This window comes from Tannerella forsythia (assembly GCF_001006485.1).
Lineage (GTDB): Bacteria > Bacteroidota > Bacteroidia > Bacteroidales > Tannerellaceae > Tannerella > Tannerella forsythia.
This window is the reverse complement of sequence record NZ_JUET01000058.1, coordinates 230,687-288,357: the sequence shown is the minus strand read 5'-3', so window position 1 is coordinate 288,357 and position 57,671 is coordinate 230,687. Positions and strand designations below refer to the sequence as shown.

The 57,671-nt window shown below is 49.3% G+C and carries 51 protein-coding genes and 1 pseudogene (1 of these 52 cut by a window edge); 25 read left to right on the top strand and 27 right to left on the bottom strand.

What is annotated here, in order from left to right; all coding sequences use genetic code 11:
- A protein-coding gene (locus Tanf_RS04245) for a DUF8192 domain-containing protein (protein WP_046825001.1) crosses the window boundary here: on the bottom strand, window positions 1–283 show its 5' portion. It extends 188 nt beyond the left edge of the window; the window shows 283 of its 471 coding nt (coding positions 1–283); it begins with the start codon at window positions 281–283; its stop codon lies off the left edge, out of view.
- 119 nt (window positions 284–402) lie between these two features.
- Here Tanf_RS04245 and Tanf_RS04240 point away from each other — a divergent pair, with 119 nt between their 5' ends.
- On the top strand, window positions 403–1,524 hold the full coding sequence (locus Tanf_RS04240) for an IS4 family transposase (protein WP_046825000.1): 1,122 nt from the start codon (window positions 403–405) through the stop codon (window positions 1,522–1,524).
- A gap of 489 nt (window positions 1,525–2,013) precedes the next feature.
- On the opposite strand, the gene Tanf_RS04235 is transcribed toward Tanf_RS04240, so the two are convergent.
- The 5 genes from Tanf_RS04235 to Tanf_RS04215 all read right to left on the bottom strand — a co-directional run bounded on the left by Tanf_RS04235 (window position 2,014) and on the right by Tanf_RS04215 (window position 11,274).
- Complete coding sequence (locus Tanf_RS04235) at window positions 2,014–2,424, bottom strand: DUF8192 domain-containing protein (RefSeq protein ID WP_052448994.1); 411 nt, start codon at window positions 2,422–2,424, stop codon at window positions 2,014–2,016.
- A gap of 65 nt (window positions 2,425–2,489) precedes the next feature.
- Complete coding sequence (locus tag Tanf_RS04230; RefSeq protein ID WP_080948544.1) at window positions 2,490–8,573, bottom strand: FG-GAP-like repeat-containing protein; 6,084 nt, start codon at window positions 8,571–8,573, stop codon at window positions 2,490–2,492.
- Between the two features lie 60 nt (window positions 8,574–8,633).
- Entirely contained in the window at window positions 8,634–9,107 is a 474-nt protein-coding gene (locus tag Tanf_RS04225) for a hypothetical protein (protein WP_140230698.1), read from the bottom strand.
- 21 nt (window positions 9,108–9,128) lie between these two features.
- Complete coding sequence (locus tag Tanf_RS04220; RefSeq protein ID WP_046824998.1) at window positions 9,129–10,349, bottom strand: tail fiber domain-containing protein; 1,221 nt, start codon at window positions 10,347–10,349, stop codon at window positions 9,129–9,131.
- 136 nt (window positions 10,350–10,485) lie between these two features.
- Entirely contained in the window at window positions 10,486–11,274 is a 789-nt protein-coding gene (locus Tanf_RS04215; protein ID WP_140230697.1) for a hypothetical protein, read from the bottom strand.
- A 225-nt stretch (window positions 11,275–11,499) separates the two neighbouring features.
- Between Tanf_RS04215 and Tanf_RS04210 the strand changes: the two genes are divergently transcribed.
- Window positions 11,500–12,792 (top strand): replication-associated recombination protein A, encoded by a 1,293-nt coding sequence (locus tag Tanf_RS04210; RefSeq protein WP_046824996.1) that lies wholly within the window; start codon window positions 11,500–11,502, stop codon window positions 12,790–12,792.
- A 6-nt stretch (window positions 12,793–12,798) separates the two neighbouring features.
- On the opposite strand, the gene ispF is transcribed toward Tanf_RS04210, so the two are convergent.
- The 4 genes and pseudogenes from ispF to Tanf_RS04190 form a co-directional block, all read right to left on the bottom strand.
- Window positions 12,799–13,275 carry a 2-C-methyl-D-erythritol 2,4-cyclodiphosphate synthase gene (gene ispF / locus Tanf_RS04205; RefSeq protein ID WP_046824995.1) on the bottom strand — a complete coding sequence of 159 codons (477 nt, stop codon included), beginning with the start codon at window positions 13,273–13,275 and terminating at the stop codon, window positions 12,799–12,801.
- Between the two features lie 27 nt (window positions 13,276–13,302).
- Window positions 13,303–14,481, bottom strand: coding sequence for a type IX secretion system outer membrane channel protein PorV (gene porV, locus Tanf_RS04200; RefSeq protein ID WP_041590792.1), 1,179 nt, complete (start codon window positions 14,479–14,481; stop codon window positions 13,303–13,305).
- A gap of 107 nt (window positions 14,482–14,588) precedes the next feature.
- Window positions 14,589–15,832: pseudogene (locus tag Tanf_RS04195) on the bottom strand (ISL3 family transposase).
- A gap of 144 nt (window positions 15,833–15,976) precedes the next feature.
- Complete coding sequence (locus Tanf_RS04190) at window positions 15,977–16,354, bottom strand: RidA family protein (protein WP_014225182.1); 378 nt, start codon at window positions 16,352–16,354, stop codon at window positions 15,977–15,979.
- A gap of 109 nt (window positions 16,355–16,463) precedes the next feature.
- Between Tanf_RS04190 and Tanf_RS04185 the strand changes: the two genes are divergently transcribed.
- Window positions 16,464–17,486 carry a threonine-phosphate decarboxylase gene (locus Tanf_RS04185; protein WP_014225181.1) on the top strand — a complete coding sequence of 341 codons (1,023 nt, stop codon included), beginning with the start codon at window positions 16,464–16,466 and terminating at the stop codon, window positions 17,484–17,486.
- On the top strand, window positions 17,462–18,406 hold the full coding sequence (gene cbiB / locus Tanf_RS04180; RefSeq protein WP_014225180.1) for an adenosylcobinamide-phosphate synthase CbiB: 945 nt from the start codon (window positions 17,462–17,464) through the stop codon (window positions 18,404–18,406). Before Tanf_RS04185 ends, cbiB begins: the two co-directional genes overlap by 25 nt.
- Here cbiB and Tanf_RS04175 read toward each other — a convergent pair.
- On the bottom strand, window positions 18,379–19,875 hold the full coding sequence (locus Tanf_RS04175; protein ID WP_046824994.1) for a cobyric acid synthase: 1,497 nt from the start codon (window positions 19,873–19,875) through the stop codon (window positions 18,379–18,381). The genes cbiB and Tanf_RS04175 overlap by 28 nt on opposite strands.
- Window positions 19,876–19,901: 26 nt before the next feature.
- Here Tanf_RS04175 and Tanf_RS15770 point away from each other — a divergent pair, with 26 nt between their 5' ends.
- Window positions 19,902–20,030, top strand: a complete 129-nt coding sequence (locus tag Tanf_RS15770) for a hypothetical protein (RefSeq protein ID WP_014225178.1) — start codon at window positions 19,902–19,904, stop codon at window positions 20,028–20,030.
- Window positions 20,031–20,090: 60 nt separating this feature from the next.
- Here the strand turns inward: Tanf_RS15770 and Tanf_RS15245 are convergent, their stop codons facing one another.
- From Tanf_RS15245 to Tanf_RS04150, 7 genes are all read right to left on the bottom strand, one after another.
- Entirely contained in the window at window positions 20,091–20,252 is a 162-nt protein-coding gene (locus tag Tanf_RS15245; protein WP_155642431.1) for a hypothetical protein, read from the bottom strand.
- 140 nt (window positions 20,253–20,392) lie between these two features.
- Complete coding sequence (locus Tanf_RS04170) at window positions 20,393–21,091, bottom strand: YjjG family noncanonical pyrimidine nucleotidase (protein WP_014225176.1); 699 nt, start codon at window positions 21,089–21,091, stop codon at window positions 20,393–20,395.
- Window positions 21,088–21,957: a Cbp1 family collagen-binding glycoprotein adhesin gene (locus Tanf_RS04165; protein ID WP_014225175.1), complete on the bottom strand. Its 870-nt coding sequence runs from the start codon at window positions 21,955–21,957 to the stop codon at window positions 21,088–21,090. Before Tanf_RS04165 ends, Tanf_RS04170 begins: the two co-directional genes overlap by 4 nt.
- An 18-nt stretch (window positions 21,958–21,975) precedes the next feature.
- Window positions 21,976–22,677, bottom strand: a complete 702-nt coding sequence (rsmI, locus tag Tanf_RS04160; RefSeq protein ID WP_014225174.1) for a 16S rRNA (cytidine(1402)-2'-O)-methyltransferase — start codon at window positions 22,675–22,677, stop codon at window positions 21,976–21,978.
- Between the two features lie 14 nt (window positions 22,678–22,691).
- Window positions 22,692–23,330: a DUF8457 domain-containing protein gene (locus Tanf_RS04155; protein WP_046824993.1), complete on the bottom strand. Its 639-nt coding sequence runs from the start codon at window positions 23,328–23,330 to the stop codon at window positions 22,692–22,694.
- 228 nt (window positions 23,331–23,558) lie between these two features.
- Window positions 23,559–23,681 (bottom strand): hypothetical protein, encoded by a 123-nt coding sequence (locus Tanf_RS15765; protein WP_262509271.1) that lies wholly within the window; start codon window positions 23,679–23,681, stop codon window positions 23,559–23,561.
- Between the two features lie 123 nt (window positions 23,682–23,804).
- Window positions 23,805–25,229: an ATP-dependent DNA helicase gene (locus Tanf_RS04150; RefSeq protein WP_014225171.1), complete on the bottom strand. Its 1,425-nt coding sequence runs from the start codon at window positions 25,227–25,229 to the stop codon at window positions 23,805–23,807.
- 92 nt (window positions 25,230–25,321) lie between these two features.
- On the opposite strand from Tanf_RS04150, the gene Tanf_RS04145 reads away from it, so the two are divergent.
- Genes Tanf_RS04145 through Tanf_RS04135 form a run of 3 tightly spaced genes read left to right on the top strand, consistent with a single transcriptional unit; the run spans window position 25,322 to window position 27,372 of the window.
- Complete coding sequence (locus tag Tanf_RS04145) at window positions 25,322–26,008, top strand: hypothetical protein (RefSeq protein ID WP_014225170.1); 687 nt, start codon at window positions 25,322–25,324, stop codon at window positions 26,006–26,008.
- 6 nt (window positions 26,009–26,014) lie between these two features.
- A complete protein-coding gene (locus Tanf_RS04140) occupies window positions 26,015–26,827 on the top strand; it encodes a DUF3822 family protein (RefSeq protein WP_046472586.1) in 813 nt (270 codons plus the stop codon).
- On the top strand, window positions 26,815–27,372 hold the full coding sequence (locus Tanf_RS04135; protein WP_014225168.1) for an RsmD family RNA methyltransferase: 558 nt from the start codon (window positions 26,815–26,817) through the stop codon (window positions 27,370–27,372). Before Tanf_RS04140 ends, Tanf_RS04135 begins: the two co-directional genes overlap by 13 nt.
- Here the strand turns inward: Tanf_RS04135 and cls are convergent.
- Entirely contained in the window at window positions 27,344–28,777 is a 1,434-nt protein-coding gene (cls, locus tag Tanf_RS04130) for a cardiolipin synthase (RefSeq protein ID WP_014225167.1), read from the bottom strand. The two genes, Tanf_RS04135 and cls, sit on opposite strands and share 29 nt — an antisense overlap.
- Before the next feature lie 105 nt (window positions 28,778–28,882).
- Between cls and surE the strand changes: the two genes are divergently transcribed.
- Together surE and lpxB are read left to right on the top strand one after the other, a co-directional pair.
- Window positions 28,883–29,653 carry a 5'/3'-nucleotidase SurE gene (surE, locus tag Tanf_RS04125; protein ID WP_014225166.1) on the top strand — a complete coding sequence of 257 codons (771 nt, stop codon included), beginning with the start codon at window positions 28,883–28,885 and terminating at the stop codon, window positions 29,651–29,653.
- A 6-nt stretch (window positions 29,654–29,659) separates the two neighbouring features.
- Window positions 29,660–30,793, top strand: coding sequence for a lipid-A-disaccharide synthase (gene lpxB / locus Tanf_RS04120; RefSeq protein ID WP_014225165.1), 1,134 nt, complete (start codon window positions 29,660–29,662; stop codon window positions 30,791–30,793).
- Between the two features lie 107 nt (window positions 30,794–30,900).
- Here the strand turns inward: lpxB and Tanf_RS04115 are convergent, their stop codons facing one another.
- From Tanf_RS04115 to Tanf_RS04090, 6 genes are all read right to left on the bottom strand, one after another.
- On the bottom strand, window positions 30,901–32,103 hold the full coding sequence (locus Tanf_RS04115) for a dicarboxylate/amino acid:cation symporter (protein ID WP_014225164.1): 1,203 nt from the start codon (window positions 32,101–32,103) through the stop codon (window positions 30,901–30,903).
- A 65-nt stretch (window positions 32,104–32,168) separates the two neighbouring features.
- The gene (locus Tanf_RS04110) at window positions 32,169–33,446 is read right to left on the bottom strand and encodes an ABC transporter permease (RefSeq protein WP_014225163.1); all 1,278 of its coding nucleotides are present in this window, start codon (window positions 33,444–33,446) and stop codon (window positions 32,169–32,171) included.
- Window positions 33,421–34,182, bottom strand: a complete 762-nt coding sequence (locus Tanf_RS04105) for an ABC transporter ATP-binding protein (RefSeq protein WP_046824992.1) — start codon at window positions 34,180–34,182, stop codon at window positions 33,421–33,423. Before Tanf_RS04105 ends, Tanf_RS04110 begins: the two co-directional genes overlap by 26 nt.
- The gene (darH, locus tag Tanf_RS04100; RefSeq protein WP_014225161.1) at window positions 34,179–35,201 is read right to left on the bottom strand and encodes a BtrH-related acyltransferase DarH; all 1,023 of its coding nucleotides are present in this window, start codon (window positions 35,199–35,201) and stop codon (window positions 34,179–34,181) included. The genes Tanf_RS04105 and darH overlap by 4 nt, the downstream gene beginning before the upstream one ends.
- Complete coding sequence (locus Tanf_RS04095) at window positions 35,198–35,596, bottom strand: DarG family dialkylresorcinol biosynthesis protein (protein ID WP_014225160.1); 399 nt, start codon at window positions 35,594–35,596, stop codon at window positions 35,198–35,200. The genes darH and Tanf_RS04095 overlap by 4 nt, the downstream gene beginning before the upstream one ends.
- A 73-nt stretch (window positions 35,597–35,669) precedes the next feature.
- Window positions 35,670–36,947, bottom strand: coding sequence for a B12-binding domain-containing radical SAM protein (locus tag Tanf_RS04090; RefSeq protein ID WP_014225159.1), 1,278 nt, complete (start codon window positions 36,945–36,947; stop codon window positions 35,670–35,672).
- A gap of 204 nt (window positions 36,948–37,151) precedes the next feature.
- Here Tanf_RS04090 and Tanf_RS04085 point away from each other — a divergent pair, with 204 nt between their 5' ends.
- The gene (locus Tanf_RS04085; RefSeq protein WP_046824991.1) at window positions 37,152–38,456 is read left to right on the top strand and encodes an MFS transporter; all 1,305 of its coding nucleotides are present in this window, start codon (window positions 37,152–37,154) and stop codon (window positions 38,454–38,456) included.
- Between the two features lie 549 nt (window positions 38,457–39,005).
- Here the strand turns inward: Tanf_RS04085 and Tanf_RS04080 are convergent.
- The gene (locus tag Tanf_RS04080; protein ID WP_046824990.1) at window positions 39,006–40,727 is read right to left on the bottom strand and encodes a tetratricopeptide repeat protein; all 1,722 of its coding nucleotides are present in this window, start codon (window positions 40,725–40,727) and stop codon (window positions 39,006–39,008) included.
- A gap of 299 nt (window positions 40,728–41,026) precedes the next feature.
- On the opposite strand from Tanf_RS04080, the gene Tanf_RS04075 reads away from it, so the two are divergent.
- The 14 genes from Tanf_RS04075 to Tanf_RS04010 all read left to right on the top strand — a co-directional run bounded on the left by Tanf_RS04075 (window position 41,027) and on the right by Tanf_RS04010 (window position 56,272).
- Window positions 41,027–41,476, top strand: a complete 450-nt coding sequence (locus tag Tanf_RS04075; protein WP_046824989.1) for an arginine repressor — start codon at window positions 41,027–41,029, stop codon at window positions 41,474–41,476.
- Window positions 41,473–42,123, top strand: a complete 651-nt coding sequence (locus Tanf_RS04070; protein WP_046824988.1) for an N-acetyltransferase — start codon at window positions 41,473–41,475, stop codon at window positions 42,121–42,123. Before Tanf_RS04075 ends, Tanf_RS04070 begins: the two co-directional genes overlap by 4 nt.
- A gap of 22 nt (window positions 42,124–42,145) precedes the next feature.
- Window positions 42,146–43,393 carry an argininosuccinate synthase gene (locus tag Tanf_RS04065; protein WP_046824987.1) on the top strand — a complete coding sequence of 416 codons (1,248 nt, stop codon included), beginning with the start codon at window positions 42,146–42,148 and terminating at the stop codon, window positions 43,391–43,393.
- Complete coding sequence (argC, locus tag Tanf_RS04060; protein WP_046824986.1) at window positions 43,390–44,364, top strand: N-acetyl-gamma-glutamyl-phosphate reductase; 975 nt, start codon at window positions 43,390–43,392, stop codon at window positions 44,362–44,364. Before Tanf_RS04065 ends, argC begins: the two co-directional genes overlap by 4 nt.
- A 32-nt stretch (window positions 44,365–44,396) precedes the next feature.
- Window positions 44,397–45,530 (top strand): aspartate aminotransferase family protein, encoded by a 1,134-nt coding sequence (locus tag Tanf_RS04055; RefSeq protein ID WP_046824985.1) that lies wholly within the window; start codon window positions 44,397–44,399, stop codon window positions 45,528–45,530.
- 1,053 nt (window positions 45,531–46,583) lie between these two features.
- Complete coding sequence (locus Tanf_RS04050; protein ID WP_046824984.1) at window positions 46,584–47,480, top strand: diaminopimelate dehydrogenase; 897 nt, start codon at window positions 46,584–46,586, stop codon at window positions 47,478–47,480.
- 81 nt (window positions 47,481–47,561) lie between these two features.
- Window positions 47,562–48,416 (top strand): prolipoprotein diacylglyceryl transferase, encoded by an 855-nt coding sequence (gene lgt / locus Tanf_RS04045; protein WP_014225146.1) that lies wholly within the window; start codon window positions 47,562–47,564, stop codon window positions 48,414–48,416.
- Window positions 48,417–48,445: 29 nt separating this feature from the next.
- Window positions 48,446–49,624 carry an FprA family A-type flavoprotein gene (locus tag Tanf_RS04040; RefSeq protein WP_087879730.1) on the top strand — a complete coding sequence of 393 codons (1,179 nt, stop codon included), beginning with the start codon at window positions 48,446–48,448 and terminating at the stop codon, window positions 49,622–49,624.
- 13 nt (window positions 49,625–49,637) lie between these two features.
- The gene (locus tag Tanf_RS04035) at window positions 49,638–50,183 is read left to right on the top strand and encodes a hypothetical protein (RefSeq protein ID WP_046824983.1); all 546 of its coding nucleotides are present in this window, start codon (window positions 49,638–49,640) and stop codon (window positions 50,181–50,183) included.
- A 21-nt stretch (window positions 50,184–50,204) separates the two neighbouring features.
- Complete coding sequence (gene nagB, locus Tanf_RS04030; protein ID WP_046824982.1) at window positions 50,205–51,017, top strand: glucosamine-6-phosphate deaminase; 813 nt, start codon at window positions 50,205–50,207, stop codon at window positions 51,015–51,017.
- A 70-nt stretch (window positions 51,018–51,087) separates the two neighbouring features.
- Window positions 51,088–52,326, top strand: coding sequence for a DUF4421 domain-containing protein (locus Tanf_RS04025; RefSeq protein WP_014225142.1), 1,239 nt, complete (start codon window positions 51,088–51,090; stop codon window positions 52,324–52,326).
- A gap of 187 nt (window positions 52,327–52,513) precedes the next feature.
- A complete protein-coding gene (locus Tanf_RS04020; RefSeq protein WP_041591219.1) occupies window positions 52,514–53,077 on the top strand; it encodes an L-threonylcarbamoyladenylate synthase in 564 nt (187 codons plus the stop codon).
- Window positions 53,077–54,477, top strand: coding sequence for a sugar transferase (locus Tanf_RS04015; RefSeq protein ID WP_046824981.1), 1,401 nt, complete (start codon window positions 53,077–53,079; stop codon window positions 54,475–54,477). The genes Tanf_RS04020 and Tanf_RS04015 overlap by 1 nt, the downstream gene beginning before the upstream one ends.
- Window positions 54,478–54,487: 10 nt before the next feature.
- Window positions 54,488–56,272 carry a chloride channel protein gene (locus tag Tanf_RS04010; RefSeq protein WP_041591218.1) on the top strand — a complete coding sequence of 595 codons (1,785 nt, stop codon included), beginning with the start codon at window positions 54,488–54,490 and terminating at the stop codon, window positions 56,270–56,272.
- Between the two features lie 45 nt (window positions 56,273–56,317).
- On the opposite strand, the gene Tanf_RS04005 is transcribed toward Tanf_RS04010, so the two are convergent.
- Window positions 56,318–57,562, bottom strand: a complete 1,245-nt coding sequence (locus tag Tanf_RS04005; RefSeq protein ID WP_236684382.1) for a M16 family metallopeptidase — start codon at window positions 57,560–57,562, stop codon at window positions 56,318–56,320.
- Window positions 57,563–57,671 lie beyond the last annotated feature (109 nt).

The following is a 57,671-nucleotide window of genomic DNA, read 5'->3' as shown; positions in this document are numbered from 1 at the left end:
TTTCTTTATTAAAGAAATCTTTCTTTGTACTCTTTATTGTACCTGCATTACCTTTGAAAAACGCTACTTTTTTACTACAAAAATCAAATGAACCTTTGTCTTTTTGAAAACGACAATTCAAATACTTGCTTTCGCAAACATTCAGTGTAGACACAGCATCCTTTCCCACTTCTGTAAGACAATCCAAAATGTCTTTGGATATATTTTCCATCAACTTTTCTTGCCCCACTAAGAAATTATTAAAAATCAAAGACATACATAATATTAAAAACAATTGTTTCATTCTTTTACTGATTTAAGAAATCACTACTGACCGACAAAAGTTTAGAATAAAAATAAGGGGCTCCACCGAAGCATTGCCCCCAAAGTTGTAAATTTGTATTGCCACGCAAATTCTCAACTATGGGCAAAGATAATACAAAGAATTTAGTCGGTCAGCCGCTTTTCAAACAAATCGTAAAAATGCTTCCCCGTGAGCAGTTTGACATCTTGGTACGACAATGCGGCAGCGACCGTTATTATAAGGCATTCTTTTCGTGGGATCAACTTATCGTGATGTTGTTCGGGATATTTTCCCGCTGCGATTCTATGGGCGAAGTCTGCGACGGTATGCGGGTGCTGGAAGGCAAGCTGAACTATCTGAACATGGATTGTGCACCGGCGAAGAGTACGGCGGGTGACGCCTTGCGCGAGAGGAGTGAAGAGCTTTTCAGGTTGTATTACTTTGCTTTGATAGCCTATTTCCGTCCGCTTTTGTCGGTCAGCCGGAAAAAGGACGTGGGTTTCGAGGAGTTTTACGCCTTTGACTCCTCTACGGTGACCTTGTTTTCGGACGTCATGAAAGGTGTGGGGCGCAACCCCAAAGACGACGGGAAGAAGAAAGGCGGGCTGAAAGTCCACATGCTGACCGACGTACACGCCGACACGGCCGTTTTCGCCACCATCAGCGAGGCGAAAATGCATGACAAGAAGTTTCTGTCCCACCTGAATCCGTCGAAAGGCAGCATGCCGGTCTTCGACAAGGCGTACAATTTCTATTGTCAGTTCTCCGACCAGACAAAAGAGGGGGTCAACTTTGTCTGCCGGTTGAAAGACAATGCCAAATCTCAATTACAGGAAGTCTTGTTCGAGAAGAAACTCAAAAAAGAAGAATCCGGTGTTTACAAAATAGAACATATCCACCTGGATTATAAACGGGGAAAGAAAAAAGAGACTCTTTGTCTGCGTTTGGTTTATTACAAGGACGAGAAAGGCAGGAAATACAAGTTTATCACCAACAACTGGGAGATAGCGCCCGAAGAAGTCGCTTTGATTTACAAATACAGGTGGACTATAGAGCTGACATTCAAAAAAACTGAAACAAAACTTTCAACTGCACTTCTTCTACTCGGAAACGGAAAACGGGATAAAGACACAGGTCTGGTGCACGCTGATTGCCCATTTGCTGTTAAACGTGGTGCGAGTCTTGTCCGGGGAGCAAAAAGGCGTTTTCAACCATTGCAGCATTGGTGCGGATACACTTGATTAGTCACTTGGATTTAATTTGGGTGGTGACAGAAGGACGTAAAGCCTACTCCAAACGTACTAAAAGTAAAAATAAAAGCCCTTCGAATGTTCAATTATCTTTATTTTAGAGGGAGGTAGCTTTTGAAAATAGAAAAAACAAAACAATAAATATTTGCATATTAACTATTTAAAAATAAAAGCCGATGAATTTTGATTTTAGTCGGTTAATAGTGAATAAAAATATATCGTTTCAACGCACAAATGCAATACTTGAATGCAAATTTAAAAAAAAGTTGCATTCATTAGTTGAAACCACAACCTCGCCGCTGCGGGATAGCCATTGGCATTTTCTATGATGTATTTGTTTACCTTTACATATTGTTTTGTTTTTTGAATAGGATAAAGGCAGGGAAAAACTCCCTGCCTTTATGCCTTGATTTAAAAAATCAATCTTATTTGTCAATTTATTATGGTAACAACTCCCGATTTAAATCATTCCATTATCACTTAATGTTTCCCTTTAAGCCTTCTAACAACCTCTTCTATCGTAAGTAATTTTTTATTCCAATATACAATCGCAGCATCATACCCTCCACTCTCGGCTTTTTGTTGGGCATTAAAAATGTATAATGTACCAATACTTGGGGAATAATTACACTTCAATCTATCTCTTTCGATTATAAAATACCGTACCTTATTGCTTTCTGTTTTGCCAAGACTACCTGTAAAAAAAGCCACTTTTTTACCTGATAAATTAAACTCCTTGTCTGGCACCTGATAAAGAGCATTGAAATATTCTCCCTCTAATTCTGTAAGCAATGGATTGTCATCTATCCCCATTTTATTAATATTATTTAACACACAGTCGGGGATATTTTTAAAACTCCTCTGCTGCATATGGTAAACTTGTGCTAACATATTAGGCCTTATTATCAACAACAAAAAACATAGAGATACGATACATTTTTTCATTGAGTACATAACTAACGATTAAAAAAATGATTAAAAGACCAAGGTCTAATTCCGTTACCCCATAAATACATTTGAGCATGAAGTAAATACGGGTGTATACCTATATTAAAAACGCCTGACGCATTAAGTGCTAATGACGTGTGAGTCACACAGCTACTTAGTTCTAAACTATACACAAGTTTACCCGTATTTTCCATTTTGTTAAGCCAATTAGAATAGCGATTAATTGTATTATAATTAACATCAAGTGATTGCATCCATCTTGAGTTCTCTTTTGCTGAATAAGTTGACCATTTATTAGTTCCTTTCATCCAGTGCCACGAACCATCTGGTTGACTAACTCTATCAGGTCCCACTGATATTAATCCATTTATATCTGTTTTGCCCTTGATGCCTGTTCTTGTATCGTGTTTGACAATAGCAGAATGACCTATCGCATCTGAATTTTCAGTAACCAAATCAACTTTTTGAGGTTTAAAGCCAATTAATATATCACTCAAATTCGCCATTGCCCCTAATCCATATCCCAAGTTTTCATACCACTTGTTGCCTTTTTTGCCGAGATGACCAAAAGAACCATTCGTAAAATCATAAGAGGCAACACCTAAACTCATTGAAACTGGTGTTTGCCCTCCTGTGTAAATATGCGTGCCAACAGAATTTACAAACGAAGCAGATATTATTCCCGCTGTGTTTGCCATTGGCATACCCGAAATTGAGACTGCCCAACCGAGAGAACCACTTATACCGCCTACAACAGCACCACCAAGCATGTAGCCCCAAGTTTTACCTGAGTTGTAATCCCATTTTACAGGGTTATATTGACCTTCGTTAGCAATAACCCCTCCACTATAAGCACCTATCACTGCCCCCACAATAACAGGGACGAACCAGGCTATTTCTCCATCTTGATCCACATACACCAGCGGATTGTTTAAACAATACGAGTACCGGTTGAAGCTTTGGGTGAAGTCCGGCATCTGCACGTATGGGTCGGGACTAAGAAAGCGGCCGAGAACGGGATCATATAAACGGGCGTTCATATTGATCAACCCGAACATCGAAAGATGTTCATGACCCGTATAACCGCGACCAAGCATTAATTCCGTCTCGTTGTCGGGAAGATAGACGGCATGCGTCTCCGGATTACGCAAACGTCCCCACGCATCATAACTCAGCTCCTGAACAACCGTACCGTTGCTCGCTACAAGATGAGTCATATTACCAAGATAATCGCGACAGATATAATAAAGCGCCCAACCGTTTCCCGTATTCATATACACGGCCGGAGCCGTATAAGCGTCCCCACCGATATAAAGCCGGTGCTTTTGAGAATTCCCCATAACGTCCGTTTCGTAACGGCCGCCAAGGTAGTAACGCGTATAGAACGGTTTACCCCCTTTCTTTACCGTCATCTTTTGGCGATCGCCCGAGGCATTATATATAAACGAGGCTTCGTAGCCGTTTTCGGTAATGACGGACGGTCGATCAAATGAAGTATATCTTATCGTCTGCTCTCTCGGAGGGATTACTTTATTTGTGCCTATATCCGCACCGGAGAGGGCGTACGGCTTATACGGCGTCTGATAATGAAATGTACCCACATCGCCTTTTTTCGTAATATTCCCTTTCGGGTCATAATCCATAACGATGCCTCCATACGTTTTCAGACGATTCAGATTGTCGTACGTAAAGTTTTCCTGTTTGTTCCTCCGGTTATCTTTCCGATAAGTCAGATTCCCCCTCGCCGCATCAAAACCATAGGTGGAATTCAAGAACGTACCCCCGGCTGTCGATTGAGCGGTCCGGCCCGTCGGAATCCCATAGACATCGTACGTATAAGTACGCGTTACCGGCCCTGTCGTAACCGACAAAGGCTGGCTGAACGGATTTTCCGCATTGAGTGTCCATACAGGGCTGCTTCCCCAGCGGATACCGTTCATATGGCCATGCGAGTAGGTATATGCTTCCGTACCGATAGCCCCCGACTGTGATGCGTAACGAACAGACGCAAGATTCCCTGCGGCATACGTATATGTTTTTTCAAGCCATTTACCGTCGGGGACATTATTGCGCTCTTTGGCCAATCTTCCGTAACTGTCATATTCGTATACGGATGATATTCCGTTGTTTGAAGTCTCCGTCGTCAGTTGTCCATAGCCGTTATATGCATACGAAGTAGTAAACTCGGGTAACACCTTCGACGTAAGCCTCCCATATACGTCATAACTCATCGTCTTGACACGATTGTCGGCATCCGTTTCGCGTTGAAGATTGCCTGAAGCATCGTAAGCGAAGGTGCGATTACCGGCGCTCGGATCATGTATGGCTGTCTGTCGCCCGTAAGCGTCATAAGAAAAGGTTGTTTTAACATTTCCCGGAGCTGTGATCGTTACCGGCTGGCCATCGGGACGCAACGTATAAGTAATGGTACCGGCAGGATCCGTAACACTGACCTGTTCACCCATTGCATTATAGACACTTTTATGAGATATCCCGTTTTTTGTTTCCGTAATACTGTTTCCGGCATACGTATAAGTCGTCGTTTTTCCGGAAGCATGGGTCTGTTGGGAAAGTCGGCCGTAGCCGTCGTATCCATAAGTATTCCATTTTGAAGCGGCACCTCCTTTAAAAGGCAATGATTCCTGGGAGACACGGCCGGCATTGTCATATTTCGTATCCGTACATACGTCTTGTCCATCCGTTTGCCGGATGCACTCTCTTACTTTTCTTCCGAAGGCATCGAAATATATTTTTCGTTCCGGTTTTCCCGTGAGCGTCTCCGTCATGCCATACACGCTGTTTACAACAGCATTTTCCCATGAATAAACAACCGACGACTGGGTTTGATCCGGATAGACGGTTTTTACCAATCTTCCCATACCATCATATTCATACGCAGTCGTAGTATTCAGAAAATCTTTTGTTGAAGCAAGCTGCCCCGACGAATTGTAGGTATGAGTCGTGACTCTCGACAACGGGTCGATGGTTCTAAGCATATACAGACCGTCGGACGAGTATTCCGTCCTGGTTGTCAATACATGAGGCGATGCATAGGCACGTGTCGAATGCGTAATCATATTTCCGTATCTGTCATAATCAAAAACATCTTCTGATGTCTGTTTGTTCCCATCCCCTGTAAAATTGACTATTTTCTGGGGCAAATATCCGGCATTATACGTAAATACCTGCTTGTCTATCCATGTTCCCGTTCCCTTGGTTACTCTCTTTTCTACAGATTGAGGCAGACCGATTATCCACAGGTTCTCTGCTTCACGGTTAATATAAGATGCGGTGACCGTTTCAGTCACATCATTTCCATGGCGTGTAACAATGCTTAACGGGTTAGCCCATGTATCGATTTGAGTGCATTCAGCAGTCTTCACTACTCCTGTCAGATGATCGGTGGTTGTACTTTTCCGCACATAGGGGACAACTCGTTTGGAACCATTATAGACATATGAATTTTCATACACCGAAGTAGAAATTTTCATCCCGGAACGTGTCATGATCTTCTGTTCCTTAATAAAAGGATAAAAATAATCCTTCTCGTATCCGTATGTAGTAATTACTTTTCGGTCTTTATTATCATCTATCGATTCCACTTCGCCGAATCCCAGAAATCCTTTTCCCTGCATATGGCTACGAGGGTCTTTATATCGATATCTTGTCGTTTCGGAATACCCTCCCGTACTCTGTGTGATATTGCTGACTACATATAGAGGGAATCGACTGTCGGTTACGGGAAAAGCTTCGTTATTTCCCGTGACGGTACAAACGGAATTACTTGTTATCGGGGCATATTGAAATGAAGTATATGCACCTAATCCATCCGAGATTGTTTCCACAAGCAGATTCTGAGGATCGGAAAAAGACCTGATAATGTAAGCATTCATATGACGGGCACAACAGAACTCCGAACTGCCATCCCCATCAAAATCAGCTACTTGAAACAGATAATTATCATATTCGATATTATTATATGATAAATAGACATCTTCAAGTCGTAAATTCGATGAGTGATAAGTGGTATGAAAGCCATTTCCGTGAAAAATCCCCACCTTCATTCTGACAGCATTATTTACGATCTCCATATGAAAAATATCCGATTTCCCATCTTTGTTAAAATCTGCCACAAATACTTTAGCCCGAATATCCGCATTTAAAACATCCTGTTTTACATATCCTTTCCCGGTTGAAAAAAGGATACTTACATCGTCATAATCTCCCTGGTGCCATCGCTGTATCAAGACATCCGTTTTACCATCTCCGTTAAAGTCGCCGAAATAAGGGAAATAGTAATTTTTTATCAGGGAGGTCCTGAATTCCGGCAATTCCACAAACTGCCGTTCATTCAACTCATAAACTTTAGCTCCATGCTTGTCGATGACTAATAATTCCGACTTTCCGTTTCCATTCAAATCACATATATATCTACTGTTCGGATAGTAATACTTAATATAATCCGATCCCCAGTCGGTAATGCCTCCCGAGGCAATCTCACGTCCTTCGCCATCATACACCTTCGAATTGTTTTTAATTAAAATATCATGCCTCCCATCCCCATCAAAATCTCCGACAAATGCTTCGTCTCCATGTGTATTAAAACCCTTATATTGATACACGAGCTTCTCTCCGTCAAACACATAATAGTTATAGCGTTCCGTTCCATTATCCGCTCTGGAAACATGAATGACATCCATCTTCTTATCGCCGTTCACGTCTGCCAACATAAAATATCGAAATTCTCCGAAAGCACGCATCGGGATCGTACATTTCTTGGCAAAATACGTTCCGCCAAGTCCGTGAAGCGATAAAAACAAGGTGGCTACATCTTCTTTCGGATTATCCGATAATTCTTCCGGATACGACAGAAAATCCATACGTCCATCGCCGTTAAAATCGGCAAACAGCGGCTTATTTCCTTTTCGATGTTCCGACAAAGTAACAATATCCTCATTTTTATATGGATCCGGATAACCATAATATATGCGGGTCGGATTATATCTCTGGCCATTTTGTCCGCTTTCAATAATTTCCGTCAGCTGGGTATAAAGACCGTTCTCGTACGTATTATAATTAAACTGATATTGCTTAAACTGCATCTGACCGATATAGGTAGATATATTTTTCAGAATTTTGTTGCTGTTTAATACCGCTCCTGCATAATATCCTGTTTGCTTATCTTTTCTTGTTTCGTATGAAAACCGAATACTGCGTCCGGATGCATATTCTATACGATTTAGATAAAACTCTCCGTTGTTTATTACTTCTTCATATTGATAAGAGATTACATTTCCTTGTTTATCAATCACTCGAGATAACAGCCAAAACAAAGCAGTACCATCCGAAGTTTCGATGTTTGAATCTGAAGTAACACCGAATTCTCTTATTGTTCCATCCTTACTTCTTACTGTAAATCCCTGGAATGAACCGATCATCTTATACGTAATATCTATCGTCGGATCATTTTCCAGCCTGTATTTAGCTCCGTTCATCAGATTCTGCCCGGAAATCAACATCAGCCTTTGTCCGTCCAACATCACGTTATCTTCATACGATAACGCAGGAGCTTTTGACATCCCATCATGATAGAATGTCTTACCACTGCGTGATATGACGGAAAATGCCGACAAATTCCACCCGTATCCCAATAAACCGACCCCCGATTGACTACTATACCGAACGGATACCTCAGGCTTAAATCCGGCAATACCCTCCGGAACTTCGATCGGAACACTATAATTAGCGGCTCCCGTGAGAGTAATTTCAGCCATACCGGCTGTTGAACCGACAGCCATACCTCTTGACAAGGGTGCAGGTGCAAAGGTTCTTTTCTCTTCCGGTGAATAGTTGTTTTCTAACCTGTTTTTTAATATCTTGTAATAGAAGGAGGGTAGTTGCCGAGCGTCTAACTCATTGGCATCACTTGTCTCATTGCGATAGTTTCCCCATATACGATATCCGGATGGATCATAATTGTCCGAAGAAGCCTCGTTCCCTGCCGCATAAACATTTGTCTTCTGTGCATAGCCTGTCACTCCAATGATAAGGCAGGTACATATTATCTCTATGGATATATTTATTATTCTCATATTCAATCTGATAAAATCAACGAATGAAAAGTTTTTTATAAATTTATTTCAACATGTCTTTCATCTGTTATGTTCATCTTCGGTTCTTTTCACAGAACCAAGACGACGAGCAACTCGATTACCGGATGCATCATACAAGTATTGAAAAGTTGAAGGTGTAGGCTGTGGGGGAGGAGGAGGATTTACTGCAGTACCAACATTCAGTACCCCTCCTTTCATCACATCAAAAACTCCATTGATAATTATTTCACCCGGCGCCATAAGAGATAAATTCCCCCCACTCAACACCCTCACATCACTAACTGTTAAATTACTACAGCCATATACGGTCTGGGAAGATGAAATCGTTTGATGGATGAAACTGTTAACACACGACCTGAGCTGTGTGAGAGTTGAACTGCTGTCCGCCTCTTGTTCCATCGTACGATCCTTTTCTATTTCTTTTTTTTGATTTTGCTGTGCCGATAATCGACAAACAATAAACATCAAAGAAATAAAGAATGTACACTTTCTTATAAATACCCTTATTTTCATGATCTTATCACTTTCGCGCGACTATTTCGTTAAAATCATCCGCTTCGTATCAACAAGTTTCCCCTCTGCAATCAGAGAATACAGATACATGCCCGGCCCTAATTTAAGCCCATCAAGAATAATTGAATGCTGATGACTGTTTATGGATATTTGGTTCACCATATGACCTTGCATATTGAAAATACAAATGGAAGCGCTACCCACATTTTCAGGTAATGAAAATCTGATCTCCGTATGGTCCGTAAATGGATTGGGAGTGTTTTGATATAGCATGGCATTAGAAACGTTCGCGATCTCGTCGGATGACATGGCAGACTTTAATCGTATGGAACCGGATGACAAACGATCCACTTCTGCCTTTAATTCTTTAATGGATTGTATCAGAAGAGGGATGATCTCAATGTAATTAACCGATAAATAACCGTTATCTTCTTCATAAACCAACTCGGGATATATTTTTTGCAACTCTTGAGCGGCCAACCCAAAATGTTTTTTCCGGAACATCAGAGAACGCTCATCAAATAAGCCTCGCCTACTCGATCTCAAGGTATCACTTTGTGGTTCAAAATAAACTTGTTTATAATTGTATGAGATCGGACGGAGAGCGGTGATCTTATCTAAAACGGAATACTGAGGCTTTCCCAAAGCAGAAACTATACCATTACTACCAATTTCTTCTATGTTTTGTTTATAACGAATATCCGAATTACCTGTTACCGTACCGATAATCGTTCCCGTAACTTTTACATTACCATTGAAATATCCGGCATATTTCCCGTCAATATAAATACCTCGAAGGGTACCGATTGTTCCCAAAACTCCCGTACCATTATTGCTCCCGTGCAGATTACCGATCACTCCATAATTATAACCGGGGGTTGCATTGGAGGCTGTACCGATAATTCCAATCGCTCGGCCTGAATTTGATGAAGAAGGACTTGATACGCCACAATCAATCCCTATATCTCCACGATCAGACGAAACCGCATTTCTGACCATAAGCGCCGTACCCCAATAGTTTAGATGATAAGGGCTCTTCCCATGACCATTGATAAACATCGTTACCATGTCACTCTCAAATACATTTCGAATATGAGGATAGCCCGGTGAGCCTACGACAAAATTAGAAACCGGTGCCTGAGTGATTCCAATACTCACCTTTCCGTCACGCGAAACTTTCAACTGTGCGAATAATGTTGAAGAAAACACACATAAAAACGTAATACCAAGAATCTTTTTCATCTTTTTACTTTTAATGATTGATCAATTTTCTGCAAATTTAATCCTGCATCATTCTCTCAACAAGAAAAAAACGTCACAAAAACGTCACATTTGCCTCCCGGGGAAGTGTGATTTTTTTGTGACAGTCGACATCACTTTAAAAGTCACGTATAAAATCACGTAAAGAGATCGATGATTTTGTTTTTTGACCGGTTATCTTTTTATATAATCGAACGTGATGCATGGACACACCGGATTCCGTCATAAAAAGTAAAGGCGCCATATTTTTTCTTCTAACTCCGATTTTAAGCAACAAACAGGCTCTGATATCACGCTCTTCAAGAGACGGAGCGGTCACTTTCAACCGATAAGTAAACCCGTTATACGTTTTATCGATGATTTGCGCAAGTGCCTTCCAATCCTCCTCTGTCGGTCTCCACTCTCCGGAATGATGGAATTTCGATAAAATCGGTTCATATACGACCTCATTTTCCATCTGTTGCCGTTTCATTTGTTCTTCTATTTCACGCAAACGTTTTCGGGCTCGCCTTTCACATTTCTTTAATTCTTTCAGCCATTCTCGCAATCGTTGGTGTCGCTCAATATATTTTACATGAATATGATTTAACCGACGATTTATTAAAGAAACTTTTATAACGATCATCGCAAAAATTAAAACAACAATCGTCATAATCAATCCCCAAACAAAATTTTGTCTGTTCTTCTTTACCAAGACGCTGTATTGTCTTCCGTAGTGATGAAATCGTTCTTCATCCGGATTCGCATGCATCGTACTCAAACGCAAAAAAGAAGTTTGCGGCGGTTTATCATCCGCCTCTTCAATACCCGACACAGCAACCGTACTTGCCGACAGCTGTATGACATTATCTCCCGACGGATGAAACATATCCCATTTTCTTTCATCAGCATATGTGCCGATAAACAAGAAAAGACACAAGAACGAGTAAATATTTATTTTGCTCATACTCCCAAAATGTATTTAACACGGTTTTCACTGCAAAGGTGACAAATAAATCAAGAAAAACAAATTTTACAGTTTAAATTGATAGTCATAACTTTTTTTATTCAAATGTAAGAAAAAGATTTTGTTCATGGCTGATTACCGATTGCTTTCTCTCCCTTTTCCCATTAATTTTCCTATCTTTGTGCCATGAGCCAGCCTTTAGCAGAACGGTTACGTCCCACGACGCTCGACGAATACATCGGTCAGAAGCACCTGACGGGCGAACGTGCGGCGCTACGACGGATGATCGAAGCCGGACGTGTGCCCTCGTTTATTCTTTGGGGACCGCCAGGTGTCGGCAAGACGACGCTGGCCAAGATCATTGCCAAGCGTCTTGAAGCACCTTTTTATACGCTCAGTGCGATCAGCTCGGGAGTGAAAGACGTGCGGGAAGTGATCGAAAAAGCGGGAAGCCATCCGTTGTTTCAGACAACCGTCTCCCCCATCCTGTTTATCGATGAGATCCATCGTTTCAGCAAGTCGCAGCAAGACTCACTTCTGAACGCGGTCGAGACGGGGGTCGTCACACTGATCGGTGCCACGACGGAGAATCCGTCGTTCGAGGTGATCCGCCCGCTCCTTTCGCGATGTCAGGTCTACGTACTCAAACCATTGGACGAAGACGACCTGCTGACGCTTCTGAATCGCGCCATTACGGACGATATCGTCCTCAAAGAAAAAAACATCGTCCTCCGTGAAACGGCTGCCCTCATCCGTTACTCCGGTGGCGACGCGCGCAAGCTGCTGAATATCCTCGAGCTTATTGTATCGGCTGAGGAAGACGGCCATACGATCGAGATTACGGATCAAAAAGTCGTGGAGCGTCTTCAGGAAAATCCTGCCGCTTACGACAAAGGGGGAGAGATGCATTACGATATTATTTCGGCGTTTATCAAATCGATCCGCGGCAGCGATCCGGATGCCGCTCTCTACTGGCTGGCGCGCATGGTGGCCGGGGGCGAAGATCCCGAATTTATTGCCCGCCGTCTGCTGATTTCTGCGGCCGAAGACATCGGGTTGGCTAATCCCAACGCATTGCTGCTGGCCAATGCATGCTTCGACGCGCTCAAAAAAATCGGTTGGCCCGAAGGACGCATCATACTAGCCGAGACAACCGTCTACCTGGCTTGCAGTGCAAAGAGTAACTCGGCTTACTTAGCCATCGATAAGGCGCTGGCGCTCGTCCATGAAACGGGCAACCTGCCGGTTCCGCTCCATTTGCGCAACGCTCCGACGAGCCTGATGAAAGAACTTGATTACGGAAAAAACTATAAGTACGCGCACGACTACGAAGGGAATTTCGTCAAACAGGATTTCCTGCCCGACGAGCTGCTTCGCACACGTATCTGGGAAGGGCAACCTAACGCCGCCGAAGATAAACTGATCGAGCGCATGAAGCGTCTCTGGGGCAAACGATACCCTTCTTCTGCCCAAGAATAAGGATTTCTACGCTTTGCGGGTGATCAGGGCTACGGCATAAGCTGCAATCCCTTCACATCGCCCTACGAAGCCTAATTTTTCCGATGTCGTCGCCTTGATGGAGAGGGCATCGGGTGCGACCCCCATCACGTCGGCCATGGTCTGTTGCATAGTGGGGATATGCGGGTTGAGTTTCGGCTGCTCCGCGGCGATTGTCGCGTCGATATTGCCCAGTTCATAACCGGCTTCGCGCAGCAACTCCATGGTACGACGAAGCAGGATTTTACTGTCGATGTCTTTGTATTCGCCCGCATGGTCGGGGAAGTGATAACCGATATCGCGCATATTGGCCGCGCCGAGCAGGGCGTCACAGACGGCGTGAATCAGCACGTCGGCATCGCTGTGTCCCAGCAATCCTGTGCTGTGTTCGATACGTACGCCACCGAGCCACAGTTCGCGCCCTTCGGCCAGCGCGTGTACATCATATCCGAATCCGATACGCATAGCTTTCAAACCATTGCAGGTTGAGGATTATTCAAAAAGGCTTTTCAATCCGTCCATATCGAACGAAAGGGAGAAGCGCAACGTCTGATCGAGCGGGTTGTTCTGTACGGTACTGATCAGATAAGCGGCATCGAGTTGAAATACGTTCATTTTGAAGCCGGCTCCCATCGAAAAATACTGGCGATTCCCTTTCATGGCGTTTTCGTAGTAATAACCGCCACGCACAAAGAACTGGTTGTTATAGCTGTATTCGGCGCCAAGCGAGACGTTGATCTCCTGCAATTCCTCATTGAATCCGCCCGGTGCATCGGAGAACGACTTGAACACGCCCGACAACGAATTCATGTCATTATAATCCTTCTGTCTCTGGCTGTACGCCTCGTCACTCTCTCCTTCTTTCTTTTGGGGTACGGTTGGGACAAGGTATTTATTCAAGTCAAGGTAAACCCCGAACTGATTGTATTCGTCGATCGGATAAAGCAGCCCCGTACCGATTTTCAGGTTTGCAGGCAGGAAGAACTGTTTGGCTCCTCCGTTGAACGACACTTTGGAACCGATATTCGAGATATTATATCCCAAGCTCCAAAGGCTCTCGCTTTCTCCAAGGTACACATACTTCTCCATATAGCCGGACACATCGACGGCTACGGCATTGGCAGCCTGCATGTCTTGTTCGGCGTCGGCGCCCAGATCGGAACGGATATAACGCAGGGAGACAGCCATCGAGTAGGCATCCGAGAGCTTCATCCCGTAACTTAAGTCGAACGCCATCTCATACGGATTGATATTCATCAACTCCTTGCCGACGTAATCGGTGAGAGGGATGGCGCCGAGCGAAAAGTAACGGAGCGAGGCGCCGATAGCCGATCGATCGTTCTGTCCCGGTTTATAATATCCCGCAGCATGCGCCATATAGACATCTCTGACTAACTTACGCAGCCACGGCGTATAAGAGATGGCCACTCCCGCCTTGCTTTCCATAAACGCATACTTCGAAGCGTTCCAGAATTGCGAGTTGATATCCGGAAGCGTAGCCGCCCCGTTATCGCCCATACTTCCTCCGCGAGCGTCAGGCGCAATCGAAAGCGACGGAATGGCCGTATGAATCGGGCTGAATTGCTGGTACTTGTCGTCTTCCGCATATACCGAGGCGGTCATCATACTTATGATCAGCAGCATCAGGCTGCTTTTGCTAAAAATCTTCATATATACATCAAATCAAATTCGTACCTATATAAACTCCGTTCTTCTTTCTTTATTGTGCAAAGTCCCCAAAGAGCCCCTCATTTTTCGAACGATAAAAAAAAGAGGCTCTATGTTGATTTGAGTGGGTAATGGAAATTCCTTCCTCCGTTTATGTAGTATACCATATCCATAAAGTTATTCACATTTGCGTATCCTCTAGCTCTTCTTTTGGCCAATTGTACTTTAGAGTTAAGACTTTCCAATACCCCATTTGTGATAGTTCCCTGCTCAAAGAATGTCTTTATGCCGAACAGATGCCCCTTGAACGTTGCCACCAGTTTTCTGAACGGTTCCAATGCAGAGACTGCTCAGCCATCTCCATCCATTTGAGAAAGTCTTCCCATGCTCCTTGAGATTTGGCAGTGGCGGCATGAAGTATATCAACGAGTCCTTCCTTGAGGCTATAGGCTTTTCCAAGAGATGGGTAGGTGAGCAATATCGTATCAAGCTCTTGCAACCTTCCTTCCGGCAGGTTCTTCCGAAGATGCAGCAGTGTAAACCGATGCCCTTTCAGCAGTTTCTTCTCACCCACTTCTGCCTTGCGCACCTCATCAAGTCTCTTGTTGGTGTCCTGTACTATGTGGAACTTGTCATATACAATATGTGCTTGAGGGAAATACGTCATGCAGCCGGAGGTGAAAGCATTGGACATGTCCATAGCAACCACCTCTATAAGCGAAGGATCTCCATCATGCTCTATGAGCCATTGGGAAAACCTCTTGAATGTATCTGAATCCTTGCCCGGACAGACGAATATCGTCTCTCTGGTGTCAAGGTCAACAAACTGAGTGATGTATGAATGTCCTTTCCTGCGAGAGGTTTCATCCACGCCTATACGCCTCACTCCGCACAAGTTGAGATTACGCTTGCCTTTGCTTATCCAATGACGGAATATGGTCCATATACGCTTGGGATATTCCTTTACTGTCTTAGCAACAGAGTTGACAGGAGTCTCTTCTTCTATAAGAGCCATCGCAAACGCCTCGAAAAGCATCGTAAAGCCCGAGTTATGCCGTGCCCAGGGAACCTGTACCATCTCTATTGAGGAAACATCGGTCTTCAATCGAGGAACACAAGCATGCAAATAGCATGGATGCTCAAAGAAATTCAGATGACGCCACTGCTTGTCAACCGTGTCGTGAGGGGAAAGTAAGGTTCCCTTAGAAGAGATGAACCGGGAGCCGTACTCAAAGTCAATCCAAATATGAAGCTCGCGGATATTGCTCTCATCAAGCAAACGAAACTCACTCTTAACCACTTTCCAGGGAAAAGACAAATTCAAACCAATAGAGAATAACATGTTCGTATCCATGAATGCAATTATACAACTTTTTTCCGAATGCTGATCTATGGGTTACCCACACGATTCAACACAGACCCAAAAAAGAAAAGGCTGACCGCCCGAACAGACATCACGTCGCTCAGAATTTCAGCCTGTCTATCTACTGCTACGCGATTATTTCGCGGCGATCACTTCGACCTCTACCAGTCCGTCCTTCGGCAAGGTCTTGATGGCAACGGCCGAGCGTGCGGGATAGCCGCCTTCGAACTGTGCGGCATACACTTCGTTAACGACTGCAAAGTCGCTCATGTCAGCCAGGAAAACGGTTGTTTTCACAATGTCCGCCATCGTATATCCGGCCTCGGCCAGAATGGCTTTCATGTTCTTGAACAATTGCTGCGCCTGCGCCTTGACGCCTCCTTCCACAAATTCGCCCGTCGACGGGTCTAAGCCTAACTGTCCGGAGACAAACAGCAGATTGCCTGCCTGAACGGCCTGACTATACGGTCCGATGGCCGCAGGCGCCTGATTGGTGTTGATTACTTTTTTCATCTTTCTCTTTTTTGATTAATTTTCGCAAAGGTACGTATTTCGAGACATAACAGTCCTATGCGACAGGCAAAATTTCTTACTTTTGTCCTCTGATTTTTATCGGTCAATTATGCTACACGGACACGGAGACGACATGTATAACTGCCCACAGGCAGTCAAAAGTAATTTTAGTTCAAATATTTTCGGAGCTACAGATTTATCGGGGCTGCGGGAACATCTTACGGCGCGGATGGATCGGCTGTCGAGCTATCCCGAACCGGAGCCTCTTACGCTTGAGGCCAAGTGGGCTTCCGCGCATGGTCTGCATCCCGGTGAGGTGTGTGTGACGAACGGCGCAACCGAGGCAATTTACCTTATTGCGCAGGCCTTTCGGCACGCCCGCAGTTACGTCTGGCAACCGACGTTCAGCGAATATGCCGACGCCTGCCGGATACACGGACACACAGTCAAGGCGATCTTTACCGCCGAGGGTATTGACGACCGGGCAGACCTTGTCTGGTTGTGCAATCCGAACAACCCGACAGGCGAAGCGCATACAAAACATTTACTCTCGAAGCTGATCGAGGCGCATCCGTCGGTTTGTTTCGTCATCGACCAGAGCTACGCCCCCTTTACTTGCGAGCCGCTGTTCACCGCCGCCGAAGCCGCCGCCACGCCACAAGTGATTTTGCTGCATTCGGCCACGAAGCGCTATGCTGTGCCGGGACTACGGTTAGGATGCCTTACCGCCTGCCGGAGGCTGTCCGACCGGATACGCGCACAGCGTATGCCATGGTCGGTCAATGCGCTGGCCATCGAGGCCGGGGAGTATTTTCTGGAGCATACCCCACTGCTGCAACCGTCTATCGAAGAGCTGCTGAGCGAGACGAAGCGCCTGATCGACGCGCTGTCCGTACTGAAGATCGCAGACATCTGGCCTACGGATACCCACTTTTTCCTCGCCCGGCTACGGACCGGGAACGCGCCCGCGCTGAAAAAATACCTGCTCGATACGCACGGTATCTTGATACGCGACGCCTCGAACTTTGAAGGGCTTGACGAGACTTTCATCCGCATCGCGACGCAGACGCCCGAAGATAATGACCGGCTCATTCACGCACTCGACGAATGGCGACAAGCTGCTTTCTCCTGATCCCTCTTATCGCCGGCTGGATGCTCGATAAGGCGTTCGGCGATCCGTTGCGGTTACCGCACCCGATCGTAGGCTTCGGACGACTGATCGCGTGGGGCGAAGGGTCTCTGAACCGCGGGAAGCGTCGTGCGATGAAAGGGGCGTTCCTCGCTGTCGGGCTGATCCTGTCGGCGTATGGTGTCGCATGGTCGATCGTGCACGGTGTGTTCTGCCTGAATGCGTGGGCCGGTATCGCCGTTGCTTCGGTGCTCGTCTTCTATTGTTTGGCAGGCACGACGCTGATTCGCGAAGTACGCGAAGTGTTTCGCGCCTGCGACGGCTCGGTCGAAGAAGGACGACGGCAGGTCGCCCGTATCGTCGGACGCGATACTTCTTCCCTCTCGGCTCAGGAGGTACGTGCCGCGGCGCTGGAAACGTTAGCCGAAAACCTGAGCGACGGCGTTATCGCTCCGTTGTTCTGGTACATGCTGCTCGGCGTGCCGGGAATGGTTGCCTATAAAATGGTCAATACGCTCGATTCGATGATCGGTTACCGAAACGAACGGTACGACTTGTTCGGACGTGTGGCTGCACGTATCGACGATGCGGCCAATTTTATTCCCGCACGACTGACGGCCGCACTGATGATTCTCGTCAGCGGAAGGTTTTCCCTTTTCTCTTTCGTCAAAAAATACGGCCGACAACACTTAAGTCCAAACGCAGGTTATCCCGAGGCGGCGCTGGCGGGAATCCTCGACTGCCGTTTTGGCGGGGCGCACGATTATTTTGGGAAGCGTGTCGAGAAACCGTATATCGGTGCGAACCCGCGCGAACTGACGACGGACGACATGTGCCGCTCGGTCGCCATCGCAAGCCGTGCAGAGATCGTGACCGTCGGGGTGATGGCTGCGGTTTACTCCTCTCTCCTCATGATGGCGTAAATCCGCTCCATATCGACGTGTCGGCGCACGTGAGCGGCAAGCCTGTCGTACTGCTCGTTCTTGAACGTTGCGTGATCGAACGTCGTACGGGCTGCAGCCTTATCGACAAACGGCTCGAGCAGAAAATCGATGGCCGCGGCATTGTCGAGGATCCCGTGGATATACGTCCCCATGCATCGACGACCGGAAAGACATCCGTTATCCCCCGTCTCGGAACGGGTCAGCGGCTCGACCTTGGCCTGAGACTCGGGCGTCGTCTCTCCCATGTGCACTTCGTATCCGCGACATTCGCGATCATCGTCGGTCATGCGGAACACGACCTGTCTCGTCGTCTTCTCTTTCGTGAGCCGGGTCATTACGGGCAGCAGGCCGAGGCCGGGCAATCGTTCGATATCGCCTTCGACATGATCGGGGTCGCACACCTCGAGCCCCATCATCTGATAGCCGCCGCAGATGCCCATCACCGTCGTGCCGTTGCGATGGGCGCGGACAATGGCCTGCGCCACGCCGTTGCGGCGCAGTTCGGAGAGATCGGAAAGCGTATTCTTCGTGCCGGGAAGCAGGATGATATCGGTCTTGCGGAGTTCGTCCGTATTATTCGTATAAAATAAATGTACGCGCGAATCACGTTCGAGCGTGTCGAAATCGGTAAAGTTACTCAGATGCCGCAACAGGACGACGGCCACATTGATCTTTCCTTCTTCGGATTCGCGTTTTTTCGTGCGCAGCACGACGCTGTCTTCCTCTTCGATATGGATATCGTTGAAATAAGGCACAATACCTACGACGGGGATGCCGCACAACTCTTCGATCATTTTCGCACCATCGGCGAAGAGGCTCATATCGCCCCGAAACTTATTGATCAGGATGCCTTTGATACGGCGCCGGTCTTCCTCGCTCTGCAGCATGACGGAGCCGTACACGCTTGCAAACACGCCGCCCCGGTCAATATCGGCCACGAGGATGACGGCCGCATCGGCATACCGGGCCATCGGGAGGTTTACGAGATCGACTTGTCGCAAGTTCAGCTCCGAGATGCTCCCTGCTCCCTCCATCACGATCGGGTTATACTGTGCGGCCAAACGATCGTAGGCCAGGTGTACCTCACGCTCCAGCTCCGCACGTCCTTCTTTGCGGAAGTACGATCGTGCATCCTGATTGCCGGTGGGGCGTCCGTGCAACACGACCTGAGAGGTGCAGTCGCCCGACGGTTTGAGCAGGAGCGGGTTCATATCCGTATGGCACGGTATGCCGGCGGCTTCGGCCTGTACGGCCTGCGCGCGTCCGAGCTCCAGCCCGTCGGCCGTCACGAACGAGTTGAGTGCCATATTCTGTGCTTTAAAAGGAGCCGGACGATATCCGTCCTGCAGGAATATCCGGCAGAAAGCGGCCGCAATCACACTTTTCCCGACATCGCTTCCGGTGCCGGCAAACATCATGGGACGAAGAAGAGGAGACGTTGGTTTCATATCCTTATTTCAGAAAGCAAATGTACATGATAATATCGATTCTCGCATACAAAGAGGGGCGAAAGGATGAAAATAAAAAAGGATTCGTCATCCGGCACATTCCGAATTCAAACCCTTCATCGCTGAATGGCAGCGGAGATATTCCGCTGCGGTAATACTTGAATATATAACAATTTGTCCTCTCTGTACGACGGGCGGGACGAGGACGTTCCCCATCAATTCCCTTCTACCGGCATCAGTTTTTCCTGCAATTTGCGGATCTGGGAATTCAAATGCTGACACATAAATCCATTGCCGGCCAAGCGATACTTATCGGCCTGATATTGTAACATGGCCAATTCACGCAAGTTTTGTTTGTTTACAATCATTTTCATCATTTCTTTTTCTATTAAAATCACGATGCAAAGATACGCATATTTTCCGGAAACATGTTTTACAACATAACAAATCGGCCTATATTTAGCATTATTTAATAAACACATCGTCTGATAAAGTCTTTTTAGTGAACACGGTCGACCTACAAAAGGTCCTGTATTTCAGATAGTGAACATACATTAAATGTGGGTATGAACCCATGTGCCGGCAAACGTTCGGGGTTAAACCAAAGTTGATCGATTTTCGACTGGTAGCTTCCTTCGATATCGGCCTCCCAGCTGTCGCCGATCATGAGCGACTCATGGCGTCGCGAGTTCGTACAGCGGAGGGCATAATCGAAAATCTCCCGATGTGGTTTCTGGATTCCCACGTCTTCCGAGAGGATCAGCCGTTCGAAGTACGGCGCAAGTCCCGAGTTCTCCATCTTTAGTTGTTGTACTTCCCTGAATCCATTGGACACGATGAACATGCGATAAAAAGGGCGCAAGTATTCGAGCAGTTCGATGGCGCCGGGGATGAGGCTCGTTTTTCGGGTGGTACGTTCTAAAAAGTCACGGTTCAGTTTGAGCGTGAAGTCCACATCGTCTATCCCCATCGGTCGAAGCATGTATAGCAGTCGTTCGAGGATCAATGTCCGGCGGTCTATTTCATGATTCCGGTATTGCTCCCAGAGTTTCAGGTTATGAGGCATATAGCGACCAAAGAACATCTCGAAGGAATCATAATGCCGGTCGAATCGATAATCGACATAGATTTCTTCGAGACATTCTTTGTTGTTGTGGTACGTATCCCACAAGGTGTCGTCCAAATCGAAAAACAGGGATTTGTAGCCTGTTCTCATCCTACTTCCACCACCAGATGCTTGCTCAGGCTCCAGAAGACTTGCGGATCGAGGATGTTCAGCACTAAGTTGCCATCGCCGTCTTTCTCTAACTTGTAGGAGCGGTCGGGGTGATTGGAACGCACGGTTGCTTTGCGGGCATACAATTGTATGGACGTTACTTCGCGCGTATCGATCGGGATAAAGTAATCTTCATTGAAGTTTCCCTGCAACGCCTTACTCTTGGAGAAGAGGCCGCCTCCCGTGAGGATCTGCTGCTCTTTGAGTTCTTTTTTCGTGCCGAAGCAGTAGTAGGCTCTGTGCAACTGTTGGTCCTGTTCGGTAATTTTCTGCGATTGTGCAGCTGTGGTTACAGACAGGTTCTCTACGTTTTCGTTCAGGCTCGTCACAAGTTCATCCAATTCCTGAATCCGGATATCCTTCTTGGCCAAGTCTTCCTGCAAGGCAGCGATCATCGTCGCTTTCTGATTCAGTTCGGACGAGAGCCGGTCGATTGTTTTCTGCAAGGCCGATGACTGGATGTTGCTTTTCTTCAGTTTCTCCTGCAATTCGCTCAGTTGCGTCTTATTGTTCTTCAGTGTCTCGGCAATCAGACGCATATTTTGCTTGATCTGCTCTTTTTTGTTCGGATTCATCTCTCCGTCCGACTGCTCGATGGCCAAATAGTTTTCGGCATCCCGAATCGCCTGAATATCGGTCTGGATATCGTTCAACGTCGAGAGCATTTCGTTCAGTTCGGTCGTACTCTGCGCCTTTTCGGCTTTGAGCATCTCGTTTTCACTTTTCAGCTTCTTGTACTCGGCCGAATTCTCCACACACGAAGTCCATATCATTGCACTAATGATAAATAATATAACTTTTTTCATTTTGAGTTGAATAAATAATTATACGTTATGTTCATTTTCTTTGTCCGACGCTCCGGCGCCGGACACTATTATAACAAATTCCCCTTTCGGTTCGTTCACGGAAAAGTAAGAAATCAGTTCTTCGATTGTTCCCCGGCATGTCTCCTCGAAACGTTTCGAGAGTTCGCGCGAAAGGGAAGCCCGCCGTTCTTTTCCGAAGAATTCAGCCAATTGCGTCAATGTTTTAAGAATCCGGTAGGGAGATTCGTAGAGGACGATGCTCCGTTCTTCGGCGGCCAGTGCACGCAGACGCGTCTGTCGTCCTTTCTTCGGCGGCAGGAATCCTTCGAAGCAAAAGCGGTCGGTCGGCAGTCCCGATACCACAAGTGCCGGCACGAAAGCTGTGGCTCCCGGCAGACATTCCACCTCCGCACCTTGACGAATGCATTCGCGCACGAGCAGGAAGCCCGGATCGGAGATGCCCGGTGTGCCCGCATCGGAGATCAACGCGATGTTTTCGCCAGCTATCACCCGTTCGACAATCTCTTTCACCGTCCGGTGTTCGTTGAACTTGTGATGTGACTGTACCCGGTTCCGTATCTCGTAATGTTTGAGTAAGACGCTGCTCGTTCGCGTATCTTCGGCCAGAATCAGGTCGGCCTCTTTGAGAATCCGCACCGCACGAAACGTCATATCTTCGAGGTTTCCGACCGGAGTAGGTACGATATACAATTTGGCCATGTGGTGCGACGCTTTTACAGAAACCGACGCTCCACGAGTTTGAGAAAGTCGATCACCGAATCGTTTTCAAAGTCCCAGTCGGTCACGTTCTTCAAAAGGACGAGCGCTTGTCCGTACGAAGCCGTTTCATTCAACTCGCTGATTACACGATTCATCTGCTGTTCGTCCCCTCCGAACAGTTCGCGACAGAAACGGAACCGGTCGTTCAGTGTAAAAGCCTTGCGCAGATCGGTCAGTTTAGCCTTTTCCATCTTGTCGTTCAATGATGTTTCCGCCTTTTCGCGGAAAGAAGAAGACGCTACCGGAGGGGCTGTGTTACGGCTTACCGGAACGGGTGGGACAGACGGGGCAGATGATCGTTCGTCGGTGGCAAGTATCGGAGGATGAATCGCCTCCATGAGACCGACTGCCGTTCGTCTTACCGGTCGATCGACCGATGAGATCTGCGCCTGATGTTCCCGTATCTTTTGATCAAACAGTTCGATCTGCCCCATCTCCATCGCATGGAGACGGTCCTGTATCTTATATATCAAATCAAAAGACTCGCTAAAAAAAGAAACCGGATAGATTTCCGTCTCGTGCATCTGTTCGGTCAGTTCGACTAACTTCCGGATATGGCTTGTCAGTTGAGTCAATTGTTCTTTATCAGTCATAAGTCCATCCTCTTTGGGGAAGAAAATGCAAAAGTAAATATTATCCTTATTATATCATCCCCAAAACAAAATTAATTCACGTTTTGTTCGCCCCTATATTCTTAAACCATCAAACAAAAAACAATTTAATTCAGGCTTTCAGCCCTCTGCCGAGAGGGTACCTTTTTTCCCTACGCTTCCCTTCGCTACCCATCGGGCTGAATTAACACACCCTTTCAGGGCTGTTTTTTAATCGTTAATTGTCATTCCGAGTACATGATTCGGCGTATAACACGCATAACCATTACCCGAAAGGGCTGCAAGCCCGATATATTTCAGCCCCATCCCGTAGGGTGGGGGATCCATGCCCATACTTTGGTTAGAGGGCTGTAAGCCTGACATAATCGTTAGCGGTCAGTATTCAGCTGTCAGCCAACAACTAAACAACTAAACAACTAAACACCTCAACGCCCGCAAAGGCATAACCATTGACAATTATTCCCCCTCTTCTTCAAATTCTTTAGGGAGGTTGACTATATACAGCCGATGGGTGGCGCGGGTGAAGGCGGTATAGAGCCACCGGTAGAAATCTTCGCCCAGCATCTCTTTCGTCATATAGCCGATATCCAGAAAAACATTCCGCCACTGTCCTCCCTGCGCCTTATGACAGGTGACGGCATACGCATATTTTACCTGCACGGCATTATAGTAGGGGTCGACTTTCAGCTTCTTCATCTTCGCCGCTTTCGTGGGCTCGTCGGCATAATCTTCCAGTACACTGTAAAAGAGCCGATCGTATTGTTCTTTCGGCAGTGCCGGCGCGTCGGTTTGCAGGGTGTCGAGCAAGATACGCAGTTCGATCTCCAGATCGTAGTCCTGAAACCGTACCCACACATCGCAAAAGCGGAAGCCGTACATGTCGAGCGTACGGCGGACGCGCAACACCTCGACCATCTCGCCGTTGGCAATAAAATCCATCATTTTGCAGGACGACGTCCAGAAGTAATTATTTCGTACCACCATCAGCCGGTCACCGGACGAGATTTCCTCTTCCCTGTACAGAATCCGGTTTCTTATGCCATTATTATAAAGTGTCGCCCGTTTGTTCGATCGACAGATCACGATCGTCTCATCTGCCCCGTCACGGCTGTAAGCCGATGCAATCTCTTCGATCAGCTCTTCGCCGCCCACCTTGCGAAGATCCTCGAACCCATCGATTCGAAGAACGGGATACCGGTCGATCTGCTTCCGGCGCAGGCAGTCACGGATCAGCGTCGCATTGTAAAGAATACCGGAATCTTTATCCTGGCGTACGACCTGCGTAAGTGAGCACTCCTGCACGTGCAACGAATACCCTTTGAGGCAGTCAGGATTCATGGCCGGACTTTCACTTTGCAAGACGGGCGGAAGCTGTGCGCCATCGCCGAGCAGAATCAGCTTGCAACCCTTGCCGTTGTAGACATAACGAATCAGGTCATCGAGCAGCCGCCCGCTGCCGAACGAAGCCATGCCGGCATCATCGTTCGAGATCATGGATGCCTCGTCGATAATAAACAATGTATCTTGATGCAGGTTGGGTGCTAATGAGAATCCGGTAAACTCGTTCGAGAACGTTTTCTGTCGATAGATTTTCCGGTGGATTGTCAATGCATTGCGTCCCGCATATTCCGAAAACACCTTCGCCGCCCGTCCGGTAGGTGCCAGCAAAACGACTGACCGCCTCAACGCCGTCAGCGCCTTGACCGTGGCTCCGAGCAGCGACGTCTTTCCGGTTCCGGCATATCCCTTCAGCAGAAACACATCGTCAGATACCGGAGAAGAGAGGAAATGCGAGAGCCTATCGATCGCCCTACGCTGCTCATCTGTGGGTTCGTAAGGAAAAACGTTACGAATCTGTTGAAAAATAAACCGATGAATCATGGATATGAAATTATTTTCGCGATAAAGTTACAGCTTTAAATAATCTTCTTTATATTTGCAGCAACGAAATCATAAAAAAACGAATATACGACATGAAAATTACACTGAAAGTATTATTGGTTGTGGCGGCTTTGCTGCTGGTTTACATGTGCTACAGAAGCGTGATGGGCCCGATTGAGTTTGATCTTGAACATAAAGCCCGCGAAACGGCTATCCAGCATCGGCTGATCGATATCCGTAAGGCGCAGATCGAGTACAAGAACAGACATGGAGTACATGCTGCAAATTTTGAAGAATTAGGAAAATTCTTGAAAGAAGAAAAATTGCCGTTTGTCGTGAAAGAAGGTGTTTTGTCTGACGATCAATTGGAGGCAGGGCTAACGGAAAAGAAAGCCGTGGCGATCATTGAGAGAGCTCGCAAAACCGGGAAGAACGATGAGGTGATTAAAAACGGGCTGGAGAACTTCAGACGCGATACGATGTGGGTATTGGCCAAAGATACCTTGTTCGGACCTAATTATAATGTAGACTCACTCGCTTTCGTTCCGGTGGCAGGAGTCAATACCCGGTTCGAAATGGATACGGCAACGCTCTCTTCGTCGTCGGGATATACGGTGAAAGTGTTCGAATGTCGTGTACCTTACGACGGTTACCTGAGCGATTTGAACAGCCGGCAGCTTGCCAATCTGAAAGACAGGATGCGCAAGATGAAACGGTATGAAGGGCTCAAGGTGGGCTCGATTACGGAGATCAACAACAACGCCGGTAACTGGGAGTAAGGCGGTATGAACTTTCGTGTTTCTGGCACGTTAACGGCTCATAATTCGGAAAAATACAGAATGTCTATTCGGCTATCGCCGGGTGGACTTTCTTTTGTTGGGCATATCCCTTTGCAACCGAAGAGTTTCTTCTACCGGTCGGTCGAGTTAGACCGCTCCCGACCATACGCACATGCGTTACAAGAGGTCTCTTCCGAGCATCCGTTTTTTTCTTATTCGTATAAGGAGCTATCGGTCGTAAGTACGGGAGATCCCTACACGCTCGTACCCGAAGCAGTCTTTGCAGAAGACCGGACACAGCAATTGATGGCGTTTACGTTCTCCTCACCCGGCGAGAAGGCACTCTTTCAGCCTCTGAAAGAGCTCGAAGCCGTATTGCTGTTCGGAGTTGATCCCGAAATACATACGCTCTTTCTGCAGTTGCAGCCCCGGGCGACGTTCGTACATGGTATCGCTCCGCTCCTGCTCCACTGGCAGAAACAAAGCCGAACCGCTTATCCGAAACAGTTGTATGCCGTGCTGCAGGAAGACAGGATGGACGCAGCATGCTTCGATAAGGGGGCCTTACGATTTGTTAACGGATTTCGTATCGACGACCGTACGGATATCTTGTACTATTTGCTTTATATCTGGAAGCAGTTGGATTTGAATCCGATTGACGATCAGCTCTTTCTTTCGGCTGCACCGGCGTTTTTTCCCGACATACGCGATACGCTACGGAATTACCTGATGCAGGTTGAACCGATGAATCTACCGGCCGCCCCTTCCGATGCACCAATGCTGGCCGATGTAATTGCGTTGATGGGATGCGAATCATAAGAGGCATCTACGGGCGTCGCCGGTTTCAGGTACCCTCGTCGTTCAACGCCCGTCCGACGACCGATTTTGCCAAAGAAAATCTGTTTAACGTACTCGAAAACTTGGTCGACTGGGAAGGGATGACAGCCCTCGATCTGTTTGCCGGCACGGGGAGCATCTCGTTCGAATTGTTGTCGAGAGGTTGTGGACGTGTGACGGCCGTCGAAGCGAACCGCGCGCATGCGGCATTTATCGCCAAGATCGCCGGTGAACTCAAGACCGACGCCCTCGAACTGATTCGCGGCGACGTGTTCCGATATCTGCCTTCGGCGCCGAAACAGACCTTTGACTTCATCTTTGCCGATCCGCCGTATGCTTTACCGGAATTATCAAAGTTGCCGGAGCTTGTAACGAACGGCTATCTCCTTTCCGAAGGCGGTATCTTCGTGCTGGAGCATCCCAAAACGTTCGATTTTTCAGCACATCCTTGCTTCAGCCGGCAGCGTGTTTACGGCTCCGTACATTTCTCCTTCTTCATCAGAGAAGAGGCGAGAACAGACGCATAAACGATTCGATCAGTCGTTTGGTCAGCGGACGGTTCAGCCATTGAACGGGATAAACCGTCTCGCAGTTTTTCAGATCATCCATAAACATTTGTTTCATCTCCAGCGCAAAAGGATGATGATAGACGAAAGCATTGACCTCAAAATTGTGTTCGAAGCTGCGAAAATCGAAGTTGGCTGAGCCGATACACGCCAGCTCGTCGTCGACCAAAAGCAGTTTGGAGTGAAGGAAGCCTGCTTTATAAAAATAAACCTTGACACCGGCCCGAAGCATATCGTCTAAGAACGAATGAGTCGCCAGATGTGCGCTCCGCGTATCGGAACGTTCGGGCAGCATCAACCGTACGTCGATGCCTCCCAGCGCAGCTGTCTGGAGCGCCTGATTCATGCTTTCGGTAGGCAGGAAGTAAGGCGTCTGGATATAGAGGTACTTTTTGGCATTTGTGATGCAGAAGATAACCGCCTGAAGCAAGGTACGCCATGGGCCGGTGGGGCCACTGGCAATGATCTGCAGGATATTATCGCCGAAGATGGCTTCGCCGGGATAGTAGTCTTCACCTTTGATCAGTTGCTTGCCGGCCACATACCAGTCGATCAGAAACGCCGATTGCAGGCCGTGAACCCCTTTCCCTTCGATCCGGAAATGCGTGTCGCGCCATACGCCCCACGACACCCCCTTGATGTATCGATCGGCAATATTCATCCCGCCGATAAAACCGATCTTGCCGTCGATCACGGCAATCTTTCGATGATTCCGGTAGTTGACCTTGCTCGTAAGCACAGGGAAAGCGACCCGCAGGAACGAATACACCTCGATACCCGCTGCTTTCATCTCCCGAAAGAACTTCTCCTTCACATTCCAGCTCCCCACATCGTCATACAGCACACGCACTTGCACGCCTTCACGCGCTTTGGTTATGAGCAGGCTCTTCACCTGCCTCCCGATTTCGTCATCGGCAATGATATAATATTGCATATGGATATGATGACGAGCCTGTCGCAACGCCTCCATAAACGCGGCGAACTTAGCGGCTCCGTTCGTATAGGTGGTAATGGAACTGCCATAGAGCAGCGGGTTGTGACCGTCACGATTCAGCAATTTCACCAAAGGCCGGTAAGCCGTCAAAACGAGACATTTATCCTGCTCCGGGACCCCGGAGTGCAGGGGCTTCATGATACGTTTGTAAGTACGCCTCGAGATGATGCGTTGTCGACGGTTATCCTGTCCGAAGAAGAAATAAAAGACAAGCCCGATGCCCGGCAATGTCAGCAGGACGATCACCCATGAAATCGTTTTCAGCGGATTTCGGTTTTCCAGCAGAATGACAAGCACCAATCCCAAAACGGAGATGGCGTACAATACGAACAGCGTCAGGCCGACGACGGTATGTAACGATATATCGAGCATGGAACATTCGGTTGAGGGCATAAAGATAGGCTTATGGAGCGTGAAATGCAAATTTGGGGATGATTTAACAATTCCGTATTTTTGCGGGCGACAAAAAAGAAGAGCATGAAGAAACAAGCATTGATTTTAGTTACAAACGACGATGGCATCGAAGCGCAGGGCATTCGCGCCCTGGCCGACGGCTTGCACGAGCTGGGCGACGTGGTCGTCATGGCGCCTGACGGACCGCGATCGGGCATGTCGACAGCCATCACGACAAACGTGTCCATATCCTATACCTGTATCGAACGTGCCGAAGGACTGACGGTTTACCGTTGTACAGGCACGCCGACTGACTGTGTCAAACTGTATCTGAACGAGGTAGCCGATCGTAAGCCCGACCTCGTCGTGTCAGGGATTAACCACGGCGGCAATCAAGCCATCAGCGTGCATTACTCCGGAACGATGGGGGCTGTTGTCGAAGGTTGTGCGCTCGACATCCCTTCCATGGGTGTCTCGCTGTATCAATACAAGCCGGAGGCTGATTTCTCCGAGTCGGTACGTCTGGCACAGCAACTTGCGAAAGAGGTGCTGCGACGGGGATTGCCGCACGGTACCTATCTGAACCTGAACGTGCCGAACAGGGCGAAAGTCAAAGGCATGGCCATTTGCAGACAGGCCGACGGACGATGGATCAAGGAATACCGGCAGACCTACGATGAGAACGGGGAACCCCAATTCTGGCTCACCGGTGAGTTTCTGAACTACGAACCGATTTTTCCGGACAACGATACACGAATGCTCGATGCAGGATACGCCTCACTCGTTCCCTGCAAACTCGATGTGACCGATTACGCTTTTATGGAAACATTAAAAGATTGGCAAATCGACGATTAGTCTCCGATGAAATACTATCTTATTGCCGGTGAAGCCTCGGGCGATCTGCATGCCTCGAACCTGATGACCGCGCTGAAAGCGGAAGATCCGCATGCGGAGTTCCGTTTTTTCGGAGGCGACCTGATGCAGGCTGCCGGTGGTACGCTCGTCAAGCATTACCGCGAGATGGCGTATATGGGAGTGATCCCCGTCGTGCTGCACACCCGTACCATTCTGCGCAACATGCGCCTTTGCCGAAACGATATCCGCGCATATCGCCCCGACGTGGTACTGCTCGTCGATTATCCGGGGTTCAACCTGAAAATCGCCCGGTTTGTCAAAACCACATTACGAATCCCTGTCTATTACTATATCTCACCGAAGATATGGGCATGGAAGAAATACCGCATTCAATCGTTCCGTCGCTATGTGGACCGTATGTTCTGCATCCTGCCTTTCGAGGTCGACTTCTTCAAGTCGCTCGACTATCCGGTCGATTATGTCGGTAATCCTTCGGTCGATGCCGTTGCCGCATTCCGGGAAGCACAGCGTGACCAGCCCGATACGTTCCGGCATGACCACGGCCTGACGGATCAACCCGTTCTGGCACTGCTCGCCGGCAGTCGCCGCCACGAAATCCGTCAAAATCTTCCGGTGATGCTCGATGTGGCTGCACGAATTCCCGATCTTCAAGCCGTTGTGGCAGGCGCTCCCGGACTGACCGCCGACGATTACCGGGATTGCCTCTGCGGGAGAGCGATGCCAAAGATCCTCTACGGACAAACGTACAACCTGCTCTCGCACGCAAGTGTCGCATTGGTCACGTCGGGTACGGCAACCCTCGAAGCCGCCCTGTTCCGTGTACCGCAAGTAGTATGCTATCACGTCTCGGGCGGACGGCTCGTCAATTTCGTGTTCGAACGTTTTTTTCACGTGCCCTACATCTCACTCGTCAACCTGATTGCCGGATGCGAAGTTGTGTCTGAACTTTTTGGGGCAAAGTTCTCGCCCGAACGCATCCATGCCGAACTGAAGCGCATTGTTGAAGACTCGGAAGATCGCACCCGTATGTTGGAAGGCTACGACCACGTGATCGCCGCTCTCGGTCAACCCGGCGCCTCACAGAAGGCCGCCCGCCTGATGGTCGAGGGCATGAGTTAATTTAATTGTCAATGGTTAATTGTCATTCAGCAGTCAGCGGTCAGCATTCAGCCATCGGATACGTGTAGAGGCGAACATCTCAACAATCAAACAACTCAACAAATGATTTACCCCTGCTCACGGTCGTTCATTTCCAGCCCTTCGGCAGCAGGCGCGATACGGTCTACCACCACGGCGATGGCTCCGTCGCCGGTCACGTTACACGCCGTGCCGAAGCTGTCCATGGCGATATACAGCGCGATCATCAACGCCTGTAACGTCTCGTTGAATCCGAGCATGGTCTGAAGTGGACCGAGCGCAGCCATGATGGCTCCGCCGGGTACGCCAGGAGCAGCCACCATCGTGATGCCAAGCATCAGAATAAAACCGCCAAACTGAGCGAGGGTGACCGGTTCGCCGGACATCATCAGGATGGCCATGGCGCAGGCGACAATCTTCATCGTACTGCCCGACAGATGAATCGTTGCACAAAGTGGCACGGTGAATACAGCCACATTTTCGCGCACGCCATTCTTGATCACCTGCCTGAGCGTAACGGGGATTGTCGCGGCCGACGACTGTGTGCCGAGCGCCGTGGCATAAGCGGGCAACATATTCATCAGCAGCCGTAACGGATTACGACGGCCAATCCATCCCGCAATCGCAAACTGCACCAGAAGCAAAAGGATATGGAGCACAAAAATGACAAGAATCACTTTCAGAAACATGGTCATGATACCGGTCACCTGTCCGCTCACCGTAATATTCAGAAAAATACCGAAGATATGGAGCGGAAGCAGCGGGACAATGACCGATTCGATGAGGCGCGCAATGATGTCGCGGAAGTTGATGAAGACGCGGTGCAGCGCATCGCCCGACATCACGGTCAGCCCCAACCCGATGACGAACGAGAGAAGGAGCGCCGTCATAATGTCCATGAGCGGAGGCATGGCAACGATAAAATAAGGAGTGAGCATCAGGGTTTCGGGATTCTCCATAACCGTCAGCTGGGTGTCGGGAGCCAGGAGCATCGGAAAAACGGCCGATGCGCTGAAATAGGTGAAGAAGCCGGAAAAAATCGTCGACCCGTAAGCAATAAGTGCGGTGACGAGCAGCAACCGCCCCGCTCCTTTCCCGATCTCGCCGATAGCCGGCGCTACAAGCCCGAGAATAATCAGCGGAATAGAAAATGACAGGAAATTACCGAAAAGGCCATTGAACGTGACAAAGAGACGAACCATGCCGGCAGGCATCACCTGCCCCAACACGATACCGCTCGCAATGGCAATAGCCACCCAGCCTAACAGGGATATGTGAAATTTCTTTTTCATGATTCAAGTCGGTTGTTACTGTGGCAAACGTAGTAAAAAAAAGTGAATGATGCGCTACCGACCGGTTAATTTTTCCGACGTCGCGACGTTCTGCCGTATACTGCCCCTCCGAGCATCACAACGAAAAACAGCAATGACAGGGAGGCATACGGAAGAATACCCGCCATGCCCGCATCGCGAACAAAGAGCTCGTTAAAGCCGTTCAATCCCCAGTTCAGGGGTGAGATACGGCTGGCAAGACGCATAAAGTGAGGCATCACAAAAGTGGGAATCCAGACCCCTCCGAGAGCAGCCAGCATCACGACAGATACGGCGCCGAAGATGCTTGCCTGCTGGTTTGTACGTGCAATACTTCCGATAGCCAGCCCGTAACCGATCGCCGATAGCGATGCTGAGACCGACATCAGCAGCAGCGCGCCAGCGCTGTGTCCGAGTTTAAGCGCAGGCAGTCCGAGCAAGGGGATCAGGTACATGCCGGTTGCCATCATCAGGGTGAGTTGCAACAGACAAACACACAGGTAGACAAACATTTTACTGAACAGATATACCGCATAGGAACAAGGCATCGTCATCAGCCGGTTGAGGCAACCCGTTTCACGCTCGCGAATCATGTTTCCCGCAAGCGAAACGACAATAAAAAAGACGGCGAACATGCTCCATGCCGGCACATTGTGCTGTGTAGCGTTCGGAATGATCCGCCCGTGTTCGCTTCGGGCATACGCTTCGTCGACCGTAAACCATTCGTCTGTCTCGATATTCAGATCGACAGGGATGAGGAGGAGAAGGCTGGCCTGTGCCGATATCTCCTGAAGAAGCAGCCGGTGCCGAATCGTCAACATCTCCTCACGTACGGCAGACATCACCGAAGAGCGGAACGATGGCTTGGCCGCCGGATCCACTAATACTCTGACCGTTAATGAAGACTGCGTTGTATCGGAGACTGCGGAAGGCTCACCGTCAAATGCACGCTCGACACCGTGACGCACCTGTTCGCGCAAACGCTCCGTCGTACCTTCGGGGATGATGACACCGATCAGGTAATCACCGCGCATAACAGCCTCTTCCACCTCGTGGACCGTGAGAGACCGGCCATCCGCTTCGGTCGAGACGTCGAATATACGGCTTGCCGAGAGTTGGCGGCTCACGCGCCGGCCTAATGAGTCGCCATCGGCATTGAGCAGGTAGAGCGAGATACGATTTTCGTTGATCGAGCGGAAAGTGCCGTCCTGCAGGTATGCCATCAGCAGCACAAGCGCCCACGGCATGAAAAACAACAGCACGATCCCCCATACATCGCGCACAAGCAACAACAGGTCTTTATATATTAGCGCCCTGATATTCATACATCAAGCCCGTACGGGCCATAAACAGTTCTTCGAGCGACGCCCTTCCCGTCCGGTTCTGTAACTCGGCGGGAGAGCCTTCGCATACAATCCGACCGCGATCCATCAATACCACTTGTGTGCATAGTTTTTCCGCCTCCGCCATGTCGTGCGAAGTGTAAACGATGGTCATGCCCTCCCGGTGAAGCACCTGTAAATGTGCAACAATTTCCTGCTTCGACAGCACATCGACACCGACGGTCGGCTCGTCGAGAAAAAGGACTCGGGGACGATGAAGCATGGCTACAATCAAGTTAACCTTACGTTTCATACCCCCCGAGAGGTACGCCGTTCTTTTAGAAAGATGCGGTATGAGATCGAACCGTTCGATATAGTTGTCAATGCGCTCGCGCAACGTGTCCGAAGGTATGCCTTGTATACCACCGAAGAAATGCAGGTTCTCGCGCAGTGTCAGCTCGGGATAGAGTGCGATCTCCTGCGGTACGATGCCGATCATCCGCCTGATTCGCCTCATCTCGCAACGCACGTCCAGCCCGCCTATCTTCACCTCGCCGGTGTCATATGGGCACAGGCCGCAAAGCACGGAGAGTATCGTCGTCTTACCTGCACCGTTGGGGCCGAGTAGTCCAAAGAGATCCCCTTCGGACACATGCAGCGTCAACCCATCGACCGACGGATGAGCAGCTCCACGATACGTCTTACGTAACTTCCGGATATCGATCATCGAAGGGGTCATCGGCTCTTTTTGATGAGTTTTTCCAGATCGGTAAAAAATTGTTTTTCGCGGTCGCCGATGGTTTTCAGATGGTCGCCAATGGTCTGATAATCGACGTTAGCCGCCGAACGACGCTTGCAGACACGTGCGGCCTCTGCCGCAAACATACGCCACTCGTCGCCGATAGCGGTAAGGCGTTCGGAAAAATCGTTGAGTGCGGTGATGCCCGTAATTGCGGCCGCCTCCTGAAGGAACGCGGCATAGAGGAAGCGGAATCCGGCACCACCCGTCCCGATCTCTTCCATCATTCGCACAAGCTGCCCCAGATGTAATGCCGCCTGACGCACACCGTATTTCTGTGGGAACTTCGGAATCTTGTTGCCAAGATGCCTGAACGCATTGATGCCGACCCAGGGCACAGGCCCCGGCTCATGAAGCATCCGGTAGCAGTTTTTGAGGATGGCCTTGCGTATGAGTTTGGGCAAGTCTGGCTGTTTTTTGGGCAATGAGCGTATCCAGTAGAGTTTGCCCATCGGCGGATACGTACCTTTGGAGAAGCGCGCGCGCATCATATCGTGCGCCGAGAGTTTCACCTTTTCAACAGCCACCGGATCGCTGACCAGGTAATCGTCGCCGTCTTTTCCGATCACGCAGATGTTGTGCGCGTTAAAGTGAAACCGGTATTCGTTCGGCACATAAGGCAAAAAATACATGCCTACCACCGCGCCCGTCGGGATACCCTGAACGAGCAAACGATCTAATTTCTTTTCCGCATGCTTCGGACAGAGGAAAATTGTCCGACGGACCTTGAAGCCCAGCAAGCGGGTAGCACGAGCAAAGATAGCGCCCGGCAGCGGACGGAACGAAGTCACCGGAAAGCCCGCAAGATGCACAAACGGCAGATGGACGAAATAAAGCGATGCCGACAAACCGAAGATGAGCGGTTCGGAATAATCGTAGCCGTAAAAACGCAGCAGATTGCCGGTAACGCCGTTTTCACAATGTGCCGCACTGAGGTGTTCAAAAGGGATTTCCATCATTCCACCCGTTTTAACTCATCGACCGTTATACGCAAAGCATCGGCATATTGCCCGAGGATACGATCATCCAGTCCGGCAAAGGCTTCATACTTGAGATGCTTCCTGACCTTACGCTTCGGAATACCGGCATATACGGCCAGCATCGCGACATCTTGCAAGTTCTTTTTCATATGATAAGCCAACGGACTGGCTTCTTTCCTCAACACCTGCCGACGGATCCGTTCGCAGTCTTCCAGAATATCTTCCCAAACGACTGCCAAGACATCGTTCTTGACCGACCAGCCGTCACTGAGCACCTTTGTATAGCGCCCGTCTTCATCCACAGCATACATCACATCGCGGACCACTTTGTCTTTAAAATACTTCAAATCCTGAGGGACATCTTTTGTCTTCATCACATCGTCTGTTTTTTCAGTTTAAATGGCCATACAACCCATACGTATACGAGAAACATTGCACTTCCGGATATCATGAGAGGATATTTCTTATCACATCTTTACCGAACGATTTATTGGCCAGTTCGCGATTTCTCGGACGGAACGTACCGTCTTCCATCTCGCGAATCACGACCTGCGTAAACAGACGGAACATTTTCTGTTCCTGACTTTCGTCCTGATAAAACGTATCCCACGCATATTCATACATCTCCTGCAATCGCTCGGCCGACATCTGCTTCGGATGAAAAACGACCTGACCCGCGTTGTAATGATCCCAGTCGAAATCGAAGATACGTCCCTGACGCAGGTAATCGTCATATCCTTTCGTATGCGGGAAAGGCGTCATGACGGTAAATTCGGCCAGATCAAGGTCGATTTCGAGCAGAAAATCGATAAGCCGTTTGATATCGTCCTCCGACTGGCTATCGATACCGAGCAGGATCGTTCCCTCTACTCCGATGCCATGATCATGGTAACGTTTCACACGCTCCTTGATATAATCCGACGTATCGTAGACGGCCTGATACACATACCAGGCGCCGGCCTGTGCCGCCAGATCAAGCACTTTCGGGTCATCTTCGATCGTATGACTGATCCATTTCTTCTTGAACGGAATCATTTCGCGGAAGAGTTCCATCTCCCATTCTTTATTTTGAGCCAACGAGTTGTCGACGATAAACAGGCGATTGTTTTCGATCGAGGCAAGGTCTTCGATCACCTTATCGATCGGGCGCGGGCGGAAAATACGTCCGCCGAGGTACGAAACGGCACACGGATAACAACTGAAACGACAGCCGCGCGAAGCATGAAAGAGATCGACCATCTGTACGCCCTTGTGATTATACAGTTCGCGTTTATAGAGGTCGCGCCGCGCAGGCCCGACATCGCCGATGGGCGGTTGCTGCGTCATGTAGTTGTAGACTTTCTTCAACCGGCCGTTGCGCCAGTCGTTCAGCACTTCTTCCATCCGTCCCTCCGACTCGCCGAGGAATACGGCATCGGCATGGTCGATCGTTTCTTCGGCATGCAGCATGGTCGAGATACCTCCGAAGATCACCTGTTTGCCGCGCCGCCGATATTCGTCGGCAATAGCCCATCCGCGCTTCACCTGCGTACTGAGCATCATCGAGATGGCTACCAGATCGCACTCTTCGTTGAAGTCGAGGGCTTCTACGTTCTCGTCCGTAAATGATATGTCGACATAAGGCGGAAGGGTTGCAGCAAAGACGACCGGCCCGTGAGGAGGGAGGTTAAATGTTGTCTGCCCTTTGAGCTTCTTCCACTTAGGATATATCAATTTTAATTTCATACAATCAGTCTGTTAATGCTCGGAGGTCACGCAGTCTGCCATGCTGTCGAAGGAACCTCTTGAATACTTTGTTTTTATAAATAATCGCAAAGGTAAGGCAAAAAAATAACTCCTCAAAAAACGGTTATTGCGGTCCTGAGAAAGTTTTTTAACTTTGCCCCGAATGAAAAACAAACAAAGTCAAATAAAAAATATCAATTCGATATGAATTTGAAGATTCGGCTGATCGTTATGAACTTCTTGGAGTTCGCCGTATGGGGAGCGTACCTCACTTCGATGGGGCGCTACCTGAGTCAGGTCGGTATGGGAAGCCACATCGGCTGGTTTTATTCGGTACAGGGATTTGCCTCGCTGTGTATGCCGGCCCTCATGGGGATTGTGGCCGACCGATGGATGGAAGCGCAACGGGTGTACGGGCTTTGTCATTTTCTGGCCGGATCGTTGATGCTCGCCGTTTCGATGTATGGCCTTTCCGCCGGGGCCGATGTCTCCTTCCCGCTGCTTTTTACGCTTTACACCCTCAGCATCGCCTTTTATATGCCGACGGTGGCCTTGGCCAACTCGGTCGCCTACTCGGCATTAGACAAAGCCCGGCTGGATGCGGTGAAAGTGTTCCCGTCGATTCGCGTATTCGGCACGATCGGATTCATCTGCACCATGATTTTGATTGATCTGATCGGATTTCAGGCCGGACCGAAGCAGTTCGCCGTTTCCGGTGTACTGGGACTTCTGCTCGCGGCCTACTCGTTCACGCTTCCGCGTTGCGCGGTCAACCGTAAAGCCAACACGAACTCGCTCGTCGGTGCGCTCGGCCTGCGTGCTTTCAGCCTCTTCAAAGAAAAGAAGATGGCCGTCTTCTTTATTTTCTCCATGTTGCTCGGTGTATCGTTGCAGATCACGAACGGCTACGCCAATCCTTTCATTGCAACCTTCGCCGAAATCCCCTTCTATAAAGAGACTTTCGGCGTACAGCACGCCAATATCCTGATCTCGATCTCGCAGATGTCCGAAACATGTTTTATCCTGCTGATACCTTTCTGCCTGAACCGTTTCGGCATCAAACGGGTGATGTTGATGGCCATGCTCGCGTGGGTGCTTCGCTTCGGTCTGTTTGGGGCCGGCAATCCCGGCGACGGCGTGTGGATGTTTATCCTTTCGATGATCGTGTACGGCATTGCATTCGATTTCTTCAACATTTCCGGCTCGCTGTTTGTCGATCGGGAAACGAATCCGGAGATTCGCAGCAGCGCGCAAGGCGTTTTTATGATGATGACAAACGGTTTGGGGGCATCGATTGGGATGTTGGCTGCGCAAACGGTCGTTAATCGCACGGTTTATTCGCAAATCGCCGACCCGGCCGCGCAATTGGCCGGATGGCAGACGGCATGGTATATCTTCGCGGGTTATGCGCTCGCAGTCACGATTCTTTTCGCCATCTTCTTCCGGTATAAACACGAACCGGTAAAGAACTCAGAACATGGCAAGTTTAATCCGACTGCTGAACGCTGATCGCTGAATTAATTCAGGCTTTCAGCCCTGCAAGTGTTGAGATGTTGAATTGTTGAGGGGTTGAGCTGTTGAGTTGTTGATCTGTTTGCTGATGGCTGACCGATGTAACAGCCCTGAAAGGGCGAGATCATTCAGCCCAATGCGAAGCGTTGGGGAAAAAGGCGAACGCAGAGGCGTTCGTCCCATGGGCCTCGGGCGGTGAGCCGACGGAGCAGCGAGCGGGGCGTAAGAAAATCAGGCTGTCCGAGCGAAGCGAGTTACCTGATTTTCCGACCCGCGAGCGTCGCGACGACGTGCGAAGCGCACGAAGCCTTGACCTTTTGGTTACTTTTGGGTCAAGCCAAAAGTGACAGAAGGAGATTCTTCGCTTCGCTCTGAATGACAAATTAATGGTTAATGGTCAATTGTTATGTGCCTGAACACAGAGGAACATCCCCCCTCCCCCCCTTCAAAGGGGGGAAGAGCAAAGCGAAGGGGGGATGTTATCCCTTCAAAGGGGAAATGCGGAGGGCTGAACGCTGAATAACAATTAATACCTGACAATTATCATTAAAAACAATGCTCTTTCATCAGCTTGTCGATGACGGGATCGCCCAGTTCTTTCGCTTTCTGAAAAGCCCGGCAACCTTCCTCCTTCTTATGCTGACGAACAAGGCAAAGCCCTAACAAACGATACCCCGCCGCGAAGTCGGGTTGCAGGCTGATGGATTTCTCAAGGCTGGCCTGAGCCTTTTCCAGCTCCTGCTTGCGCAGATAAATCGACCCTTCTTCGGCATAATACAGCGCGTTCTCCGGTTCCTTGGCCAATGCCGACTGAATATCGGCGAGTGCCCCGTCCATATCGCCCGCGCGGAATTTAGCCTGTTCGCGATAATAGTAAAACGACGTGTTTACATTGCCTCCTTCCAGTTCGTAATACCGGTCGTAGTCTTTCGCTGCCGCTTCATATTGCCCCATCCGCATTTTCAGATCGACGGTTTCAAGGAGGTAAGCTCCCGCATCGGATGGGTTCGTCGTCATGGCGCGTGCGCAGGCGCTGTCCATCAATGCGATCACCTTGCCGAGGTTTGCTCCTTCGATCTGCTCTTCTGCTTTCGCCGCCATATAGAATGAGGTGGCCGAAGCCATCGGACTTTGATTCACCAACGTGTATGCCGCCGCCGCTTTACGGTAATCTTCCTGATAGAAGGCAATATCGCCCTCCAATTGACGGAATAGCGGCATATCCGTTTCGGCAAGTGCTTTGCCGATCAGTTCGGCAGCTCGCTCCATGCTCCATTCCGGCAACTTCAACGTCGTATCGCCGGCCGCCACGCCGTAAATCAGCTTGGCCTGATTGTAATATCCTTCGCCCCGATTGTCTCCGAAATACTTCAGCGACGTTTCCATATCGGCGCGGGCGCGTTCGAGCAGCTCCGCTTCGGTCCCGACGTCGGTCAACTGCTTTCGCTGATAGATATAATGCGATGCGCGGCTCAGATACCCGTCCGGCTCGTTCGGAAACTTGGCAATAAACTCGTTGAGTGTCTCTAAATACGTCGGCGCGTCCTGTTGCGACGAGTAGAGTATCAAAGCCACCTGCGCGTCTTCCACTTTGTCGCTCCACGCTTTCCGTATCCCGATCGACGAATAGGCTTTGTTCAGGATATCCATCTGTCCGATCCGGATATCTTGAATATAAGGCACCGAGATACCGTATGTTTTCCCTTTCCCCGACGCATCGGCCTGCGCCATCGCGAAAACCTCGCCGTTCCCGGTCAACAAAGGCGCGCTCACTTGCTCCCGGCTCAGCGGCATCTCGACTTTGTAATATCCGTAACGATCTTTTACTTTCGACACCTCCGAAAGCGCGGCATGCGGAAGAAGAGCGCCTTTCGACAATCCCGCCGGAAGCAGATAAACCTCCGATCCGACTGCCGGCAGACCGCTTGCCACCGTCAGATAAGCCGTTTTCTTGGGCACGGCTACCATGAAACGTACTACGTCATACATTTCGTCGGCACCGAGAATATGCGTCACGCGCAGACGCTTCCCTTCCGCATCGGTCACAGTCGCTTTTTCCGCGCCGATAAACAGCGAATAATCCGACACCGCCTCTCCCGTTTCACCGATAAAGAATCCCGTACCCTTCGTCCGGTTTCCGCTCTTATCTACCGCCTCTATCGTAAAAACGGCCTTCCTAGCTTTCTCCGTCCACTTGAGCGATTGCTTCTGCGCCATCAAAGACACACTCTGAAAAGCGATCCAAATCCATAGTAATAATCGTTTCATACCTCGTCGATTTAAAAAACCATGCAAAAGTAGCAGTTTCATCCGGATTTGAAAAGAAGCCCCGTCTCTTTTCCAAGATAACCGCATCAAAAATAAGTTTATTTTTATGGGATAAAAACAATTGGTACGAACCGAACGCACACTCGATCTCCAAGTCGCAATAACGTTCGAAGTACTTATATATCCCCTATAAGAACCGAATACCCCAAACGGAATAAAAATTCAAAAAAAATACAATTTTGGAATATTTATTCGATAATATGCGTATATTTGCATCGAGTTTTGGATATTTATTCATCATGAACATTAAACAAAAACGCTTGAACGCGATTGAGAACATCATTCGTTCGGAGATGATACGGAATCAGGACGAGTTACAGAGAGCCTTGAGCAACAAAGGTTTCGAGGTGACGCAGGGCACCCTCTCGCGCGATATCCGGAAGCTGAAAATCGTGAAAAGACACGACGGCGACAACCGGTATATCTACGTTTTGCCCGACGCGATACCGGCCGGCAAGCCTGCCGTTGAATTTTCGGGGCATCTGGCTGTGCTCAAAACGCCACCGGGCTACGCCATGGCCATTGCGTCGGATATCGACCGCATCGCGCCGGGCGAAATCCTTGCCACGATTGCCGGCGATGACACCATCCTCGTTATTCCACGCGATGGATACTCGAATAAGCAGGTGGCAAAAGCATTAGAACCGTTTTTAACCGGCCGTCAGGCCAATGAAACAGGAAAAAAATGACGAAAACAACAAAAAAACAAACGGACGAAGTGGAATTCGACGTGATGGTAGCGGACGAAAGTCATGAAAAATACGTCGATATCATCCTCGATACGATCGAAATCGCCGCTCGCAAACGCGGCTCGGGCATCGCAAGGCGTACACATGAGTACGTAGCTCAAAAAATGCGCGAAGGAAAAGTTATCATCGCACTGGCAGGCGATGAATTCGCGGGATTCAGCTACATCGAGTCGTGGGGAAACAAACAGTATGTGGCTACATCGGGATTGATCGTGGCCGACAAGTTCCGGAGCCACGGGCTGGCCAAACGCATCAAACACGCAGCGTTTCAGCTGGCGCGGCTACGGTGGCCGAAGGCGAAACTCTTCAGTCTGACGTCGGGCAGCGCCGTCATGAAGATGAATACCGAATTGGGCTACGTGCCCGTCACATTCAGCGACCTAACGGACGATGAAGCGTTCTGGCGCGGCTGCAACGGCTGTGTCAACCACGATGTACTTACGCGCACGCAGCGTCAATACTGCATCTGCACCGCCATGCTCTTCGATCCCGAAGACCCGCGATGCCTCATGCTCGAAAAACTGAACAAGACATGGGTGAAACGGCGCAACAGCCCACGTTCCAAGCCTAAAGAAACAAAATTATAAACAACGCAATCATTCAAAACAGATGAAAAAGGAAATTAAAAATGCCGCCTCAACGGCAGAGAGTGCGAAGAAGAAAGTTGTAGTCGCCTTCAGTGGCGGACTCGACACGTCGTTTACCGTTATGTACCTGACACGTGAGAAAGGCTACGAAGTCTATGCGGCATGTGCCGACACGGGAGGCTTCAGCAAGGAGCAGCTTCGCAAAAACGAAGCCAACGCCTATCAACTCGGCGCCAAGGCATATGTTACGCTCGACGTCACAAAAGAATATTACGAGAAGAGTTTAAAATACATGATCTTCGGCAATGTTCTCCGTAACGGCACCTATCCCGTATCCGTCTCGTCCGAGCGAATCTTTCAAGGCATGGCCATTGCGCGCTACGCCAACGAGATCGGGGCGCAAGCCATTGCTCACGGATCGACCGGCGCAGGCAATGATCAGGTGCGCTTTGACATGACGTTCCTCGTCATCTGCCCCGACGTCGAAATCATTACGCTAACGCGCGACATGAATCTGACCCGGCAGTTTGAAATCGATTATCTGAACAAAAACGGTTTCAAAGCCGACTTCAAAAAACTCAAATATTCGTATAACACAGGCATCTGGGGCACCTCGATCTGCGGAGGCGAAATCCTCGACCCGGCTCAGGGACTGCCCGAAACGGCTTATCTCAAGCAAGTGGAGAAAACCGGAAGCGAGCTGCTGAAGATCGAATTTAAGAAAGGAGAAATCATTGCAGTGAACGGTAAAAAATATACCGACAAGATCAAAGCCATTCTGGCGATCGAGAAAATCGGCGCCGCCTACGGGATCGGGCGCGACATGCACGTGGGCGATACCATCATCGGGATCAAAGGACGCGTGGGCTTCGAGGCTGCCGCCCCGATGCTGATTATCGGCGCACACCGCTTCCTCGAAAAATATACGCTCTCCAAGTGGCAGCAATACTGGAAAGATCAAGTGGCGAACTGGTACGGGATGTTTCTGCACGAGAGCCAGTATCTCGAACCCGTGATGCGCGATATCGAAGCGATGCTGACCGAAAGTCAGCGGAACGTGAACGGAACCGTTACGCTCGAACTGCGTCCCTACTCCTTCTCGACCGTCGGCGTCGAGTCGAAAGACGATTTGGTGAAGACGAAGTTCGGAGAATACGGAGAGACACAGAAAGGCTGGACGGCCGACGAGGCTAAAGGGTTCATCAAAGTCCTTTCCACACCGTTGCGGGTCTATTATACGAACCATCAGGAAGAACGAGACCTGATATGATCTGTGTGGGAATCATCGGCGGAGCAGGCTATACCGCCGGAGAGCTGATACGCCTGCTGCTACACCATCCGCAGGCAACGATTGCCTTCGCGCACTCGTCGAGCAACGCCGGCAATGCGCTGACCGACGTACATGCCGGACTCTATGGCGAAACAGACCTGCGCTTTACCGATCAAATGCCGTTCGATACCGTCGACGTGCTGTTTCTTTGCTCCGGACACGGCGAAAGCACGCGTTTTCTGCGATCGCACGATATTCCCGCGCGGGTCAAGATCATCGATTTGGCACAGGATTTCCGTCTGGCCTCGCCGGATCACGATTTTGTATACGGCCTGCCGGAAATAAACCGCGACGCACTCCGTGATGCGCACCACGTAGCCAATCCCGGCTGCTTTGCCACGTGTATCCAGCTCGCGCTGCTTCCTTTGGCAGCCCGCGGCCTGCTTTCCGGTTATGTGGCAGTGAATGCCATCACCGGCTCGACGGGCGCAGGCGTCAAACCTTCCGATACGACGCATTTCAGCTGGCGAAACGGCAACATCAGCATCTATCAGGCGTTCCGGCATCGCCATGTACCCGAAATCAAACAGTCGCTGCGGCAACTGCAACCCGCTTTTGCCGGCGATATCGAGTTTATCCCCTGTCGGGGCGATTTTACACGAGGTATTTTCTGTACCGCCGTCGTCAGAACGGAAAAACCGTTCACGCAGGAAGAAACGGACAAACTGTTTGCCGATTTTTATGCCGATGCCGCCTTTACGCACTATGTTCCGCATGCACCCGATCTGAAGCAGGCGGTTAACACGAACAAGGCGCTGGTTCATGCCGACGCGTTCGATGACAAATGGCTCATCACGGCGGTTATCGACAACCTCCTCAAAGGCGCATCCGGACAGGCCGTTCAAAACATGAACCTGATGTTCGGTCTGGACGAAACAGCAGGCTTGCGGTTGAAGCCCGTGGCATTTTAACCATCAAACATTCTAAAAACAAAGACAAAAGCATGAATCTTTTCGACGTATATCCGCTTTTCGACATCGCCATAACGAAAGGTGAAGGCTGCCGTATCCGAGACGAACAGGGCAACGACTATTTAGATCTGTACGGCGGGCATGCCGTGATCAGCATCGGGCACAGTCACCCGGTTTATACCGCTGCCATTGCCCGGCAAGTGCAAACGTTAGGATTTTACTCAAATTCCGTCGTGAACAGGTTGCAACAATCCCTTGCCGCACGGTTGGGACTCGTATCGGGATACGATGATTACGCGCTCTTCCTGATCAACAGTGGCGCCGAAGCGAACGAAAACGCCCTCAAGCTCGCTTCGTTTCACAACGGGCGAAGACGGGTGCTCAGCGCAACAAATTCGTTTCACGGGCGAACCTCGCTGGCCGTCGAAGTAACGGATAACGCAAAAATCACAGCGCCCGTCAATGCGAACGGACACGCTACCTTCGTGCCGCTGAACGATCTCGACGCGTGGCATGCCGAACTGGCCAAGGGCGATGTGTGCGCGTGCATCGTCGAATGTATTCAGGGCGTGGGAGGCATTCGCCCGGCCACACGCGAATTTATGCAGGGACTGCGCGAAGCGTGCAACGCATACGACACCCTGCTTATCTGTGACGAGATACAATGCGGCTACGGGCGTTCAGGACGGTTCTTCGCGCATCAGCATCTCGGCGTCAAGCCCGATCTGATTACCGTCGGCAAAGGAATCGCCAACGGCTTCCCGATGGGCGCTCTGCTTATCTCTCCACGCTTCGAGGCTGTGCACGGGCAGTTAGGCACCACCTTCGGAGGGAATCACCTCGCGTGCGCCGGCGCTCTGGCCGTGCTCGACGTCATCGAACGGGAGAAGCTCATCGAAAATGCGGCCGCCGTCGGGCAATACCTGCTTGACGAACTCGGCCGACTCCCGCAAATCAAAGAAGTGCGCGGCAAAGGGCTGATGATCGGCCTCGAATTTGATTTCCCGATTCAAGAACTGCGCAAGCGCCTCATCTACGAACAGCATGTATTTACCGGCTGCTCAGGTACGCATGTCCTGCGCCTGCTCCCTCCCCTCTCACTCTCGTTTACAGAGGCAGACGAGTTTCTGCACAAGCTCCGAAGGGCGTTTGACAGCGGTCAGTAATCAGCGGTCAGCCCTGCAAATTCCCCCCTTTGAAGGGATAACATCCCTCTTCGCTCCGCTCTTCCCCCCTTTGAAGGGGGGCGGATGTACCTCTGCGTTCGGATACCGTGTACCCGGCATAACAATTAACCATTGACAATTAACCATTAATTTGTCATTCAGAGCGAAGCGAAGAATCTCCTTTCCTTTTCCTCGCGGGATTCCTCACTGTGTTCGGAATGACAAAGGGGGTTATTTGCTTTCATTCGCGTTATTTGCGTTATTTGCGTTCGGATAACCCTGCATAACAATTAACAATTGACCATTAACAATTGAATTATGTCAGGCTTTCAGCCCTTGTGCCCTGTGCGGGCCAATCTCTTCTTCCCCCTTTGAAGGGGGGGAGGGGGATGTTCCTCTGCGTTCGGATACCGTGTACCCGGCATAACAATTAACCATTGACAATTAACCATTAATTTGTCATTCAGAGCGAAGCGAAGAATCTCTTTCCTTTTCATGGTGAGATTCCTCACTCCGTTCGGAATGACAAAGGGTGGCCTCTATATCAATATTCATTCAGGCTTTCAGCCCTCTGAACAAGGTCTGGGAATCGATATCCCACCCTTACGGGATGGGGCTGAAATATATCGGGCTTTCAGCCCTTGTGCCCTGTGCGGGCTAATCTCTTCGGGGCGTTGAATATGGACATCCCTCCAGCCCCCCTTCAAAAAGGGGAATGCAGGGGCTGAACGCTGACTGCTTTAAAAGCCCTGAAAGGGCGCATTAATTCAGCCCAATGTGGAGCGAAGCGAAGCGTTGGGAAAACAGGATGTACCCCGATAAGAGGGCCGTCGGCTCACCGCCCGAGGCCCAAGGACGAACGCCGAAGCGTTCGGAAGATTTGCCCTTTTCTTCCGAATAAGCCTGCCTAACCGGATACCTCGCGGCAAAAAAATGTCATCAAGATGGAAATACATATTTTTCGCTCGAAAGCTTGGAGAATGTTCAAAAAAAGAATACTTTTGAAGCCCGAAATAAAAACCATCCGATGAAGAAGTGCGGATTCACGTTACAATGAAAAGAATAAGAACAGCCATCGTAGGATATGGCAATATTGGGAAATATGTACTGGAGGCGCTGAAGACTGCTCCCGATTTTGAAATCGCGGGCATCGTACGCCGCCATCCGCAAGACGTTCCGGAAGAATTGAAAGGGTGTCTCGTGACGGACGCTCTGAAAAAACTGAATGGCGTCGATGTCGCCATTCTGGCCATTCCTACCCGACAGGTTGAATCCTACGCCAAAGAGGCAATCGCACTCGGCATGAATACCGTCGACAGCTTCGATATTCATACCGGGATCGCTGCGCTGCGTCGCTCTCTGGACGAAGAAGCTAAAAAGTGCGGCGTTGTATCCATCGTCTCGGCCGGTTGGGATCCGGGAAGCGACTCCGTCATTCGCGCCTTGTTACAGGCTATCGTACCGAAAGGTATTACGTACACCAACTTCGGGCCCGGCATGAGCATGGGGCATACCGTCGCCGTCAAAGCCGTCGAAGGGGTTAAAGCCGCCTTGAGCATGACTATTCCGTTAGGGACAGGCATTCATCGGCGGATGGTTTACATCGAGCTGGACAAAGGACATGACTTTGCCGCCGTGGCCGAGGCCATCAGGAAAGACGAATATTTCGCGCACGACGAGACGCACGTAATGCAAGTCGATTCGGTCGAAGACTTAAAAGACATGGGACATGGCGTTCATCTCGTTCGCAAAGGCGCGTCGGGCAACACACAAAATCAACAGATCACATTCGATATGAGGATCAACAACCCCGCCTTGACGGCTCAGATTCTCGTGGCGTCCGCCCGGGCATCGATGAAACAGACCCCCGGCGCTTACACGATGATCGAAATACCGGTGATCGACCTGCTCCCGGGCGATTGTGAAGAGTGGATCAAAAAACTCGTTTAATGCGCATCCAAATCAACAGAAATACGAACAATTTATCGAATAATGACGGCCTATTGGCTTCAATGATCAGCTTATAAGAAAATGTTATCAGATATCACCTGGACAGCAGACCCTGCAATATTTACCATCGGATCGAAAGAAATACGCTGGTATTCACTGATGTTTATCATCGGGTTTGGAATCGGTTATAAAATCGTGGAACGGATGTGGAGACGTGAAAGCATCAATCCGAAATGGATTGACCCGCTCCTTTATTATACGCTGATCGGAACAGTTGTCGGCGCACGCCTCGGACATTGTCTTTTTTACGATCCGGGCTACTATCTGTCGCATCCTATCGAGATCCTGAAAGTCTGGGAAGGCGGTTTGGCCAGCCACGGCGGAGTACTCGGGATTATTGTCGCAATCTATTTCTATTCCAAATACGTATCGCGACAAAGCATGCTTTGGACGTTCGATAAACTCGTCGTGCCGACAGGGCTCGTTGCCGCTCTGATACGCATCGGCAACTTGATAAACCACGAGGTGTACGGCTTGCCCACCGATCGGCCGTGGGGCTTCCGGTTCATTGAGAATTTGCACGCATGGAGACAAGGTGCAGAGCCGATCTTCTCGGCGCCGTCTCACCCGACACAAATTTACGAGGCCGTCTGCTATCTGCTTACGTTCGTACTCTGCATGTGGCTTTACTTCAAGAAAGATGCATGGAAAAAAGAAGGTTTAATCTTCGGCATCTTTATGATTTGTATCTTTACGGCACGGTTCTTTATCGAATTTCTGAAAAATAATCAGGAAGATTTCGAAGCAGCCATGCCGATCAATATGGGGCAATGTCTGAGCATCCCGTTCATCGTGACGGGTATTTATTTCGTCGTACGAGCATGGAGACGTTCGAGGCTCAACATCATAAAACCCAACATGGCACAAACGGTTTAATTCTCTCTATAGAGGCTAATATACACGATATGAAAGCTATTGCGAAAAATATTTATTACGTAGGTGTCAATGACCGCCAAAAACATTTGTTTGAAAACATCTGGCCGCTTCCGGGGGGCGTTTCGTACAATTCATACCTGATCGCCGGCGAGAAAAGCGCACTGGTCGATACCGTCGATATATGCTACTCGGATACCTTCTTCAAAAAAATCGCCAAGATTTTAAACGGGCGTACGCTCGATTATCTCATTGTCGGTCACATGGAGCCGGACCATGCGGGCAGCATCCGCCTGCTGCGCCAGCAGTATCCGGACATGAAGATTGTCGGAAACCGACAGACGTTCGGCATGCTGGCCGGCTATCACAACATCACGGAAGGACTGCACGAGGTAAAAGACGGCGAGAGCCTCGATCTGGGTACACATCAGTTGAAATTCTACATGGCACCGATGGTACACTGGCCGGAAGTGATGTTTACCTACGAAGAAACGGAACGCGTATTATTCTCGGCCGATGCTTTCGGTACGTTCGGCACTCTCGACGGAGGAGTGCTTGATACGGAGATGAATACGGATCGTTATTGGAGTGAAATGATACGCTACTACTCGAACATCGTTGGTAAATACGGCGGCCCGGTGCAAAAAGCGTTGCAGAAACTTTCGGGAGTCGATGTTCAAATGATCTGTTCGACGCATGGCCCCGTCTGGACGGAACAACGCGGTCGCGTCATTGAGATTTACGACCGTCTCAGTCGTTACGAAGGCATCGAAGGGGTGACACTCGTTTACGGAAGCATGTACGGAAACACCGAACTGATGGCCGAAACCATTGCGACGGCATTAGCCGAAGGGGGCATCAAAAACATTGCCATGCATAACGTGAGCAAAAGCCATTCCTCCTATATCCTGCGCGACTTATTCAATTACAGAGGCGTGATTATCGGCAGTCCGACCTATAGCAATCAGCTGTTCCCCGAAATCGACGCATTGCTTCAGAAAATCGAACTGCGCGAACTCAAAAACAGGGTATATGGCTATTTCGGTTCGTTCACCTGGGCCGGTGCGGCCGTCAAACGTCTGGGAACATTCGGAGAGAGCATGAAATGGGAGTGTATCGGCACCCCCGTCGAGCAAAAACAAAGCATCAGTTCGGAAGCAGAATGCATTTCGCTCGGCCGGTCGATGGCGGAAAAAATATTGTCTAAATAAAAAGCTTAACCTCTTGAAAACATTTTCTTTTATACCTTTTTCCCTTTGGATCGGAATCAGTTTATGCAGTTGTACGGGAGGAAATAAGGAGTATGTGTACAACGAAACAGTTAGCAATAATGTGTATTGGATAACAGAGCATTATGTAGAAAGTGTATATGCCGATTTCAAAAACGGCTATATACAAACAGCCTACGAAATGAGAAATGATCCGATGAACGAATTCCGTAACAAAACACCGGAGACTGTTTCAGATAACTTAAAAAAAGAAATCGATAGCGCTTTCGAAAAATTAAATGCTCTCGAACCTTCTGAACAGGCTAAAGATTTTCATCAGGCAATCACTGATTATTTAAATGCAGTAAAAGGTCCTTTAGCTGATGCTTTATTGGCATATTGTACCCTTGATACTCTTGATGAGGAGCAAAAAAATGCATTGACTCAAAAAGTAAATGAAGCTTATGACAAAATATGCGAGATTGAAACAGGTATGTTTGAAGTGCAAAAGACGTACTTCAAAAACGTAGGGTTAAAAGGCAAAGAAAAAGAAACAGATTGAAATCATACAAAATAATTCATCATGAGAGTAATTATTGAACCGACTTACGAGTTAATATCTCAATGGGCCGCGAATTATATCGCCGCAAGAATGAATCAGGCCAAGCCGACAGCCGAAAAACCGTTCGTACTCGGACTGCCGACAGGCTCGTCGCCGCTGGGCACGTATAAAGCGTTGATCCACCTTTATAAGAGTGGGAAAATCTCGTTTCAACATGTGATTACGTTCAACATGGACGAATATGTGGGTATCCCCGAAGATCATCCGGAGAGCTACCATACGTTCATGAAGAAGAACTTCTTCAGCCATGTCGATATTCAGGATAAGAACGTGAACATCCTCGACGGTAATGCCAAAGACCTCGAAGACGAATGTGCCAGTTACGAAGAACGTATCCGTAAAGCAGGCGGAATCGACTTGTTCCTCGGCGGCATCGGGCCGGACGGACACGTCGCTTTTAACGAGCCGGGGTCATCGCTGACATCACGTACCCGTATTAAATCGTTGACAACCGATACGATCATCGCCAATTCGCGTTTCTTCGACCACGACGTGAATAAAGTGCCGAAGACGGCGCTTACCGTCGGTGTCGGAACGGTGATGGACGCAAAAGAGGTCGTTATCCTCGCCAACGGTCATAACAAAGCACGCGCCTTGCAGCAGGCCATTGAGGGCGGTGTGAACCAGATGTGGACGATCACGGCCTTGCAGATGCATCCGAAGGGGATCATCGTATGCGACGAGGCCGCATGTGCCGAGATCAAGGTTGGTACGTACAACTATTTCAAGGATATCGAGAAAAACAACCTCGATCCGAAATCGTTGCTGAAATAAACAGACCGTAAGCAAAGGTCGGGCTGTGTCGGAATGAATTTTCGGCACAGCCTTTTTGATATCTTCGGAGATGATCCATAAACTTCGACGCTTGAAAGAGACAGGCTACCCGGTAACCTTCGGGTATAAGAACTTCTTCGGTGAGTTTCACCTCCGGTTCTCTTTTTTACACCGGGCAACTCGCGCAAGCGGTACGAAGCACGGTTGTTCGAAACCGTATATCTGCTTTTACCGACTTTCTGCCTGTGTGATTGCAGCCATGCTGCTGACCGTCCCGTACAGACTGTATGCACAAGAACCCGACGGTACGAAATCGTTCAGCCCTTTCGCCTCCAAACTGTACGCAAGATATGCCCGACAGCGAGCAAAGAACAAGCCAGACTCAGCTTATCTGAAATACGAAGGCAATATGCTCAAAGTTCGTATCATCAACACCATTCAGGCACCAAGGCTCGGGATTTCACCTCTGAGCAACCGAAACAAGGAAATATTGTTTCGCTCCCAACCACTCGAATACATCGGATTCGATTTAGGGTGGAACATCTTCTCCGGAGGATACAGTATCAGCTTGAACAGAACGCGCAAAAGCAGCAATGAACGATTCAGTTTCAATACATACACACGTTTCTTCGCCCTCAACCTCGAAGCCTATTGGTTGAAAGAGTTGCACGCCTCGAACTCCGAAGACTCCGCACCGGATGAAACACGGTTGGGCGGAAGTTATTTCCGCACCCGCTCTGCGCAGGTAAGTATCTTTACAAACGGACGAAAAATGGCATACGGAAACACGATCAATCCCGTCTACCGGCAAATCAAAAGTGCAGGCACCTTCGCCTTTGCGCTTACCTATTCGGATTACCGGCTTGATATGAACTTCGGAACAAATCCGAAAGATGGACATGAAGCAGCTCAGACAGCGGAAATGGTCGGTATTGATTATCTGAAATTATTCAAGTACGAAGTCGCCGCCGGATATTCTTACAACTTCGTGGCAGGCCGACATTGGGTGCTCTTCGTCTCGGACATGATCGGGCTATCGGCCAAACATTACAGCTACGAAATGCTTCATGACGAAGGGGTAACCCGGAAAGCCACGTTCGGCGGATGCAACTATGCACGGTTAGGGGCATGTTACTACAATAAAAATTTTTTCATCGGACTGCATGCGCACAATGAGCTTGATATCCTTCAGACCGGACGATTTATCTTCAAAAAAAGCAATACGACAGGAATTTTATATGCCGGCTATAAATTCAAAGTAGACCGGTTCAACGAAATGGTGTCCAAACTTTTGAATATGGATAAATAAAGTTCCCGAACTGCTGCATTCTCCACCCAATTTAACGGATGCACTTCCTCATCTTATCGGCTTACCCGCGCTTCACCGGAAACCGCCATCAAAGCCTCTCACCGTTTCTCCTGTATAATTTTGGCGCTCATTTAATATTTTTCTATTTTTGTCTTTTCTAAAAAGCATGGAAGAAATAACTGAAAACATAACAGACGATTTAAAAGAAGCATGCCGGGTATTGCAGGCGGGCGGACTGATTCTCTACCCGACGGATACGATCTGGGGCATCGGTTGTGACGCTACGAACGAAGAAGCTGTGCGTAAAGTGTACGAACTGAAGCAACGCGCTGACCACAAGGCGATGCTGGTACTGGTCGATAATCCTGCCAAGCTGAACGGCTATGTAGACGAAGTGCCCGATGTGGCGTGGGATCTGATCGAACTATCCGACAAGCCGTTGACCATCATTTATTCCAATGCCAAAAATTTAGCGCCCAACTTGGTAGGTGAAGACGGCAGCGTAGGCATACGCATCACACACGAGCGTTTCTCACACAATTTGTGCGAACGGTTTCGCAGGCCCGTCGTTTCCACTTCGGCCAATAAAAGTGGGGAACCTGCGCCCTCATCCTACAGCGACATCTCGCAATCGATCCGTGACGGAGCAGATTACATTGTCCGCTATCGACAGACGGAGCAGATACAGGCACGGCCGTCAGGCATCGTCAAAGTCGGCCGGGGCGGACTGATTCAAGTAATACGGGAATAATGAACAGGCACAGGCAGAGACTGAAATACCTCCTTTCCGATTTCGTCACGGCAGTCATCGTGTGGTGTCTCATGAATATACTTCGCTACTACGAGGTAGCCCGGTACGACGGTTTTCATTCCTTAGGCCAGTTTCTGACCTTTCATCAGGTCATTATAATGCAGCTCTTTATCCCACTCTTCTGGCTTGCGTTATACTATCTTTCGGGGTACTACAACCGTCCTTTCGGGAAGTCGCGTATTATCGAATGGTTTACGACATTCGTCAGCATTACCATCGGAGTCGTTCTGATTTTTTTCTCCGTCATCCTCAACGACCTGCCTCGTTCTTTTGAAATCTATTACAAGATATTCCTCTCGTTCGGTGCGTTACAGTTCATTCTCACCTACACGTGCCGTTATCTGATAACGAGTCATGCGCTTCATATGGTGAAACTACGGAAATGGGCGACGAATGTGTTAGTCATCGGAACGGGACGGCAGGCGCTTCAGGTGTGTGACGATCTGACAAGGTTAGGTTATCGGATGCTCGGTTTCGTACAAGGCCCTGCGACGGACGATACGACTATCGATTCGCAGGAGATAGCCGGCACCATCGACGATTTACCCGAACTTATGGCCACAAGTCCGGTACACGAACTGATCCTCGTTCCCGATCCCGAATGCCACGAAGAGACCATACGCATCCTCTACTCGCTTTACCATTACAAATGTCCCATCAAAATCTGGGCAGACAAAAACAATCCGCTAACCCGTGCGGAGGTGAAGACCATACACGGCATTCCGCTGATCGACGTCACAAGTAACAACTTCTCCGAAGCCGGTAAAAACATCAAATGGCTGGCCGACAAGATTGCGTCCCTGCTTGCGCTCGTTTTACTCTCGCCGCTCTATGCCTACATTGCTGTGCGCGTGCGGAAAGACTCGAAAGGTCCTGTTCTTTTCCGGCAAGAACGTATCGGGTACAGGGGCAAGCCATTCACGATTTATAAATTCCGTACGATGTATGCCGATGCGGAAAAACGGGGACCGATGCTAACAGCCCAGAACGATACGCGTGTGACGCCGTTCGGCCGTTTCCTGCGCAAGTACCGCCTCGACGAGTTACCCCAGTTCTGGAATGTGCTCCGAGGGGATATGTCGCTCGTCGGACCTCGTCCCGAGCAACGCTATTACATCGATCGTATTGTTCGCAAAGCACCGTATTATTACCTCCTGCACAATGTCCGTCCGGGCATCACCTCGTGGGGAATGGTGAAATACGGATACGCCGAAACAGTCGACAAGATGATCGAACGTCTCGCCTACGACATCCTCTATTACGAAAACATGTCGCTGGCTCTCGATATTACGATTTTAATCTATACCGTAAAGATTGTATTTACGGGGAAAGGAGTATAAATTGACAACATTGACAAACGAAGGACGATTTTATAAATTTCTGCTCTGGCGCGAAAAGCATATCAAAGAGCGTTCCTTTATTCTTCTCATCAGTTTTCTGGTAGGAATCGCCGCCGCGATGGCCGCACTGCTTCTCAAGTTTCTCATCCATTCCATCCAGCACCTGCTGATGGGACATTTTCAGGAAGGAGCGAACTACTGGTTGCTGGTTTATCCGATTATCGGCATTTTGCTGGCCGGTTTGTTTGTGCGTTATATCGTGCGCGACGATATCAGCCACGGCGTCACCAAAATTCTGTATGCGATCTCGCAACGCAAGAGCCGGATCAAACCGCATAACATATGGAGCTCGTTAGTAGCCAGCTCCGTTACCATCGGGTTCGGGGGGTCCGTCGGCGCCGAGGCGCCCATCGTATTGACAGGTGCCGCCATCGGTTCGAACTTGGGACGGCTCTTTCGCATGGAACAGAAGACCCTGATGCTACTCGTCGGATGCGGAGCGGCCGGGGCCATAGCCGGTATTTTCAAGGCCCCCATTGCCGGGTTAGTGTTTGTCATCGAAGTGCTGATGCTCGACCTGACCATGACCTCCGTACTGCCGCTACTGATCGCATCGGTAACGGCTGCCACCATGTCTTACATCTTTTCCGGCACTGAGGCCATGTTCCAGTTTTCACAGACCGAGGCGTTTTACGTCAGGCGTATCCCATACGTGCTGCTGCTGGGCATTTTCTGCGGAATTGTTTCCCTGTATTTCACCCGCAGCATGATCCGTATCGAAGGCTGGTACCACAAACTCCCGCAGCAATGGCAAAAGTTCATTCTGGGGGCAGCGATGTTGAGCATCCTGCTGTTCCTCTTCCCCCCGCTCTACGGCGAAGGATACGACACGATCGAATCGCTTCTCGACGGACGGTTTGCGAACCTGATCGACCGCAGTCCGTTTCATCAGATCGATATCGGTTACTGGAGTATCATCATCTTTCTGGGTTTGATCCTGCTCACCAAAGTATTGGCATCAGCCGCCACGAACGGAGGAGGCGGGTGCGGCGGCATCTTTGCGCCCAGTCTTTACATCGGATGCATTGCCGGCTTTCTTTTCTCTCATATACTGAATTATTTCGGCACTTCCATCGAACTATCGGAAAAGAATTTTGCACTGATGGGCATGGCCGGCACCATGGCCGGCGTGATGCATGCCCCGCTGACGGGCGTGTTCCTCATCGCCGAGCTGACGGGGGGGTACGATTTGTTCCTTCCGCTGATGATCGTATCGATCAGCTCGTACGCAACGATCAGGGCCTTCGAACCGCATAGCATTTATTCCATGCGTCTGGCGCAAAAAGGAAAACTCCTGACACATCATAAGGATAAGGCCGTACTGACACTGATGACCGTGAATAGCGTGATCGAAACGGATTTTATCCCCGTGCGCCCGGAGATGACCCTCGGGGAGCTCGTGAAAAACGCTATTGCGGAGAGCTCGCGAAGTATGTTCCCGGTGGTCAATAAAGACGGCGTACTGTTAGGTCTCGTCTTGGTAGACAATATCCGCAATATCATGTTCCGCCCCGAATTGTATGAACGCTTCCACGTGTCTCGCTTTATGGTTTCGGCTCCGGCTAAAATCGTCGAAGGGATGCCTATGGAACAAATCATGCGTATGTTCGATGATACGAAAGCATGGAATCTGCCGGTCGTCAACGAAGAAGGGAAATACATCGGCTTCGTCTCGAAGTCGAAAATCTTCAATGCCTATCGTGAAGTGCTCGTCGGAACCTTCTCGGGCGATTGAGCAGCAAGCCCTTCCATGATCCTGATTCGTACTTCGCACGTTGTATTACTCGTAAATCAACGAGTAGAGTCGTTCGGGAGCAAAAATTTCATTGGCCGCTTCGAGAATCTGCGAGGCCGTCACGGCTTCGATACGGCAGATAACTTCCCTCAAAGAGTCGTATCGGCTGGAATGAAGAAACGACTTCCCGAATCCGAGAAACAGACTTTCTCGGTTATCACCGGCGACGGCAAGTTGTCCGATGGCCTGTTTTCGGGCGGCGGCCAGTTGCGTAGTCGTAAGCTGCGTACGACATAATACGTTCAGTTCACGCCGGATAAGCTCAAGCACCTTCTCACGGTTCTTCGGGTCGGCCCCGAAATAGATGGCACACACGCCGGTGTCGGTATATCCCGTAAGATTCGATTCCACTTCGTAGACTAATCCTCTTTTTTCGCGCAGAGCCACATTCAGACGGCTGTTCATCCCGGAGCCGCCGAGTATGTTATTGAGCAGGAAAAGCGAGGTGCGGCGTTTGTCATACATATCGTATGCCCTCCCTCCGATGATGGCATGCGACTGGTGCGTTTTCTTCTTCTTTCGCAACTCCCGAGGTACAGTCGGCCGTGGCCGTTCACGCCTGTGCACCGCCGGATGAACGGGGAGGTCCGACCAGTACACCTCAGCCATGCGTACAATCCGCCGAAAATCCGTACGTCCCATGGAGAAAAAAATCATGTTCTCTGCCGTGTAGAAACGTTCTAAAAACGAGCGGCCGGCCTTGGTGTCGAATGTGCGTATCGATCGCTTATTACCCAGGATATGACGTCCTAACGGATGACCGTCGAAAAGAAGATTCTCGTATTCGTCAAAAATCAATTCGGAAGGCATATCCTCATACGAACTGATCTCGTCGAGAATCACCTCTCGCTCCTTTTCAATCTCGTGTGCCGGAAACTGCGAACGGATTACGATATCGGCCAACAATTCAATCGCCCTGCGATAATGTTCTTCCATAAAAACGGAATAGATAAATGTCTCTTCTTTCGTAGTATAAGCATTCAACTCACCGCCGACGGCTTCCATGCGGTTCAAGATATGCCACGCCTTGCGCCTCACCGTACCTTTGAACAGCATGTGCTCAACGAAGTGCGCCAGCCCTGACTCGTTCGACGCCTCATCACGCGTACCTGCATGCACCGCAACCCCGCAATAAGATATCGCTGCATCCGTAGGAAAATGCACAACGCGCAGACCATTGGGCAACGTATGTAAAAGATAATGCGATCTATCCGTAGGATTCATCCTCATTGTATTGTATAAGGCTGCAAAAATAGCACTTTTTTTGTTTTTAATATTATTTAAGAGGAAGCAATGCAACATTGAAGCCGTGATACGCATCATGCTTATGAATTTTGTA

Bases quoted from the DNA above. Each gene is read 5' to 3' on its own strand.
- Tanf_RS04240 (WP_046825000.1), top strand. From the start codon at position 403: ATGGGCAAAGATAATACAAAGAATTTAGTCGGTCAGCCGCTTTTCAAA.
- Tanf_RS04235 (WP_052448994.1), bottom strand. From the start codon at position 2,424: ATGTTAGCACAAGTTTACCATATGCAGCAGAGGAGTTTTAAAAATATC.
- Tanf_RS04230 (WP_080948544.1), bottom strand. From the start codon at position 8,573: ATGAGAATAATAAATATATCCATAGAGATAATATGTACCTGCCTTATC.
- Tanf_RS04225 (WP_140230698.1), bottom strand. From the start codon at position 9,107: ATGAAAATAAGGGTATTTATAAGAAAGTGTACATTCTTTATTTCTTTG.
- Tanf_RS04220 (WP_046824998.1), bottom strand. From the start codon at position 10,349: ATGAAAAAGATTCTTGGTATTACGTTTTTATGTGTGTTTTCTTCAACA.
- Tanf_RS04210 (WP_046824996.1), top strand. From the start codon at position 11,500: ATGAGCCAGCCTTTAGCAGAACGGTTACGTCCCACGACGCTCGACGAA.
- ispF (WP_046824995.1), bottom strand. From the start codon at position 13,275: ATGCGTATCGGATTCGGATATGATGTACACGCGCTGGCCGAAGGGCGC.
- porV (WP_041590792.1), bottom strand. From the start codon at position 14,481: ATGAAGATTTTTAGCAAAAGCAGCCTGATGCTGCTGATCATAAGTATG.
- Tanf_RS04190 (WP_014225182.1), bottom strand. From the start codon at position 16,354: ATGAAAAAAGTAATCAACACCAATCAGGCGCCTGCGGCCATCGGACCG.
- Tanf_RS04185 (WP_014225181.1), top strand. From the start codon at position 16,464: ATGCTACACGGACACGGAGACGACATGTATAACTGCCCACAGGCAGTC.
- cbiB (WP_014225180.1), top strand. From the start codon at position 17,462: ATGGCGACAAGCTGCTTTCTCCTGATCCCTCTTATCGCCGGCTGGATG.
- Tanf_RS04175 (WP_046824994.1), bottom strand. From the start codon at position 19,875: ATGAAACCAACGTCTCCTCTTCTTCGTCCCATGATGTTTGCCGGCACC.
- Tanf_RS15770 (WP_014225178.1), top strand. From the start codon at position 19,902: ATGATAATATCGATTCTCGCATACAAAGAGGGGCGAAAGGATGAAAAT.
- Tanf_RS15245 (WP_155642431.1), bottom strand. From the start codon at position 20,252: ATGATGAAAATGATTGTAAACAAACAAAACTTGCGTGAATTGGCCATG.
- Tanf_RS04170 (WP_014225176.1), bottom strand. From the start codon at position 21,091: ATGAGAACAGGCTACAAATCCCTGTTTTTCGATTTGGACGACACCTTG.
- Tanf_RS04165 (WP_014225175.1), bottom strand. From the start codon at position 21,957: ATGAAAAAAGTTATATTATTTATCATTAGTGCAATGATATGGACTTCG.
- rsmI (WP_014225174.1), bottom strand. From the start codon at position 22,677: ATGGCCAAATTGTATATCGTACCTACTCCGGTCGGAAACCTCGAAGAT.
- Tanf_RS04155 (WP_046824993.1), bottom strand. From the start codon at position 23,330: ATGACTGATAAAGAACAATTGACTCAACTGACAAGCCATATCCGGAAG.
- Tanf_RS15765 (WP_262509271.1), bottom strand. From the start codon at position 23,681: ATGGGCATGGATCCCCCACCCTACGGGATGGGGCTGAAATATATCGGG.
- Tanf_RS04150 (WP_014225171.1), bottom strand. From the start codon at position 25,229: ATGATTCATCGGTTTATTTTTCAACAGATTCGTAACGTTTTTCCTTAC.
- Tanf_RS04145 (WP_014225170.1), top strand. From the start codon at position 25,322: ATGAAAATTACACTGAAAGTATTATTGGTTGTGGCGGCTTTGCTGCTG.
- Tanf_RS04140 (WP_046472586.1), top strand. From the start codon at position 26,015: ATGAACTTTCGTGTTTCTGGCACGTTAACGGCTCATAATTCGGAAAAA.
- Tanf_RS04135 (WP_014225168.1), top strand. From the start codon at position 26,815: ATGCGAATCATAAGAGGCATCTACGGGCGTCGCCGGTTTCAGGTACCC.
- cls (WP_014225167.1), bottom strand. From the start codon at position 28,777: ATGCTCGATATATCGTTACATACCGTCGTCGGCCTGACGCTGTTCGTA.
- surE (WP_014225166.1), top strand. From the start codon at position 28,883: ATGAAGAAACAAGCATTGATTTTAGTTACAAACGACGATGGCATCGAA.
- lpxB (WP_014225165.1), top strand. From the start codon at position 29,660: ATGAAATACTATCTTATTGCCGGTGAAGCCTCGGGCGATCTGCATGCC.
- Tanf_RS04115 (WP_014225164.1), bottom strand. From the start codon at position 32,103: ATGAAAAAGAAATTTCACATATCCCTGTTAGGCTGGGTGGCTATTGCC.
- Tanf_RS04110 (WP_014225163.1), bottom strand. From the start codon at position 33,446: ATGAATATCAGGGCGCTAATATATAAAGACCTGTTGTTGCTTGTGCGC.
- Tanf_RS04105 (WP_046824992.1), bottom strand. From the start codon at position 34,182: ATGACCCCTTCGATGATCGATATCCGGAAGTTACGTAAGACGTATCGT.
- darH (WP_014225161.1), bottom strand. From the start codon at position 35,201: ATGATGGAAATCCCTTTTGAACACCTCAGTGCGGCACATTGTGAAAAC.
- Tanf_RS04095 (WP_014225160.1), bottom strand. From the start codon at position 35,596: ATGAAGACAAAAGATGTCCCTCAGGATTTGAAGTATTTTAAAGACAAA.
- Tanf_RS04090 (WP_014225159.1), bottom strand. From the start codon at position 36,947: ATGAAATTAAAATTGATATATCCTAAGTGGAAGAAGCTCAAAGGGCAG.
- Tanf_RS04085 (WP_046824991.1), top strand. From the start codon at position 37,152: ATGAATTTGAAGATTCGGCTGATCGTTATGAACTTCTTGGAGTTCGCC.
- Tanf_RS04080 (WP_046824990.1), bottom strand. From the start codon at position 40,727: ATGAAACGATTATTACTATGGATTTGGATCGCTTTTCAGAGTGTGTCT.
- Tanf_RS04075 (WP_046824989.1), top strand. From the start codon at position 41,027: ATGAACATTAAACAAAAACGCTTGAACGCGATTGAGAACATCATTCGT.
- Tanf_RS04070 (WP_046824988.1), top strand. From the start codon at position 41,473: ATGACGAAAACAACAAAAAAACAAACGGACGAAGTGGAATTCGACGTG.
- Tanf_RS04065 (WP_046824987.1), top strand. From the start codon at position 42,146: ATGAAAAAGGAAATTAAAAATGCCGCCTCAACGGCAGAGAGTGCGAAG.
- argC (WP_046824986.1), top strand. From the start codon at position 43,390: ATGATCTGTGTGGGAATCATCGGCGGAGCAGGCTATACCGCCGGAGAG.
- Tanf_RS04055 (WP_046824985.1), top strand. From the start codon at position 44,397: ATGAATCTTTTCGACGTATATCCGCTTTTCGACATCGCCATAACGAAA.
- Tanf_RS04050 (WP_046824984.1), top strand. From the start codon at position 46,584: ATGAAAAGAATAAGAACAGCCATCGTAGGATATGGCAATATTGGGAAA.
- lgt (WP_014225146.1), top strand. From the start codon at position 47,562: ATGTTATCAGATATCACCTGGACAGCAGACCCTGCAATATTTACCATC.
- Tanf_RS04040 (WP_087879730.1), top strand. From the start codon at position 48,446: ATGAAAGCTATTGCGAAAAATATTTATTACGTAGGTGTCAATGACCGC.
- nagB (WP_046824982.1), top strand. From the start codon at position 50,205: ATGAGAGTAATTATTGAACCGACTTACGAGTTAATATCTCAATGGGCC.
- Tanf_RS04025 (WP_014225142.1), top strand. From the start codon at position 51,088: ATGATCCATAAACTTCGACGCTTGAAAGAGACAGGCTACCCGGTAACC.
- Tanf_RS04015 (WP_046824981.1), top strand. From the start codon at position 53,077: ATGAACAGGCACAGGCAGAGACTGAAATACCTCCTTTCCGATTTCGTC.
- Tanf_RS04005 (WP_236684382.1), bottom strand. From the start codon at position 57,562: ATGAGGATGAATCCTACGGATAGATCGCATTATCTTTTACATACGTTG.